This window comes from Pseudomonas sp. NPDC089401, from assembly GCF_044749485.1.
Lineage (GTDB): Bacteria > Pseudomonadota > Gammaproteobacteria > Pseudomonadales > Pseudomonadaceae > Aquipseudomonas.
Genome location: NZ_JBIVIA010000002.1, coordinates 506,918 through 562,919 on the forward strand (window position 1 = coordinate 506,918; position 56,002 = coordinate 562,919).

A 56,002-nucleotide genomic window follows, 5' to 3' on the forward strand; every position below is an offset into this window, starting at 1 on the left:
CTTGGCGGTGAAGGTGCCATCGCTTTCCGGCGAGTTGTGGTCGATTTCGGGCATCGCCTCGAGGGCCTTCTGGTCCGACTTGGGCATCAGCTCCAGCCAGTCGGTTTCAGGCAGTTCGGCGTGGGCCAGGGCACTGGCCAGGAGCAAGGGAAGGAGAAAAAAGACACGCATGAGAAGGCTCGGCAACTCGGGTTGAATTGCCGGGCATTCTAACCAGTATTCAGCGCTTCCTGATGAATCCGTAGATCACCAGCAGGATGATCGCCCCCACCACTGCACCAATGAAGCCCGCGGCCTGCCCGGCCTGGTAGATGCCCAGCGCCTGGCCGCCATAGGTGGCGAGCAGGGAGCCGGCAATACCCAGCAGGATGGTCATGATCCAGCCCATGCTGTCGTCGCCCGGCTTGAGGAAGCGGGCCAGCAGGCCGACGATGAGGCCGATGAAGATGGTTCCAATGATGCCCATGGCAGTCCCTCTGAATGTGAAAATGGCAACAAGCCAAAGCCTAGACAGGGCTTTGCCTTGTTGCCATTTCAGAGGGCGCAGCGCCCGAAGAAGTTCGATCAGTTGCTGATCAGCGCCTCTACTTCGGCGATCTTGGCCTTGAGGCTGGCCATGTCCTGGCAACGCAGGGTGGCGTGGCCGACCTTGCGCCCGACCTTGAAGGCCTTGCCGTAGTGGTGCAGGTGGCAGTCGTCGATGGCCACGACCTTGTCCACCGCCGGCACTTCGCCGATGAAGTTGAGCATGGCGCTCTCACCGACCTTGGCAGTCGAACCCAGCGGCAGGCCGGCGACGGCGCGCAGGTGGTTCTCGAACTGGCTGCACTCGGCGCCTTCGATGGTCCAGTGCCCGGAGTTGTGCACGCGCGGGGCGATTTCGTTGGCCTTCAGGCCACCGTCCACCTCGAAGAACTCGAAAGCCATCACGCCGACGTAGTCCAACTGCTCGAGCACGCGGCCGACGTAGTCTTCGGCAAGGCCCTGCAGCGGGTGCGCCACGCTGGCCACCGACAGCTTGAGAATGCCGCTCTCGTGGGTGTTGTGCACCAGCGGGTAGAAGCGGGTTTCGCCATCGCGGGCGCGCACGGCCACCAGCGACACTTCGCCGGTGAACGGCACGAAGCCTTCCAGCAGGCACGGCACGCTGCCCAGCTCGGCGAAGGTGTCGACCACGTCTTCAGGCGTGCGCAGGACCTTCTGGCCCTTGCCGTCATAGCCCAGGGTGCGGGTCTTGAGCACGGCCGGCAGGCCGATGCTGGCCACCGCGGCGTCGAGATCGGCCTGGGAGAGAATGTCGGCGAAGGCCGGGGTCGGGATACCCAGGTCGCGGAACATGCTCTTCTCGAACAGGCGGTCGCGGGCGATGCGCAGCGCCTCGGCACTCGGGTACACCGGCACGAACTGCGAGAGGAAGGCCACGGTCTCGGCCGGGACGCTTTCGAACTCGAAGGTCACCAGGTCGACTTCGTCGGCCAGCTGGCGCAGGTGGTCCTGGTCGCCGTAGTCGGCACGCAGGTGCTCGCCCAGGGGCGCGGCGCAGGCGTCCGGCGCCGGGTCGAGGAAAGCGAAGTTCATGCCCAGCGGAGTACCCGCCAGGGCCAGCATGCGGCCCAGCTGGCCGCCACCGATTACACCGATCTTCATGGGTTCAGCCTCAAGCCTGGCGCGGGTCTGGATTGTCCAGCACGGTGTCGGTCTGCTCGGTACGGAACTGCTTGAGCGCCACGTGGAACTGCGGGTACTTGGCACCGAGGATGCTCGCCGACAGCAGCGCGGCGTTGATCGCGCCGGCACGGCCGATGGCCAGGGTGGCAACCGGCACGCCGGCTGGCATCTGCACGATCGACAGCAGCGAATCGACGCCCGACAGCATCGACGACTGCACCGGCACACCGAGCACCGGCAGGTGGGTCTTGGCGGCGCACATGCCTGGCAGGTGGGCTGCGCCACCGGCACCGGCGATGATCACTTCGATGCCACGGCCCTCGGCCTCCTCGGCATACTGGAACAGCAGATCCGGGGTGCGGTGGGCGGAAACCACCTTCACTTCGTAGGGAATGCCGAGTTTTTCCAGCATATCGGCGGTGTGGCTAAGGGTGGACCAATCGGACTTGGAGCCCATGATCACGCCAACCAGTGCACTCATCGTCGAGCCTCTCCTGCAAGCGCCTTCAGGCGCGCTAAAAGCAACAAGCCACGCAGGTGAACCGGCGTGGCTTGTCATACGAATTCTGAATCGACCCAGTTGGCCGAAGGCGCAGGATTGTAGCGTATTTCGGAGCGTGTCGCCCACCCCTGCAAGCACATGCCAGATCAAAGGGCAAGTTGTCTCCCGGGACAATTTTTCCGGGTGCCCTGGACATCATGCAAACAGGACTCTGGTACTCCCACTCTCCAGCATTTCGGTAAATGACCATGAAAAAACATCGCTTATTCATGCTCTCGTCAGGCCTGTTACTTTGCCTGCAACTACCAAGTGTCTACGCAGCAAAATCGCTTACCGTCACAGTGTATGCCCACGACGACCTGGCCACCCTGAGTGATGCACAGCTGAACACGGATTACTTTCAGCACTGGCTGGATGAAATGCGTACTTTCACCCAACATCCCATCGAAGTCATTTTTCGGCGCAAGGTGCCAGGCATAACCGACATCGCTTACGCGGACATGTCCTCCAATCGACTGCTCGATCAGTTTACTCGTGAATTACTCCTCCAGGACCAGCGCCCCTTCTCATTCATGAACAAAAACATGTTGATGACGCGCAACAGCTACGATCGCAGTGGCTTCAACTACAACGCCGGCCTCGCCTACCTGAAGCAGAATACGGCGATCGCTTCATTAGCGGCTTATAGTGCCCCAGCGCACGAAATAGGCCATATGCTGGGTGCTACACACGAAGATGCCGAACTGAAATTCAATGGTTGGTTCTGCGAGACCTACACTCATCCCCGCGTACCTGTGCGGTCCAACTGCTACCGTTACAGTGACAAAAACCGCACCCACATCGCTGACTATATTAAGTACAACTCAAAGTGATGCGTCACCTGGTGCGCCAGACGACTCCAACTTGCGCCACAACAGCCGCACGTTGGCCTTGCGCACCAGGGCGCAGCGGTACAGGCGGATCTCCAACGGCACATGCCATTGGCTGCCACCGCAGATCGCCAGTTCGCCACGCTCCAGCTCGCCGCGCATCGACAGGCGCGGCACCCAGGCGATGCCCATGCCCTCCAGCGCCATGCTCTTGAGGCTGTCGGCCATGGCCGTTTCATACACCGTGGTGTAGCGCAGGTTGCGCTGGCGCAGCAGCAGGCTCACCGAACGGCCGAGGAAGGCACCGGCGGTATAGGCCAGCAACGGCACGCTGGCGTCGCCTTCGAGGTCGTACAACGGCTTGCCGTCGGCGTCCACTGCGCACACCGGGAGCATTTCGGTGTCACCCATGTGCAGCGACGGGAAGATCTCGGCGTCCATCTGCAAGGCCGCGTCGGGGTCATAGAACGCCAGCATCAGGTCGCAGCCACCTTCCCTCAATGCATGCACTGCGTCTCCGACGTTGGTCGCAACCAGGCGGGTGGCGATGTTCAAACCGTCGTTGCGCAACTGCGCCACCCATCGGGGGAAAAAGCCCGATGCCAGGGAGTGCGCCGCAGCCACCTGGACCACCTCGCCCTGCCCGCCTTCCAGGTGATGCAAATGGCGAAGAACTTCGCTCAACTGGTCGACAACGGTGCGCGCGGTGACGAGAAACAGCTGCCCGGCCTCGGTCAGTTCGATCGGCGTGCGGGAACGGTTCACCAGGGTCAGGCCCAAGGCCGCTTCCAGGCTGCGGATGCGCCGGCTGAAGGCCGGCTGGGTGACGAAACGCCGCTCCGCCGCCTGGGAAAAACTGCGCGTGGAGGCCAGGGCACTGAAGTCCTCCAGCCACTTGCTTTCGAGGTTCATGAAGCAGATCTCCCGGCGCGCACCAAAATGGAACACGCTCGAATGTCAATTGGCGTCACATGAAACACTATGCCGTTTGTGCATAGGTTAGCGTGCAACAGCATTGGCCGCAAAATCGGCTTCAGGCCTAGGATTGGCGCCATTCCGGCATGTGCCGGGTCAAAATCGAGATGATATCCATCATGTCCTCCGCTGCATCGTTCCGCGTCGAAAAAGATCTGCTTGGTACCCTTGAAGTTCCTGCCGATGCCTACTACGGCATCCAGACCCTGCGCGCTGCCAACAACTTCCATCTCTCCGGTGTTCCGCTGTCGCACTACCCGAAGCTGGTCGTGGCCCTGGCCATGGTCAAGCAGGCCGCTGCCGACGCCAACCGTGAGCTGGGGCACCTGAGCGATGCCAAGCACGCCGCCATCAGCGCCGCCTGCGGCCGCCTGATCAAAGGTGATTTCCACGAGCAGTTCGTGGTGGACATGATTCAGGGTGGTGCTGGCACTTCCACCAACATGAACGCGAACGAAGTCATCGCCAACGTCGCACTGGAGGCCATGGGCCACCAGAAGGGTGAGTACCAGTACCTGCACCCCAACAACGACGTGAACATGGCGCAGTCGACCAACGACGCCTACCCGACCGCCATCCGCCTGGGCCTGCTGCTGGGCCACGACGCCCTGCTGGCCAGCCTCGACAGCCTGATCCAGGCCTTCGCTGCCAAGGGTAAAGAATTCGACCACGTACTGAAGATGGGCCGTACCCAGCTGCAGGACGCCGTGCCGATGACCCTGGGCCAGGAATTCCGCGCCTTCGCCACCACCATGACCGAAGACCTGCAGCGCCTGCGCTCGCTGGCCCCGGAACTGCTGACCGAAATCAACCTGGGCGGCACCGCCATCGGTACCGGCATCAACGCCGACCCGGGCTATCAGATGCTGGCAGTCCAGCGCCTGGCCACCATCAGCGGCCAGCCGCTGGTCCCGGCTGCCGACCTGATCGAAGCCACCTCCGACATGGGCGCCTTCGTGCTGTTCTCCGGCATGCTCAAGCGCACTGCGGTGAAGCTGTCGAAGATCTGCAACGACCTGCGCCTGCTGTCCAGCGGCCCACGCACCGGCATCAACGAGATCAACCTGCCGGCGCGCCAGCCAGGCAGCTCGATCATGCCAGGCAAGGTCAACCCGGTTATCCCTGAGGCCGTCAACCAGGTGGCCTTCGCGATCATGGGCAACGACCTGGCCCTGACCGTCGCCGCCGAAGGTGGCCAGTTGCAGCTGAACGTGATGGAGCCGCTGATCGCCTACAAGATCTTCGACTCGATCCGCCTGCTCCAGCGCGCCATGGACATGCTGCGCGAGCACTGCATCGTCGGCATCACCGCCAACGAACAACGCTGCCGTGAACTGGTCGAGCACTCGATCGGCCTGGTCACCGCCCTGAACCCTTACATCGGCTACGAAAACGCCACCCGTATCGCCCGCGTTGCCCTGGAAACCGGCCGCGGCGTACTGGAACTGGTGCGTGAAGAGAAGCTGCTGGACGACGCGATGCTCGACGACATCCTGCGCCCGGAAAACATGATCGCCCCGCGTCTGGTTCCGCTGAAGGCGTAACCCAGACCGCTGCAAACAGTCTCACCAGGTCGAGGGACTAGACACCTCTCAACCTTTCAAAGGCCCGAGCGCACGCTTTGGGCCTTTTTTTTATACGAGATTCAGCGGATCGGTCGGGTCGTCGGCCGCGTCGAGGATGGCGAGGATCTCGTCGTAGGTCACCACTTTGATGGGTGGCTCGATGGGCCGAAGTTCGGCGGGCGCCATGGCCAGTTGTTCCTCGCGGTTGTTCCCGTCATGGGCGTGCCAACGGGCCAGGAGCGTTTCGAGTTCGGGGTGGGTGGCGAGCGAGCCGTAGACTTCGGCGGCGGTGACGTTGGTGTCGGCGAGTGCCGTGAGGCGTGCCAGCGTGGCTTCGAGTCGGCGGCGTTCTTCGTTCAGCATTTGCAGCCGGTTCTCATGCTGACGGCGGTGAGGGTCTGCCTGCTTCAGCGAAGCCTGCAGACGCTGAATCTGCTCATCGAGCGATACCAGCAGGGTGCGGACCAATGACAGCTCACGGCGGGTTATCGGCGGCGAGCCAGCCCGCAGCGCCTCCTGATGACGACGCAACGCGGCCCAGCACGCAGGTACATAAGCCACCATGAAATGGTCGTTGGTCCTGAACAGCTGGTCCATCAACGCCATGCGCTCGGGCAGGCCTTGCTCTTGGCGTAGCATGCGACTGCACAGGGCCTGCTCGGTGATGGAGGCGCAGCCAGGGGTCCACAGCACGGCGGATTGGCGACCTGGCTCGAACGGGATGCTCATGAAATGGCGCAGCTTGCCGTGGTGGGCGTAGTCATCGGCCAGTTCGAAGCCGAGGCTGGTGAGGACGGTTTTTACGCCCAAGGGGGCCCTCAGGCTGGATTGGGCGAGGTCTTGCCGGACTTTTTCGAAGGGGCGGTGCATCCAGGTGGCGGGGACACTGGGGACCGGGTCGTTGTCATTGACGATGCGGTGGTGGACCAGGTCGGCGGCGCCTTGCATGAAGGTGGTATCGCCGGCGCGGGGAGCGCCGAAGGTGTAGAGCTGGATGTTGAGGTCTTGCCTTTTGCGGCGAAGCATTTCTGCCAGCAGAAGTGCGACTGCACCGCCCAGGCTGTGGCCGCAGATGATGATTTGTTGGTTCGTGTAGAACTTCGCCATGTAGTTATCTACAAATGAAAGTGCTTCTTTGGCGGACTCATAAAATCCCCTATGAACTCTTCCCTCCCCCTCATCGAATTTCACCTGAAGCGCATCCGCATCCCGAAGCGCATCTGCCATGAACTCGCTGGTGCCTCGGACCGATATCAGAATCTGATCAAGTGTGTGAACAGCAAATGCTTGGGTATCTGTTGCGTTGAACCCACCACGGTCATCAAGGAAATGAATATTCGCCGGATGCTCTTGGTCAGCCCCTCGCTCCGGATCGTTGGCGGTATACAACTGGGGATCGAATGGCGCGACCTCCCATCTTTTGGAATAGCGAACCTCTTCATAAATGGGGTAGAAAGGTTGCTTCAACTTGTTATCGACCTCCCAGACCTGCCTGAACGAACTCAACGACTCGCCGAACCAGTTACCGATGGTAGGTAAATGTGGGAAGCTGACGGCTGTAGCCCTGACAGGATGCCCGCTCGGATCTTGCCCGAACTGCGAATAGCTCAATGTGGCCATAAGCGCCAGCTGGTACATGTTCAGAACACAGAATGCAGGGTCTTTCGAAAGCACCAATCGCAAGGCACGCATGGGACGTACTTCCAGCACCGTATGTCGATTAGGCCTTAGACACACACCATGAGCACCATGACCACGCATGAGTTTCCTGGCATGTTCTTCCGGAGGGAAATGAGATTTTGTAGCAGGCGGCAGATGACAGGTGTACCGAACGAGGTCGCTGACTTCTACTTGGAGGAAGTGGTCTGCTATAGATTGAGCAGGGTTGTCCAATGTTCGTGCACCATCTGAATTTTTAAACGATGTATCTTCTGCACGCACCTGCAACTCTGTGAGTTTCAGCGGGTAGTTGTCGCGACTAGTCAACCAAGTATAAAGCTTATTTCCACCACGGTAGTCTGTGGCCACGCTTACAACCAAACCACCACTGTAGTGGACGGGGACGACGCCATGCCCATTGGTGTCCAGTACACCTTGGTAGACGATCCCCTCTCTATCGACTGCCTCATAAATCAGACCCGCATACGACTCCCCTTTCCCGAACTCATCGACTAGCTGAAAGCTGGCCCGACAGTCTTGTACTGGGCAGGTAAATATCTTGGTGTTGAGAGGAGAGGACAGTTCACCATACAGCTTTTCCATAGAGTCTTACTCCTCGCATCCCGGATAGATGGTGCAAATTTCGCCGTATGGCCCTGTGTAATAGCTAAAATCCGAAGTGTTCCCCCGGCAAAAACCGTAGGGGTCTTCGAAGCCATCCCCCAGGCATCTTTTCCATCCATTAGGGAACTCAATCCAAGTATCTTTGACACCTGGCTTTTCCTTATCTAGCAAGCGGATGCTCATTTTTATTGTTTTCCCCGGCAACTGGTCACGGGCGTAAATCGCGGACGGCTTCCCTTTGCCTCGCTCACCTCGCTCCAAATCTTTCCTGCACTCAATATATTTTGTAAGACTTCGATACTTCCCTGACGTTTTGAAGACCCAATAACACTCGCCATAAAACTCGCTTTCGTCTTTTGAATTAAATATTCTTTTGTGTTTATCCTCAAGCTCCGTACGAAACATCAACCCCGCGCGATCATAGGTCTGCCCCATCCCAACATCCGTCCACCGCGCGAATATTTTTATGTCAATATCATCGACCACCATCCGACAACCCTTGATTATAGTTTTTATATTTATTTTTATTTCCGACCTATACTCTCCCAACCAGGGTCGATTATGTTCCGGCATGGTTCGTCGCCAATCCTTAATATTGCAGTCAGTCCCTGGCTCCGGCACATAATACACACCTGCCCAATAAGAAAATCCCGGCGGCAACTCGCCAACTAACGTGAACGTATTCGGCTGCCATTCGGAGCAACTGGCCTGTAGCAATAAAAATACCACAAGAGCCAATCGTTTTATCCACGTAATCATTTCACTAATCCCTCGGTCAGTTTGCGCAGTCCATTACATTTATTGAAAGCCTAAAAATCATTCCCTACAGCCCGGATGAATACTGCAAATTTCGCCATTCGGACCGGTGAAATCACTAAAATTCGAAACATCTCCGTTGCAGTAGCCATAGGTGTCTTCGTAACCAATCCCCATGCACCTCTTCCATCCATTGGGAAATTTGACCCATTTATTTTGCTCAGTGGGTTGTTCCTCTTCATTCAGGCGTATATTCATTTTTATGGTTTTTCCTCGCAGCTGATCGATGGTATAAACGGCATACACCATTCCCTCGCCGGACTCTCCACGATCAGTATCCTGCTGGCAGCTCAATTTTTTAATTAGCTTGCGGTCTTTGCCCGCCGTTCTAAACATCCAGCGGCACTCTCCATAGAACGTATCTTCATCATTTCCTTTAAGCGTACGCTTATGCTTGCCTTGATAATACGAGTAGATATCCAAAGCTGCGGCCACATCGCTATCCGTTCGATCTACTGGTGTAGCGTCAGACCATCGGGCGTAGATTCTTATTTCGACTGCATCTAGCACCATCTGACAACCCTTCATGTGGGTGCTGATATCAATCTTAATTTCCGCCTCATATTCCCCTCGCCAAGGCCGGTTATATTCCGGCATCGACCATCGCCAGTCCTTGACCGTACATTCGGCATCTAGTTTTGGCACATAAAGCGCACGCGCCGAGTAAGAAAAATTCGGAGGCAATTCACCCACCAGCGTGAATGTATTCGGCTGCCAATCAGAACAACTGACTTGGAACAATGCAGCCGCCACCACCATTCCTCGTTTTCCCCAATGCCTCATTTCACGTTCTCCCTTGCTCTAATGGCGCAATCCGTCGCATCCGCTGAAAATGTGCCTCGGGCGTTTCTTCCGGCCATCGCGCCCAGTCCTCTCCAACCCTGAATCCCGGCGCACGGAGACTGCTGAGCAACAAAAACGCCAGCTGCTCAGACCTATCCCACCCCCAAGCGCTAGCCTGTTCCAACCGCCGCTTGAGCCAGACTTCATGGTCCTGTTCACCCGCCAGCGCCAGGTAACGCTCGTAGTCATGCCGCACCAGATACCGGTCGGCATTCACCAGCAACGTCACCTCGGCGGCCGGCGCCGGCACACGAAGCCAGGCCGGCTCGGAGGGCACGGGGTAGCTGCCCGGCGCCGGGTTATCCACAACCTGCCAAGCGTCCAGGTGCCAATAACAGAGGCTGATGGTCGGCCCGAGATATGCAGGCAATGCCGCAGGCCCCAGCGCACCCAAGGCCCGCCCCAGCACGCGGTTGTCGTGAAAACGGTACAGCCCCTGCCCGACCATCAGCCGCGCCCGCCAATGGCTGACCCAGCCTTCCCAATCGCCTGACGCCAGGCTGGCCAGCCAGCCCCAATGCGTCTGCGGCGCCGCAAGATCCGCCTCGGCCAGGCGCAGTTCGACATCCCCCACCAGAAAGCCGACCGGGCCAGCCCCGGCCAGCTGGCCTGCCGGTGTCTGGCTGTACAACGCGCTCCAGCGGTCGCTGCCCAGCGCCGCCATCAGGGCATTGCGGGTGCGCGCCTCGCCATCGAGCAGTAACACGACCTCGCGCCCCAAGGCACGCTGTGCGGCCACCCACCGCCACGGGTTATGGCCACTCATGCTGCACCTCCCAGCGGCAGGCACTGCCCATTGGTACAGGCCTCGCAGAGCGGGCAGTAGTCCTGGTCGGCCTGCTTGCTCGCCAGGAGCAGCGCCAACATCACCGGCGCCACCACCTTGGGCAGCGCGGCAGGCCCCTGGCTGCTCACCAGTTCCGGCGGCAATGGCGCTGCCGCCTGACTCGGCGCGGGCGCACCGCCAATCTGGATCGGACTGCTGGCGAAGATCCCCGCGCTGTTCACCAGCAGATGCTGCCCACCCACTTTCAGGGTGATGCTCGCACCGCCCTCCACCACCACTTCACCATCGGCCGAAAGCTGCACCTGGCGCCCGGCATGCTGCACCAGCACCGTGCCGACGCGGGTCTGGCTACCCTGCTCGACCAACAAATGGTCATTGCCACGCAGCAGTACCTTGCGTTCGCCGCCGACCGTATGCTGCTCATCACCCTCGAAAGTGACCTGGCTATCGCCCTGCACACACAGCTGGCGATGGTTGCCGACCGCCACGTGGCTGTCATGCCCGACCCGCTGCTCGAAATCGCGCTGGGCGCGCAAGTAGAGCAGTTCGTCGCCGGCCCGGTCCTCCATGGCCAGCTCGTTGTAACCGCCACCGCCGCCCAGGCTGCGGCTGCGTAGCACGGTGCGTGACTTGAATTCGGGCAGCGGATAAGGCGGTGTGTGCAGGCTGTCGGGCAGGCAACCGCTGACCACCGGCTGATCCGGGTCGTCGTCGAGGAAGCTGACCACCACTTCCATACCGACCCGCGGCAGGGTCAGCGCCCCGTGGCGGTCACCCGCCCAGCCCGACATCACCCGCAACCAGCAACTGCTGTGCTCGTCGCCCTGGCCATGGCGGTCCCAATGGAACTGCACCTTCACCCGGCCGAGTTCGTCGCAGTACACCTCCTCGCCCGCCGGGCCGATCACCCGCGCCGTCTGGCAACCCGGCAGGCGTGGCCGGCTCCGGGGCCTGGCCGGGCGGAAGAAGGTGTCCCACGGGGTGGCGCTGAACTGATTGGCGTAGCGAGGCTGTGACGGTTCGGCCGGCGCCGTATCAAGGTTTTCCTCCAGCACCTGGGGCTGATTGCCTTCGTGCTGCACGCCGGTCAGCAGCCACAGGTCGTTCCACTCTTCACGGGGGTGGCCGGCAAGCTGCATGAGGTGGCCACTGACCAGGCGCGGCACGTCGCTGGTGCCTTCAGCCTGACGGTGGCCGATACGCTCACGTTCCAGCGCACGCCTGCCGAGCTGGCTGCCGCGCTGCGGCTCAGCAGCCTGACGCAGGCCACCGGGGTAGTCGTAGTACTCGATATCGGGAACCAGGTGCGGGCTGGTGTGCTTGCTGGGGTAGGCCAGCACCACCGCCGCCTTGCGCATGTCATGGTCGCGCAGCTCCACACGGCTGACGCTGGTCTGCAGCGCCACACCGAAACGGCTGATCACCGGCTCGTCAGCCACCAGGCCGGCCTCCGGAACGAAGGCAATGGCGCCCTCCAGGCGCGGAAAGTGCGACTGGTGGTCGGCGAATACCACGCTGTGGCCGCCAGGCGAATGCAGGAAGTGGTAGTGAATCCCCTCCTCCTGACACAGGCGCTCGATGAAGGCCAGGTCGCTTTCACCGTATTGCACGCAATAGCGCCTCGGCGCCGATGGCTCGGCCAGGCGGAACTGGCAGGCCTGGCCGAGGATGCCGTGCTCGCCCAGCAACTGGCCGATGATCTGCGCCACGCTGCGGTGCTGGAAGATCCGCTGGTTACGGCCCAGGCCCAGGCGCGTCATCTGGGGTTCGAGCCGAGCGTGGTAATGGCACAGGCGCGTGCCGATGGCACCCTGTCGCAGGCGGGAAATCACGCCGTGGATGCCGTTGCCGCACTCGTCGAAAGCGAGAAACGCCGGCTGGTTCAGCAGCCGTTCCAGCGGCAGGCTGGAGTTCTCGCTGATCAGGTCGATATCGAAACGGTAGGTCGTGCTGATCCCTTCGCGGCCCTTGAAGGCGGACACCTGAAGATCATTGGGCATGGCGTTCACGTCAAAGCGTAAACGCGCCTCGGGGGGTGTATTGAACATCCTTTGTCCTTTTAGGAAACTTGCCACCGCTGTAAAGCGGTAAAGCCTGAAACCTAACAAGGACACTGAAAGCATGGTTGTAGGAAGCTTCCGCAACCAATGTAGTACTGGTCTAATTCAACTCATTCGACGTTGATCAAGATAAAAGGCACGCTAATTGCTCCACAATACGCCCAGCCCATTGGGATGACCGAGCATGCTGCACAGCCACCTGACCACCCTCAACGCCGTTTCGCTGATCCTTAACCTGTTCCGCGAGGAAGGTTGCGAGGCCGCGACGTTGCTCGCCGGCAGCGGCATAGGCCCGGCCGACCTGGGCCATAGCGACGCGCGCATCACCACCCAGCAAGAACTGCAGGTGTGCGCCAACGCGGTGGCCCGGCGCGAAGAGATCGGCCTGGAACTGGGCCGACGCATGCACGTGTCGTGCTACGGCATGCTCGGTTACGCCCTGCTCTCCAGTGCCACTTTGGGTGACGCGCTGCGCCTGGCCCTGCACTATCCGGCACTCCTGGGAACAGTGTTCAAGTTAAACCTGATCGACGATGGCCAACGGGTCTGGTTCAGCGCCAGCAACTACCACGACGCACCAGCGTTGGCGGCCTTCAATGCCGAGTTCTGCCTGGTGTCGCTGAAGGTCATCTGCGACGACCTGCTCGGCCGCCCGCTGCCGCTGCTCGGCGCGCGCTTCGAACATGCCCGCCCCGGCTACCACGCGCTCTATACCCGTGCATTCCAGTGCCCACTGGCGTTCGAGGCCCAAGACAACGCCTTTGCCTTCGAGCGCCGCTGGCTGGACATGCCACTGCCACTGGCCGACCCGATCACCCACAAGGCCATGGGCGAGCGTTGCCGGCGCCTGAACCTGGAGTTCACCGGGCGCCAGGCCTGGCTCGGGCGGATTCGCCAGTTGCTGTTGCAGCAGCTGGAGGCGGCGCCGGGGCTGGAAGGGTTGGCGCGGCAGATGAACTGCTCGTCGCGGACCTTGCGCCGGCACCTGCAGGCGCTGGGCAGCAGTTATCAACAGCTGCTGGACGAACTGCGCTTCGAGCGGGCCAAGCAGCTGCTGGCTGATGAGCAGATGCCGATCTACCGGATTGCCGAGACGCTGGGGTTCAGCGAGACGGCCAGTTTTCGGCATGCCTTTCAGCGCTGGAGCGGCGTAGCACCCAGCCACTTCCGCGGTTGACCTGTGCCGGCCTCTTCGCGGGTAAACCCGCTCCCACAGAGGCGAGTGCGATCCCTGTGGGAGCGGGTTTACCCGCGAAGAGGCCGGCACAGGATAACCCGGCCACCCAGCTTGGCCACATCGATCCCCTTTTGGCCGTTTGCGTCGTTCTCTGCCACCGGGCCGCCCGTGAAAATGGGCCTACGCCAGTCCCTCCGGAGAACAACAAATGCTGACGATCTATTCCGATGATCACCGCCTGCATCACGGCCGCTGCGAGCTGATCGACGGTAAGCTGATGCCTTGCTTCGAAATGCCCTCGCGCGCCGACCACGTCCTCGAGCAAGTGAAAAAGCGCAACCTCGGTGACGTCCAGGGCCCGACCGATTTCGGCCGCGCCCCGCTGCAACGCATCCACAGCGCCGACTACCTGGACTTCTTCCAGGGCGCCTGGGGGCGCTGGGCGGCCCTCGGCCACGACGGCGACCTGCTGCCCTTCACCTGGCCGGCGCGCACCCTGCGCCAGGTCAAGCCGACCGGCCTGCACGGCGAACTGGGCTACTACAGCTTCGACGCCGGCGCGCCGATCACCGCCGGCACCTGGCAAGCCGCCTACAGCGCAGCGCAGGTCGCCCTCACCGCCCAGGCCGCGATCCAGCAAGGTGCCCATTCGGCCTTCGCCCTGTGCCGCCCACCAGGGCACCACGCCGCTGCCGAAGTCATGGGTGGCTACTGCTACCTGAACAACGCCGCGATCGCCGCCCAGGCCTTCCTCGACCAGGGCCGCGCCAAGGTGGCGATCCTCGACGTCGACTACCACCACGGCAACGGCACCCAGGACATCTTCTACCAGCGCGGCGACGTGTTCTTCGCCTCGATCCACGGCGACCCGCAGGCCGAATTCCCGTTCTTCCTCGGCTATGCCGACGAAACCGGCGAAGGCGCGGGTGTTGGCTGCAACATCAACTACCCCTTGCCCGCCGGCAGTGACTGGGCCGCCTGGAGCGCCGCCCTGGAAGACGCCTGCCAGCGCATCGCCGCCTATGACGCCGACGTGCTGGTAATTTCCCTGGGGGTGGACACCTTCAAGGACGACCCGATCTCCCAGTTCAAGCTCGACAGCCCGGATTACCTGGCCATGGGCGAGCGCATCGCCCGGCTCGGCAAGCCGACCCTGTTCGTGATGGAAGGTGGCTACGCTGTAGAAGAAATCGGTATCAACGCGGTCAATGTGCTGGAAGGCTTCCAGCGCGCCCAGCCTGGAGCCTGATCATGGTCCGACTCAAGCGTCTGCTCACCCCGTTCATCGCTGCCACCCTGGTCACCGGTGCCCTGCAGGCTCACGCCGAGCAGCGCACCTTGCGTGTGTATAACTGGTTCGATTACATCACCCCGCAGACCTTGAGCGACTTCCAGAAGGACAGTGGCGTCAAGCTGATCTACGACATCTTCGACACCAACGAAGCGCTCGAAGCCAAGTTGCTTACCGGCAACTCCGGCTACGACGTGGTGGTGCCGTCCAACGTATTCCTCGCCAAGCAGATCGAAGCCGGGGTGTTCCAGCCCCTGGACCGCAGCAAGCTGCCGAACTGGCAGCACCTGGACCCGGCGCTGATGAAACTGATCGAGGCCAACGACCCGGGCAACAAGTTCGCCGTGCCGTACATGTACGGCACCATCCTGATCGGCTTCAACCCGGCCAAGGTCAAGGCGGCGCTCGGCGAAAACGCCCCGGTCGACAGCTGGGACCTGATCTTCAAGGAAGAGAACATCGCCAAGCTCAAGCAGTGCGGGGTGGCGCTGCTCGACTCGCCGTCGGAAATCCTGCCGCTGGCCCTGCAGCACCTGGGCCTGCCGCCGAACAGCGACAAACCGGCCGACTACAAGCAGGCCGAAGCGCTGATGCTGAAGATCCGCCCATCCATCACCTACTTCCATTCGTCGAAGTACATGGCCGACATCGCCAATGGCGATATCTGCGTGGCGGTCGGCTACAGCGGCAGCTTCTCGCAGGCGGCCAACCGCGCCCGGGATGCGAAGAACGGCGTGGTGGTGGACATGCGCCTGCCCAAGGAAGGCGCGCCGATCTGGTTCGACATGCTGGCGATCCCCAAGAACGCGGCCAACCCGGAGGATGCCCACGCGTTCATCAACTACCTGCTGCGGCCTGAAGTGATCGCGCCGATCAGCGACTTCGTCGGCTATCCGAACCCGAACAAGGACGCCACCGACAAGGTCAGCCCGGCGATTCGCAACAACCCGAACCTGTACCCGACTGCGGAGGCGATGGCCAAGTTGTATACCCTCAAGCCATTGTCGCGAGAGGCCGAGCGGGCGCGGACGCGGGCCTGGACCCGAATCAAGTCCGGAACCTGAGTCGCTTTCTTCGCGGGTAGACCCGCTCCCACAGGGTCTGCGCCGGACTTGAGGTCGACGCTGTGCCTGTGGAAGCGGGTTCACCCGCGAAGAGGTCGCCAAGCCTTGCGCAATCTCATTAACGCCTCGGCAATCTGCCGCTCCGGCACCGCCGCAAACCCTAGCACCAGCCCCGCCCGCTTATCCACAGGCACCTCGCTGTCCTCCAGCCAGTAGCCACTCAGCGGATTCACTTCAACCCCCACCGCCTCAGCCCTGGCCACCAGCTCCTGCTCCCGCGCAAAGTTATCCACATCCACCTTGACATGCAGCCCCGCCGCCACCTCCGGCATCGCAGCCAACCCAGGGATATCCACCGGCCAGCCCGCCTTCAGCACATTACGCCGGCTCAACGCGGCCTTGCGCATGCGCCGGATATGCCGCTGGAAATGCCCCCGGGCCATGAACTCGGCCATCACGCACTGGCTCCCCACCTCGGAATGCCGCATCGCCAGTGCCCGCCCCTGGCTGAACGCCTGCACCAACTGCGGCGGCAGCACCAGGTAACCCAGGCGCAATGCCGGGAATGCGATCTTGCCGAACGTGCCGACATACAGCACCCGCCCCTGGCGATCCAGCGCCGCCAACGGGGCCAGGGGCGCACCGCTGTAGCGGTATTCGCCGTCGTAGTCGTCCTCGATGACCCAGCCATCGTTGCGCTCGGCCCAGGCCAGCAGGGCCAGGCGCCGGGCCAGGCTCATGGTCACCCCGGTCGGGTACTGGTGCGCCGGGGTGACATAGGCCAGCCGGCAGCCCTCCACCTGCGCCAGGCGCTGGCAGTCCATGCCTTCTTCGTCCACCGGCACGCCAGTCACCTTGCCGCCGGCCACGGCAAAGGTATGCCCGGCAGCCCTGTAGCCCGGGTTTTCCACAGCCACGCCATCACCCGGCTGCAACAGCAACTGTGCACAAAGGCTTATGGCCTGCTGCGCACCACTGGTGATCACAATTTGTTCAGCGGTACAGCACAGGCCACGCGAGCGCCGCAGGTAGGCGGCGATCAGTTCGCGCAGCACAGGCTCGCCCGCAGGGTCGCCGTAGCCCAGTTGGGCGGGATCGGGGTTGCGCCAGAAACCCGCCTGCAGCTTGGCCCAGACGTCGAAAGGGAACAGATCGAACGCCGGAATCCCGACGCGAAAAGCCCGCGGCGCGCCGCTCTTTGGGGAAGGAAGATGGTTACTTTCCAGTCTTTGCAGCGCCTCGCTGGAACGCCTAAAGCTGGATGAATCCTCAGTATTCTCAGACGAAAATGTGGATAAGTCTGTTGATAAACCCCGGGATAACCCTGTGGACAGTTGTGTGGATAGTTTTGCCAGGCGGCTCACGTAGGTGCCATCACCGACCCGGCTTTCGATGTAGCCCTCGGCATACAGCTGGTCGTAGGCGCGCACCACACTGTTGCGCGAAAGCGCCAGCACGTTCGCCAGGTCGCGCGTGGCCGGCAGCCGTGTGCCACTGCTCAGGCGGCCATCCAGCACCCGCGCGCGCAGGGCCTGGTACAGCTGCTGGCTGAGCCCGCGGCGACGGTCGAGGACGATCCCGGCGGGGTCGAAAGGCAATACGAGGGGGCGCTCGCTCATGGCATTGGACCTGTCAAAACAGTCATCAATGGCTCTTACAACAGACCAATAGCCTGCCTAGGATGGAGCCACTCGGCAAGGAACCTGCGCATGTACAACAGCAAACCCCACCAGGAACACGACCTCGAGCGCCTGCACCAGCACATGCTCGATACCCGCCTGGCCGTGTTGGTCAGCCACGGCGAGCATGGCTTGCTGGCCACCCACCTGCCAGTGCTGGTGGACACCGCCGAAGGCGACTACGGTACTGTCTACGCCCACCTGGCGCGGGCCAATCGCCAATGGCAGGACCTGCAACAAGGCGCCGAAGCACTGCTGGTGTTCCCCGGTGCCGATGCCTATGTCAGCCCCAGCTTCTATCCCAGCAAGGCCGACAACCCCAAGGTGGTGCCAACCTGGAACTACCTGGCCGTACACGCCTACGGCACAGCCGAGGTGATCCATGAGGCCGGTGCCCTGCTGCAGATCGTCAGCCGCCTCACCGACCGCCACGAACAGCACAGCAGCGACCCCTGGAAGGTCGCCGACGCCCCCGCCGACTACCTCGACGGCATGCTCCGCGCCATCGTCGGCATCCGCCTGCCGATCGCCCGCCTGCAAGGCGCGCGCAAGCTCAGCCAGAACCGCTCGGCCGAGGACATCGCCGGCGTACGCAAAGCGCTGGGCGCCAGCAGTGACTACCTGGACAACCAACTGGCGGCGCAGATGCGCCACCTCTGAAGGAAACGCCCCATGCCCAACGTCACCCTGCGCCCCGTCGGCGCCCATGACCACACCGCCTGGCTAGCCCTGTGGCAAGCCTACCTGCGCTTCTACCAGACCGAACTGGCCGAAGACGTCAGCCTCAGCACCTGGCAGCGCCTGCTCGACCCGAACGAACCGACCCACTCGACCCTGGCCTGGGTCGATGGCAAGGCGGTGGGGATGGTCAACTTCATCTACCATCGTTCCAACTGGAGCATCGAGAATTCCTGCTACCTGCAAGACCTCTACGTCGACAGTGCCCAGCGCGGCCTGGGTATCGGCCGCCAGCTGATCGAACACGTGTACGCCACGGCCAAGGCCGACGGCTGCATCAAGGTGCACTGGCTGACCCACGAAACCAACGCCACCGCCATCAGCCTGTACGAGCAGGTTGCCGAGCGCCCGGGCTTCATCCAATTCCGCAAAGGGTTGTAGGCCACATGACTGACGCACTGAACTGGAAAGCCGCCGCACCGCCCAAGGCCGAGCCCATCGACGGTCGCTTCATTCGCCTGGAAAAACTGGACCCCGCGCGCCACGGCGACGACCTCTGGACCGCCCTGCAAGGCCCGGATTCCGACCCGCTGCTGTGGGACTACCTGCCCTATGGCCCCTTCACCGAGCGCGCCGCCTTCGACCGCTGGCTGCAGGGCAACGCCGCCGGCCACGACCCGCTGTACTTCACCGTGATCGACCGCGCCAGCGGCCAGGCCCAGGGCATTCTTTCGCTGATGTCGATCGTGCCTGACCATGGCCGTATCGAGATCGGCCACATCGCCTTCGGCGCCCCGATGCAGCGCACGCCCAAGGGCACCGAGGCCGTCTACCTGCTGGGCAAGCTGGGCTTCGCGCTGGGCAACCGCCGCCTGGAGTGGAAGTGCAACAACGCCAACGCCCGCTCCAAGCGCGCGGCGGAGCGGTTCGGCTTCGTTTTCGAGGGGGTGTTCCGCAAGCACCTGGTGGTGAAGGACCACAACCGCGATACGGCGTGGTATTCGATTACCGATGATGAATGGCCGCAGGTGGCGGCGGGGTTCGAGCGCTGGTTGAGTGAAGCGAACCAGCGGCCGGAGGGCCAGGTGGAAACTCTCGAGGCATGCCGCAACCGCTGAAAGAGTTGTTGATGCAAACGGCCTCTTCGCGGGTAAACCCGCTCCCACAGGCAAGCAAATTCGAGAGAAAAAAAGGGGAGCATCCGCTCCCCAGAGGTTAACCGCTTGTAGATGAGCGCTTGAGAATCAGCCCTCGATCTCGATCAGGATCTCGCCCGGCGTCACGCGATCGCCCTTGGCCACGTGGATGGCCACGACCTTGCCGGCGATGGCCGCCTGCACTTCGGTCTCCATCTTCATCGCCTCGGTGATCAGCACGGCCTGGCCGGCCTTGACCACATCGCCTTCCTTGACCAGCACATCGACGATGTTGCCCGGCATGGTGGTGCTGACGTGGCCCGGCGCGCTGGCCTGCTTGCGCTTGCTGCTGCCGCCGCCGACGAACTCGTTGAGCGGCTCGAACACCACTTCTTCCGGCATGCCGTCGATCGACAGGTAGAAGTGGCGCTTGCCCTCGGCCTTCACGCCCACGCCGGTGATGTCGACGCGGTAGGTTTCGCCGTGCACGTCGATGACGAACTCGGTCGGCACGCCTTCACCCCCCGGGGCCGCCACAGCGCCGGCTTCCGGGATCGGCAGCAGGGCTTCCGGGGTCAGGGTGCCGGCTTCGCGCTCCTCGAGGAACTTGCGCCCGATGTCCGGGAACATGGCGAAGGTCAGCACGTCCTCCTCGCAACGGGCCAGGGCGCCGATGTCGGCACGCAGCTTGGACATCTCCGGCTTGAGCAGGTCGGCCGGGCGCACGTCGATCACTTCCTCGCTGCCGATCGCCTGGCGGCGCAGCTGCTCGTTGACCACGCCCGGGGCCTTGCCGTAACCGCCTTGCAGGTACAGCTTCACCTCGTTGGTGATGGTCTTGTAGCGCTCGCCGGCCAGCACGTTGAAGAACGCCTGGGTGCCGACGATCTGCGAGGTCGGCGTCACCAGCGGCGGGAAGCCGAGGTCTTCACGCACGCGCGGGATCTCGGCCAGCACTTCGTTCATGCGGCTCAGGGCGCCCTGCTCCTTGAGCTGGTTGGCCAGGTTGGAAATCATCCCGCCCGGCACCTGGTTGACCTGCACGCGGGTGTCCACGGCGGTGAACTCGCTCTCGAACTGGTGGTACTTCTTGCGCACGGCGTAGAAGTACAGGCCGATTTCCTGCAGCAGCTCCAGGTCAAGGCCGGTGTCGAACTCGCTGCCCTTGAGCGCGGCGACCATCGACTCGGTGCCTGGGTGGCTGGTACCCCAGGCGAAGCTGGAGATCGCGGTGTCGATGTGGTCGGCGCCGTTTTCCACCGCCTTGAGCTGGCACATGGCAGCCAGGCCGGCGGTGTCGTGGGAATGGATGAACACCGGCAGCGACTGCTCGGCCTTCAGCGCCCTGACCAGCTCGCCGGTAGCGAACGGGGTCAGCAGGCCGGCCATGTCCTTGATCGCGATCGAATCGCAACCCATGGCTTCCATCTGCTTGGCCTGGGCCACGAAGGCGTCGATGGTGTGCACCGGGCTGACGGTGTAGGCGATGGTGCCCTGGGCGTGCTTGCCGGCGGCCTTGACCGCCTCGATGGCCACGCGCAGGTTACGCACGTCGTTCATGGCGTCGAAGATGCGGAACACGTCGATGCCGTTGACCGCGGCCTTGGCGACGAAGGCCTTGACCACATCGTCGCTGTAGTGACGGTAGCCGAGCAGGTTCTGGCCGCGCAGGAGCATTTGCAGGCGCGTGTTGGGCAACGCATTGCGCAGCTTGCGCAGGCGCTCCCACGGGTCTTCCTTGAGGAAGCGCACGCAGGCGTCGAAGGTGGCACCGCCCCACACTTCCAGCGACCAGTAGCCGACCTTGTCGAGCTTGTCGCAGATCGGCAGCATGTCTTCGGTGCGCATGCGGGTGGCCAGCAGGGACTGGTGGGCGTCGCGCAGGATCGTGTCGGTGACGTGGATTTTCTTGGACATTATGGGGTTCCTCACAGGCCTGCGTGGGCGGCGATGGCGGCGGCGATGGCCAGGGCCAGCTCTTCGGGTTTGCGCTTGATCGAGTAGTTGGTCAGTTCCGGGTGGCTTTCGACGAAGCTGGTGTTGAACTGGCCGCTACGGAATTCCGGATTGCGCAGGATTTCCTGGTAATACGCGGCGGTGGTCTTCACCCCTTGCACGCGCATGTCGTCCAGGGCCCGCAGGCCGCGGTCCATGGCTTCTTCCCAGGTCAACGCCCAGACCACCAGCTTCAGGCACATGGAGTCGTAGAACGGCGGAATGGTGTAGCCGGTGTAGATCGCCGTGTCGGTGCGCACGCCCGGGCCGCCGGGGGCGTAGTAACGGGTGATCTTGCCGAAGCTGGGCAGGAAGTTGTTTTTCGGGTCTTCGGCGTTGATGCGGAACTGCAACGCGTAGCCACGGTGCTGGATGTCTTCCTGCTTGACCGACAGCGGCAAACCCGAAGCGATGCGGATCTGTTCGCGAACGATGTCGATGCCGGTGATTTCCTCGGTGATGGTGTGTTCCACCTGCACCCGGGTGTTCATTTCCATGAAGTACACTTCGCCATCGGCGAGCAGGAACTCCACGGTACCGGCGTTCTCGTAGTTCACCGCCTTGGCCGCGCGCACCGCCAGGTCGCCGATGTAGGCGCGCTGTTCGGGGGTCAGCTGCGGGCTTGGGGCGATTTCGATAAGCTTCTGGTTGCGGCGCTGGATCGAACAGTCGCGCTCGAACAGGTGCACCACGTTGCCGAAGCTGTCACCGAGGATCTGTGCCTCGATGTGCTTGGGGTTGACGATGCACTTTTCCAGGAACACTTCGGCCGAGCCGAAGGCCTTGGTGGCTTCGGAAATCACCCGTGGGAAGTTCTGTTCCAGCTCTTCACGGCTGTTGCAGCGGCGGATACCACGGCCGCCACCGCCGGAAGTGGCCTTGAGCATGACCGGGTAACCAATGCGGTCACCTTCGCTCAGGGCTTCGTGAATATCGGCGACGTTGCCTTCGGTGCCCGGAGTCACCGGCACACCGGCCTTGATCATGGTGCGGCGAGCTTCGGTCTTGTCGCCCATGCGGCGGATGACCTCGGCGGCCGGGCCGATGAACTTGATTCCGCGCTCGGCACAGATCTCCGCCAATTCGGCGTTTTCCGACAGGAAACCGTAACCCGGATGCAAGGCGTCACAGCCGGTTTCCACAGCCAGGTTGACCAGCTTGCGCGGGTTCAGGTAGCCGGCCAGCGGCTCGGCACCGATGCTGTAGGCCTCGTCGGCACGCTTGACGTGCAAGGCGTGACGGTCGGCGTCGGAATAGATCGCGACAGAGCGAATGCCCATCTCGGCGCAGGCACGCACGATTCGAACTGCGATTTCACCCCGGTTGGCGATCAGGATTTTTTTTATCACTGGATTCTTCCCAAAGCCCGTAGGAACAGACGACCCGGTTGTACCGGTCGGCGCGTGACCAGACGTTGCTGGCCAGTCGCGTATTCACCCTAGCGCCTGGGCACGATAAACAAAAATCAATATTTGTTAGGGGCTCTATTAGCAAAAGCTTATAGTTCGGTAACAAGGTATTGCCGAAGAGCCGATAAAAATGCGTAAGTCCTTGATGCGTATGACATTGCGTCAGTTGCAGGTCTTCAACGAGGTATGCGATTTACGCTCGTACAGCCGGGCGGCGGAGGAAATGTCGCTGACACAACCCGCGGTCAGCCTGCAGATCCGCCAGCTCGAGGAACTGATCGGCCAGCCGCTGTTCGAGTACGTCGGCAAGAAGCTCTACCTGACCGAAGCGGCCGAAGCGCTGCAACGCGCCAGCCGCGACATCTTCGGCCGCCTTGAGAGCCTCGACATGCAGCTGTCGGACATGCAGGGTTCACTGCAGGGGCAGTTGAAGCTGGCGATCGAGTCCAGCGCCAAGTACTTCGTGCCACACCTGTTCGCCGCCTTCAAGCAGCGTCACCCGGAGGTCAACCTGACCCTCACCGTGGTCAACCGTGCCCAGGCGATCCGCCGCCTTTCCGACAACCGCGACGACCTGATCATCATGTCGATGGTGCCCCAGGACATGGGCCTGGAGTTCCTGCCGTTCCTCAACAATCCGATCGTCGCCGTGGCGCCGTCGGAGCACCCGCTGTGCAAGCTCGAGCAACTGCGCCTGCAGGACCTGGAGCCTCATACGCTGTTGGTCCGCGAGCAGGGCTCGGGCACGCGCAAGGCCTGCGAGGAGTACTTCAAGGACAAGCGCGTGCACTTTACCCAGACCTTGGAAGTGGCCTCGGCCGACGCCCAGCGCGAGTGCGTGATCGCCGGCCTGGGCATCGCCCTGCTGACCCGCCATGCGGTGAACATGGAGCTGGCCACGGGGATGCTCAGGGAACTGCCGGTGGACGAATTGCCGCTGTACCGCAGTTGGTGCGTGGTGCAGGCCAAGGCCAAACGGCAGTCGCCGGTAGCCCTGGCCTTTCTGGCGTTCATCCGCAGCGAACGTGCGTTGATCAGCGCGATTGTTGAGCGTTTTTCGGGGAAGTTGCCGCCGACGCCTGCCACACCGTGAGCTCTTGCAGGTCAGGGTAATCCACCAGGTCGCGAAGCAGTTGACGCTGGTCGCAGTAGCTTTCGATCGCACGGCGGTATTCCATGCGTCGCTGGTCCTTTTCCTGCTGCTTGCGAGCTTTGGCGCTGGGTTGGTACGTACCGTCGAAGTCACGAGCCATGGCCTGTCTCCCAGATAGGATGCGGGAGTTTCAGACTGGCCCTGGGGGTTTACGGTTTGGCTGAGGAATGGTGACAAAACCGTGAAATCTGACAGCCTGCACCGGCGCTTTCGCGGGCAAGCCCGCTCCCACAGGGGAAGCGCCGAACCCGAAGAACTCAACAATCCTGTGGGAGCGGGCTTGCCCGCGAAAGCGCCAGCACAGGCTTACATCAGTCGTCGGTAGCCTTGATCGACTTGGGCGACAAACGCAAGCTGCGCAAGCTGCGCTTCACGCTCTTCAAGTGATTGACCAGGCTCGGCCCACGGGCCATGGCCACGCCCATGGCCAGCACGTCGATCACCACCAGGTGGGCGATCCGCGAGGTCAACGGGGTATAGATCTCGGTGTCTTCATGCACATCGATCGCCAGGTTGACGCTGGAGAGCTCTGCCAAGGGGGTCTGGCTGGGGCACAAGGTAATCAGCGTGGCACCGCTTTCACGCACCAGGTTGGCGGTGATCAGCAGGTCCTTGGAACGCCCCGACTGGGAAATGCACACCGCCACGTCACCCGGTTTCAGGGTCACTGCCGACATCGCCTGCATGTGCGGGTCGGAGTATGCCGCGGCGCTGAGCAGCAGGCGGAAGAACTTGTGCTGGGCATCGGCAGCCACCGCGCCGGACGCACCAAAACCATAGAACTCCACACGCTGCGCCTTGGCCATGGCGCTCACGGCCTGTTGCAGGGCATGCGGGTCCAGGTGCTCGCGCACTTCCATCAGGGTGTGCAGGGTGGTGTCGAAGATCTTCAGGCTGTAGTCGGCGACCGAGTCGTCTTCATGAATCGCGAACTGGCCGAAACTGGCGCCGGCCGCCAGGCTCTGCGCCAGCTTCAACTTGAGGTCCTGGAAGCCCGAACAGCCGATCGCCCGGCAGAAGCGCACGATGGTCGGCTCGCTGATGCCCACGCTGTGCGCCAGGTCGGCCATCGAGCTGTGCATGACGGCAGCCGGGTCCAGCAGCACGTGGTCGGCCACTTTCAGTTCCGATTTGCGCAGCAGGTGGCGCGATTGGGCGATATGTTGCAACAGATTCACGGGCTGGACTCGGTTATGATCGGCTGGCCGGGATGTAGCTTTCTTGTAGTTATACTACATGGACGCCAACCCGCCCAGTTAAACGAACGTGGAGAGTGGTGGTTTGACGATCCCTTGCGACATCCTGGTGTTCGGTGGCACCGGTGACCTGGCCCTGCACAAACTGCTGCCGGCGCTCTATCACCTGTACCGCGAGGCACGCCTGAACAACGCCGTGCGCATCATCGCCCTCGCCCGCCGCGCCATCAGCCGCGACCAGTACCTCACGCTCGCCGAACGCCACTGCCGGGCGCAAGTCGCCCGCCAGGATTTCGAGGAAGAAGTGTGGCAGCGTTTTTCCGCGCGCCTGGACTACTTCCCCATGGACGCCGCGCAAAGCGCCGACTTCGGCCGCCTGGCGCGCTACCTCGGCGAGCCTGGAGGGCTCACGCGCGTCTACTACCTGGCCACCGCGCCCCACCTGTTCGTGCCCATCGCCAACCACCTGCGCATCGCCGGGCTGGCCGACAACGAAGCACGCATCGTGCTGGAAAAACCCATCGGCCACTCACTGGCTTCGGCCACTGCCATCAACGAAGCGATCGGCGCGGTGTTCGACGAATCCCAGGTGTTCCGCATCGATCACTACCTGGGCAAGGAAACCGTGCAGAACCTCATGGCCCTGCGCTTCGCCAACGCCCTGCTGGAACCGGTGTGGCGCAACGGCCAGGTCGACCATGTGCAGATCAGCGTCTGCGAAACCCTCGGCGTGGAAAACCGCGGCAGCTACTACGACCGCGCCGGCGCGACCCGCGACATGCTGCAGAACCACCTGCTGCAGCTGCTGTGCCTGGTGGCCATGGAGCCACCCGCTCAGTTCGAGGCCGAAGCGGTGCGCGACGAAAAGGTGAAGATCCTCCGCGCCCTCAAGCCGATCACCGGCCAGGACGTGCAGGACAAGACCGTGCGCGGCCAGTACGGCAGCGGTCACATCGGCGGCCAGGAAGTGCCGGCCTACTACTTCGAAAAGGACGTGGACAACGACAGCGACACCGAAACGTTCGTCGCCGTGCACGCCCACATCGACAACTGGCGCTGGGCCGGCGTGCCCTTCTACTTGCGCACCGGCAAGCGCATGGCGCGGCGCTCGTCGCAGATCGTCATCCAGTTCAAGCCGGTGCCCCACGAACTGTTCAACGGCGGCCAGGTCAACCAGTTGCTGATCCAGTTGCAGCCGGAGGAGCGCATCAGCCTGCGCATGATGACCAAGAGCCCCGGCAAGGGCATGCGCCTGGAGCCGGTCGACCTGGACCTGAACCTGGCCCAGGTGTTCAGCCAGACCCGCCGCTGGGAGGCCTATGAGCGCCTGCTGCTGGATATCCTGGAAGGCGACTCGACGCTGTTCATGCGCCGTGACGAGGTAGAGGCGGCCTGGGCCTGGGTCGACCCGATCATCAAGGGCTGGGAAGAACACTTCCAGGCACCCCGCCACTACGCCGCCGGCAACAACGGCCCGGAGCAGGCCAACAGCCTGCTGGCACGCCATGGCAGGCATTGGCATGGATGAATCACTTCATGCTGACGTCGCCCCCCTTGGGTGCGTGAAGGTGACCTCGCTGTAACGTCACCTCCATGTCTGCCAAAGGAGTTCGAGCATGATCAATGTAGAAAACTTGATTGCCGTCAATGATAAACGTAACGGCCAGAACCGCTTCAAAGTCTACGGAACCGTAACAGTCGACAACCCTGGTATCACTCCCGTTCTCCGCGAGCCCACCCGGCGCCACCGGGGCGCTTGGGAAGTGCTTCAACTGGAACTGGTGGATGACGGCGGCATCACCTTGCAGGTGCTGACGGAAAAGACCGTTCATTTCGAGCGTGAAGGGGCCAGCATCTGGGGAATGGTCGAGATCAACTACCCAGGCGGTACAGGCCACATCAAGATCGTGACCCTGGACTGATACGCTGAAGCCAGGCAGCTCGATGGGCTGCCTGGCTTCATGCCTGCCAACTCGCGGCTACCCTCTCGCGGAACTCAGGCTCGGGGACCGGCCGGCTGATCAGGTAACCCTGCACCTCATCGCAGCCCTGCTCACGCAGGAGCGCCAGCTGCTCTGGCGTTTCCACCCCTTCGGCCACCACCTTCAACCCCAGGCTGCCAGCCATGGTGATGATCGCCGTGGTGATGGCTGCATCCTGGCTACCCACCTGCAGGCCGCGAATGAAGGCCTGGTCGATCTTCACGTAATCCACGGGCAGACGCTTCAGGTAGCTGAGCGATGAATAGCCAGTGCCGAAGTCGTCGATGGCCAGTTTCACACCCAGCCCATGCAACTGCTGGAAGGTCGTGATGATGTGCTCGACGCTGTCCAGCAACTGGCTCTCGGTCAGTTCCAGCTCCAGCAGGTGCGGGGCCAGGCCGGTTTCCTCCAGCACCTGGCGCACCAGGCTGACCAGCTTGCCCTGGCGCAGCTGGTACACCGACAGGTTGACCGACACCCGCACTTCCAGCCCTTCCCCCCGCCACTCGCAGGCTTGCTGGCAGGCACGGCGCAGCACGAACTCGCCCATCGGCGCGATCAGCCCGGTTTCCTCGGCCAGGCCGATGAACTCGCCGGGCGGCACCATGCCCCGCTGCGGGTGCTGCCAGCGCACCAGGGCTTCGGCCGCATGCAGGCGGCCGGTCTGCAGGCACAGCTTGGGTTGGTAGTAGACCAGCAACTGCCCCTCATCGATGGCCTTGCGCAACTGGTTTTCCAGCTGCAGGCGCTCCAGGGTGCTGGTGCGCAGGCTCTCGGTGTAGAACTGGAAGTTGTCGCCGCCCAGGTGCTTGGCGTGCTGCTTGGCCATGTCGGCCTGACTGACCAGGGTATCGACGTCCAGCGTGGCCTCGGTGAGCATGCTGATCCCCACCGAAGCACTCATCACCACTTCATGGTCGTCCAGCCGCTGCGGCACACGCAGCTTGTTCAGCAGCCGGGTGGTGACCCGCACCAGGCTCGACAGGCTGCTGTAGCCATCGAACAGCACGGCGAACTCGTCGCCGGACAGCCGCGCCACGGTATCGGCCTCGGGCACCGCGCCGGCGATGCGCCGGGCGATCTTCTGGATCAACTGGTCTGCCAGCTCATGGCCCAGGCTTTCGTTGAGCAGCTTGAAGCGGTCCAGGTCGATGTGCAGCAAGGCCAGGCTGCGCCCGGTGTGGCGTACGCGCCGGCTGGCTTCGAGCAGGCGCAGGCGGAACAGCGCACGGTTGGCCAGGCCGCTCAGTTCGTCGTAGTGCGCCAGGTAGCGCAGGCGCTCTTCGGAGGCCCGGCGCGCCGAAAGGTCGGTGAAGAAGCCGACCACCTGCGTCAACTGGCCTGCGGTATCCCGCACGGCGGTCAGGCGCAGCCATTGCGGGTGCAGCGCGCCCTGCTGGCGGGATTCCACCAGCTCGCCCTGCCAGGCACCTTGCAGGTGCAGCGCCTGTTCGATCACCTGGCTGTAGCGGCGAGCGTCACTGCTGCACGCGAGCTCGAAGAATTCCCGCCCCAGCAGCTGCGAACGGTCATGGCCCGTCATCTGACAGTAGGCGTGGTTGACCGCCAGCACCACGTAACTCGCGCTGAGGATGGCGATGCCATCGTTGCTCGCCTCGAACACCGTGGCGGCCAGGCGCTGCTGCTCTTCCAGCGCCTTCTGTGCCGAGATGCGCTGCAGGTCCTGGTTGAGCACCTGATTCTGGAAACGCCGCACCAGGCTGCGGTCGAGCAAGCGGTTGACCTGCCAGGCCACCACCATCAGCGCCGCCAGCAGGATCAGCCCGAGCCAGCCCCAGCCACGCTGCAGGCCCGCGTCGAAATAGAACAGGAAGGCCACCGGCGGCAGCAGGCAGGGCAAGGCGAAGCTGAGGAAAGCCGGCAGGCTCACGGCGTAGGCGATGCTGGCGCTCAGGGTCGCCATGCCCAGCAAGCCGAAAACCCAGGCCTGCTGCACGAAGTTGTCCACCGGTACCAGGGCGATGGCGGCGCACGCCAGGGTCAGGCCGCTGAATGCCGAACCGAACAGGAACATGCGCCGCCAGGCCGGGCTGGCCTGGCGCTGCGCCGAAGCCGCGTCGAACGCCGCCACCTGGATCACCCGCAGGGCCACCAGCGCCAGCAGCCAGACCAGCCACACGGCCACCAGCAGATAGCGCGCAGGGCTCCACAACAGCCAGGCACACAACAGGCCGTTGACCAGCATGAACAGCGTGGGCAGCAATGAGCCCTGATAGAGCAGGCGGGTTCGCTCGACGGACAGCTGGGTGGCGAATAGCCTGCGCACGTTCCTTGTCATTTCCGGTGACGCTCCGGTCACCGTGCATTCCTGGGTCATGGCGCTGATTCTTGTAGAGTTCTTGTTATGGTCGGCACTGAACGAGCAGCGATCTTACACAAACCGTGCGAATCACCAAACTGCTCCAGATCATCTTTCATGGCGGCATGCCGATGAGTGGCACCGGCCCAGGGTGAATATTTATACAGTGGGTGTTTGCCCCGTCACCGGCCTCCCCCTAGAATGGCCGGATGCACACAGATGACCTCTCCCTCCTGCTGAACTCTCTCAACGATGCCCAACGCCAGGCCGTCGCGGCCACGCTCGGGCGTCAGCTGGTGCTTGCTGGCGCCGGCTCCGGTAAAACCCGCGTGCTGGTGCACCGCATCGCCTGGCTGATCCAGGTCGAGCAGGCCTCGCCGCATTCGATCCTGTCGGTGACTTTCACCAACAAGGCGGCCGCCGAGATGCGCCAGCGGATCGAACAGCTGCTAGGCATCAACCCGGCCGGCATGTGGGTGGGCACCTTCCACGGCCTGGCGCACCGCCTGTTGCGGGCGCACTGGCAGGAAGCGCGGCTGGTGCAGAACTTCCAGATCCTCGACAGCGACGACCAGCAGCGCCTGATCAAGCGGGTGATGCGCGAACTCGGCCTCGACGAGCAGAAATGGCCGGCGCGCCAGGCCCAGTGGTTCATCAACGGGCAGAAGGACGAAGGCCTGCGCCCGCAGCATATCCAGGCCAGCGGCGACCTGTTCCTGCAAACCATGCGTGATGTCTACAGCGCCTACGAACAGGCCTGCGAGCGCGCCGGGGTCATCGACTTCTCCGAGCTGCTGCTGCGTGCCCTCGACCTGTGGCGCGACCATCCCGGCCTGCTCGAGCACTACCAGCGGCGTTTCCGCCACCTGCTGGTGGACGAGTTCCAGGACACCAACGCCGTGCAGTATGCCTGGCTGCGCCTGCTGGCCGGCAAGCACGGCGGCAGCCTGATGGCGGTGGGCGACGACGACCAGTCGATCTACGGCTGGCGCGGCGCCAAGATCGAGAACATCCACCAGTACACCGCCGACTTCCCTGACGCCGAGATGATCCGCCTGGAGCAGAACTACCGCTCCACCGGCGGCATCCTCAAGGCCGCCAACGCGCTGATCGCCAACAACAGCGGGCGCCTGGGCAAGGAACTGTGGACCGACATGGGCGAAGGCGAACCGCTGACCCTGTACGCGGCCTACAACGAGCACGACGAAGCGCGCTACGTGGTCGAGACCATCGAGAGCCTGATCAAGCAAGGCAACGCGCGCAGCGACATCGCCATTCTCTACCGCTCCAACGCCCAGTCGCGGGTGCTGGAAGAGGCCCTGCTGCGCGAGCGCATTCCTTACCGCATCTATGGCGGCCAGCGCTTCTTCGAGCGCGCCGAGATCAAGAACGCCATGGCTTACCTGCGCCTGATCGAGGGCCGCGGCAACGACGCGGCGCTGGAGCGGGTGATCAACGTGCCGCCGCGCGGCATCGGCGAAAAAACCGTCGAGGCCATTCGCGAGCATGCCCGCCACAGCCAGCTGTCGATGTGGGAGGCCATGTGCCAACTGCTCGCCAACAAGGCCCTCAAAGGCCGCGCCGCCAGTGCCCTGGGTGCCTTCATCGAACTGATCGAAGGCCTCGCCGGCAAGGTTGCGGACATGCCGCTGCACACCATGACCCAGACCGCCATCGAGCAGTCCGGCCTGATCATCTATCACCAGGAAGAAAAGGGTGAAAAGGGCCAGGCACGGGTAGAAAACCTTGAGGAACTGGTCAGCGCCGCGCGCAACTTCGAAACCAGCGAAGACGACGCCGACCTGTCGCCGCTGTCGGCCTTCCTCGGCCATGCCTCGCTGGAAGCCGGCGACGCCCAGGCCGACGAGCACGAAGACAGCATCCAGCTGATGACCCTGCACAGCGCCAAGGGCCTGGAGTTCCCGTTCGTGTTCCTGGTGGGCATGGAAGAAGGCCTGTTCCCGCACAAGATGAGCCTGGAAGAACCCGGCCGCCTGGAAGAGGAACGTCGCCTGGCCTACGTGGGCATCACCCGGGCCATGCGCCAGCTGATCATGACCTACGCCGAGACCCGACGCCTGTATGGCAGCGAAACCTACAACAAGGTTTCGCGTTTCGTACGTGAGATTCCGAGCGAGCTGGTCCAGGAAGTGCGCCTGTCGAACAGTGTCAGCCGCCCCTTCGGCGGCGCGCAGAGCACCTCGTCGAGCAACCTGTTCGCCAATGCCGCCATTCCGCAGACCGCCTTCAGCCTCGGCCAGCGCGTGCAGCACGCGGTGTTCGGCGAAGGGGTAATCCTCAACTTCGAGGGCTCCGGCGCCCAGGCGCGGGTGCAGGTCAACTTTGCCGAAGGCAGCAAATGGCTCATGCTGGGCTACGCCAAGCTCGAGGCCCTTTGAACACGGTCCTGTAGGAGCGGCCTTGCGTCGCGAATGGGCTGCGGAGCAGCCCCGGCAATCTGTGCGTTTGCGCTGAAATCCCGGGGCTGCTCCGCAGCCCTTTCGCGACGCAAGGCCGCTCCTACAAGGGCAGCATCAACCCAATCGCTGTAACATTCAGGCAAAAGCTGGAAACATCTTGTCGCTGGTCATGTGCCCTGGAACCTGTGCACCATGACGCGCGTGCAATCCACAACAGGGGAAATCCCATTTATGCAACGTTTTCTTAGCATCGCACTGGCGCTCTGCGTCGGCCTGACGCTGAGCCTGGACGCCAACGCCAAGCGTTTCGGCGGTGGCAAGAGCTCGGGCGCCGCGCCTATCCACCAGACCCGCCAGGCCGCACCCGCCTCGCCGACCTCGCCTGCTGCCGCAGCCACCGCCCCAGGCCGTGCACCGGCCGCCGCCAGCGGTGCTTCGCGCTGGCTGGGCCCTCTCGCCGGCCTCGCCGCCGGTGGCCTGCTGGCCTCCATGTTCATGGGTGACGGCTTCCAGGGCATGCAGATCATGGACTTCCTGATCATGGGCCTGATCGCCTTCCTGGTGTTCCGCTTCATTGCCGCACGCCGTCGCCAGCAGCAGCCGCAAATGGCCGCACCAGGCCACGCGCCGTTCCAGCGTGAAGCCCACGGCCAGGCCGCCCAGCCGTCGGCCTTCGGTGGTGCTGCCGCGCCTGCCGCTGCCGCCGCGCCAGCGATCAACGCCCCGGCATGGTTCAACGAGCAGAGCTTCCTGGCCGCCGCCCGCAGCCACTTCCAGGCGCTGCAGCAGCACTGGGATGCCAACGAGATGGACAAGATCGCCGAGTTCGTCACCCCGCAGATGCTCGAGTTCCTCAAGCGTGAGCGTGCCGACCTGGGCGACGGCTTCCAGTCCACCTACATCGACAACCTCGATGTACAACTGGACGGTGTCGATGATCGCGCCGACCGCACCGACGCCACCCTGACCTTCCGTGGCGTGTCGAAGACCTCGCGCTTCGACCAGGGCGAAGCCTTCAGCGAAAGCTGGCACATGGTTCGCGCCCAGGGCGACAACCAGCCTTGGCTGGTCGCCGGTATCCGTCAAAACGGCTAACCGACGCACGTTGCACAAAAAACCCCGGGCCTGTCCCGGGGTTTTTGCTTTTGCCAGACTGGGCTACTAGGGTATAACGCGCAGCGTTGTCATCAAGGTCAGAGGATGTGAACCGTGGAAGAAGTGATCGAACAACTCCGTGAAGCCAATGAGCCCGTACCGGTGCCTCTGGAGCTTCCCGACGAGGACCAGCTGGTAGAGATCGAGGAACAGCTGTTCATCAACATTCCGTTCGTGTTCAAGGAGTTTCTGCTGACTGTCAGCGACGTGGTGTACGGCTCGCTGGAGCCGGTGACCTGCACCGACCCGCAGTCGCACACCTACCTGCCCGACGTCGCCGCCAACGCCTGGGATGCCGGTGTACCGCGCGACCTGGTGCCGCTGTGCCAGGACGGCAGCAACTACTACTGCGTCGAGGAAGACGGCACCGTGGTGCTGTGGGATGGCGACGAGGAAGCCGTGGGCGAGGACAGCTGGGAGTCGGTGTGGCACTGGGCCCGGGACGTGTGGCTGGAAAGCTGAAACACTCACAACAATTAATGGCCACATGCCATTAATGTGATTAAAATCGCCAGGCTTTCTGCGCCTGGCGACATCGCTACCGCTCCATCCCCTCGGACGACGGTGAAATCTTGCGCAGGGAGCATGCCCCCTCAGTGCGAGTGATCGCGGCTGTTCTCCAGCGTCTCCAGCAAGGCGATCTGCATGCGCGAGTGCACGCGGATGAACCAGCGCCACAACAACGCCACCACCCCCGCCGCCACCACCGCGATGATCAGCAGCAACTCGCTGGTCGGCAGGATGCTCGCCGACAAGGCCGAGAGCAGCAGGAAGATCACCAGCAACGAGAGCAGCGGAATCACCTCGGCAACCACACGGCGCACGCGCTGGGTATGCCGCCCGGCCATTTCCGGCTTCACCCCCATCTCCGCCAGCAGCATCGACAGTGCCTTGAGCTTGCGGTACGCCGCGATCAGGAACGGCAGCGACAGCAGCAGCGCCGCGCCCCAGATCAGCGCCTTCTGCTGGCTGATATCGGTGACCCACTCGCTGAGCCACGCGCCGATGCGCCCGGCAAAGTAACCGCCACTGAAGAAGATCGCGATCACCAGCGCCAGGTTGACCCCGACCTGCAGCAGGATGCGCCGGATCATCGCTGCCAGCATGGCACTCTCACCCTGCGGCTGGATATTGCGCAGCCACTCCCCATACAGCGACAGCACCCGGCCCAGACGCTGCGGCATGACTTTGCCGAGCTTCAGTGAGAGTGGGTCGGCGGCGCGGATCAGGTAGGGCGTCAGCAGCGTGGTGATGGCCGATACGGCCACCGCGACCGGGTAGAGAAAGTCGCTGGTGACCTGCAGTGTCATCCCCAGCGCCGCGATAATGAAGGAAAACTCGCCGATCTGTGAAAGACCCATGCCCACCCGCAGCGACGTGCGACCATCGTTGCCGGCGATGAACGCGCCCATGCCGCAAGAGAGCATCTTGCCCAGCACCACCGCCAGGGTGATGACCACGATCGGCCAGGCGTAGTCGACCAGCACCTGGGGGTCGATCATCAGGCCGATGGCGACGAAGAAGATCGCGCTGAACAGGTCGCGCACCGGCTCGATCAGCCGCTCGATCTTCAGCAGCTGGCGCGACTCGGCCATGATCGCGCCGATCAGGAAGGCACCCAGCACCATGCTGTATTCCAGCTTCACCACCAGCAGGCAGAAGCCGAAGCACAGCCCCAGCACAGTGATCAGCAACATCTCGTTGCTCTCGAATTTCGCCACGTAGGCCAGCAGCCGTGGCACCAGCAGGATGCCGATGACCAGCGCGACGATCATGAACAGCGACAGCTTGCCGACCGTGGAGAACACCTCGCCGGAGCTGACCGTGCCGCTGACGGCGATACCCGAAAGCAGCGCGATGATGCCGATGCCGAGGATGTCCTCGACGATCAGCACGCCGAAGATCAGCTGGGCGAAGCGCTCGTTCTTCATCTTCAGGTCGTTCAGCGCCTTGACGATGATGGTGGTCGAGGAAATCGCCAGGATCGCGCCGAGGAACAGCGAATCCATGGTGTTCCAGCCGAACCAGCGGCCGATCTCGAAGCCGATCCAGATCATCAGGACGATTTCCAGGAACGCCGCGATGAACGCCGTGGCACCGACCTTGAACAACTTGCGCAGGCTGAACTCCAGGCCCAGGCAGAACATCAGGAAGATCACCCCCAGCTCGGCCAGGGTCTTGATCGTGTCTTCGTCGTGAATCAGCCCGAACGGCGGGGTGTGCGGGCCGATGATGAAGCCGGCGACGATGTAGCCCAGCACAACCGGCTGCTTGAGGCGATGGAAGAGGATCGTCACCACGCCGGCGACCAGCATGATCACTGCCAGGTCCTGGATGAAACTGATGGCATGCATGGCGCGATACTCCTTTTCGACGTGTGCTGGATGCCCGGGCAGACCGCTCCTCTGCCAAGGCCAAGCCAAGCGAGCAGCAAGTACATACTGTATTGAGAACAGGAAAGCCCACTGTGCGTGGGCGTACTCAGGGTAACATCGCACCCCGCCACAAAAAGCCGGTGCAATATGTGGAAACAGATCGGCTGATCCGTCGTCTTCGATGACTGGATCGGCGTGACGATGGAGCGTCCGGCAACGTCCCGTAAACCAGCAAGGCAAACCTTCAAGAGGGGAAATAGAAGTGTCAGCAGATGCCCGCCCCGATTCAGCGCAACCAAACCGTGAGCACACTATGGAACCTGGAAACGCCCAGCTGAGCATGACCGTCCTGATGACCCCGGACATGGCCAACTTTTCTGGCAACGTACATGGCGGCACCCTGCTCAAGTACCTGGACGAAGTGGCCTATGCCTGCGCCAGCCGCTATGCCGGCAGCTACGTGGTGACCCTGTCGGTCGACCAGGTGATCTTCCGCGAGCCGGTGCATGTCGGTGAGCTGGTGACCTTCCTGGCCTCGGTCAACTACACCGGCAACACCTCCATGGAGGTGGGCATCAAGGTGGTCACCGAAAACATCCGCGAGCGCTCGGTGCGCCATTCCAACAGCTGCTTCTTCACCATGGTCGCGGTCGACGACAACCGTCGCCCGGTGCCGGTACCGCCGCGCCAGCCGCAGTCCAGCGAAGAGAAACGCCGCTTCCTGCAGGGCCAGCAGCGCCGCCAGATTCGCCAGGAGCTGGAAAAACGCTACCAGGACCTGAAGACCGACGACGCGGTCTAGGCCGCCAGGCGCTGCGCCTCGAAGCGCACCCGCGGATGGGCGATGCGATCCTGGGCCCGCACCAGCTGCAGCTCGTAGCTGGCGCAGGCCTGGGTTTCCAGCAGCACCTCGTGCACGGCTGCGGCGCTGAACTCGAACGCCTGCAGCCAGTTGTCCCCCAGCAGCACGCGGGCCAGGAACAGCCCCGAGGTCAGGTCGCCGACGCCCACCGGCTGACGGGGAAAAGCCAGCAACGGGCGGCGCAGGTGCCAGCTCTCGTCGGCGGTGACCATCAGCATCTCGAACATGCCTTCATCTCGTCCCGGATAGGCCAGGTGCTTGACCAGCACCACCCGTGGGCCACGCGCCAGCAGGCTGCGCGCCATGCCCACGCAGTCTTCCAGCGACTGCGCACGGCGACCGCAGAAGCTGTCCAGTTCAAGCTGGTTGGGGCAGAGGATGTCGGCCTTGGCGACTGCTTCCTCGAGGAGGAAGTCGCTGACCTCCTGGGGCACGATACAGCCCTTCTCTGCATGCCCCATGACCGGGTCGCACAGGTACAGCGCCTTCGGGTTCACGGCCTTGATCCGCTCGACCCCCGCCAGGATCGCCCGGCCCTGTTCGGCACTGCCCAGGTAGCCGGACAGCACGGCATCGCAATTGCCCAGTTCGCCGATGTTGGCAATGCCTTCCACCAATGCAGGAATTTGCGCCGGAGCAAGCACATCGCCCGCCCACTGGCCATACTGAGTGTGATTGGAAAACTGCACGGTATTGAGCGGCCACACATTGACCCCGATACGCTGCATGGGAAACACCGCGGCGCTGTTGCCGGCGTGGCCGAAGACCACGTGGGACTGGATGGCGAGCAGGTGCGGGGTACGTTTCATACAAGGGTTTTCCAAAGCGGTTTCAAGGATTGTGCGTCGCGCAGTATGAACTCGATTGCCACCTGTACGACAGGCCAGGGACGCAGTTAAGCTGATTCCAACTGTTTGGAGCATATGTGAATGTTGACCCTGGAGAATCTCTTCGTCCTGATGTTGGTGGCTACCGCAGGCGCTTGGTTATGGCACAACCATGGGCTGCGCGAGAAAGCCCTGGAGCGGGTCAAACAGCATTGCGCCAAGCTTGACCTGGAACTGCTCGACGATGCCGTGGCGCTCAAGCGCATCGGATTCATCCGCGATGCCAATGGCAGGAAGCGCCTGGCCCGGGTCTATGCCTTCGAGTTCACCGTGACCGGCGAGCAGCGCCACCCCGGCACCGTGACCCAGTTCGGCGCCCACAGCATGCAGATCGAGCTGGCGCCCTATCCGTTCGAGATCAAGACCCCGCCGCGCACCGACAATGTGATCGAGATGCAGCAGTGGCGGCAGGAGCACAATCGCTGGCGTAACTGATTCGCGGCGTCACACTCAAGCGATACACAGCCCCCTTGTGGGAGCGGGTTCACCCGCGAATGCGTCAGTGGCTTCAAAGCCGCATTCGCGGGTAAACCCGCTCCCACAGGGCAGACGATTGCCTCTAGATCAGGCACTCAGCCAGCGCCAGTTCAAGCGGAAGTTCCATCTGGGCCTGCTCGAAGATCAGCTCGATCCGGCTGTCCTTGCGCCACTCACTCGGCTGCCACTGCGGCAAGTCACCCGCCAGCCCATTGAATGATTGCCATCCTTCGGCGCTGTGGATAACTCCCTTCGCCCGCTTCCACCCCACGCTGGCGAGAAACACCTGCAAGCGCTGTGGACTAAATTTCTGGCTAGGGTGCCAACGCCATCCGATACTCCAACCCCCCTCTCCAGCCTGGGCCGAACAAATCGGCCGGGACGGATCTATCCACAGGGCTTCAGACCCTGTGGACACCTCTGCATCGGCAAGTTTATTCACAGAAATGTCATCCATATGACTTGTGGATGAAACAGGAAGCGATTCCAGCTCGACCCCGCCCTGTTTGGCCCAAACCCTGTGGAAATAAAAAAACTCTTTATCTATCAACAACTTGATAACTTCATCCACAGCATCGGCTTTGTTCAGCACCACCAGCGCAGCAGAGGCCATGGCTTGGCGCTGAGCCTCTGGCAAAGGCTCGCCCCGAGCCAGTGCCTGAGCATCCAGGACCATGACCAGCGGCTGCACCGCCAGCACGCCAACCCAGGGCGCCAGCCTCAACTGGTTCAGCAACTGCAACGGATGGCCCAGCCCGGAAGGTTCGATGAACAATCGATCCGGCCGTGCCTTGCGCAGCAGCCGGCCCAAGCCAACCTGGAAGGGTGTGCCGTTGACACAGCACAGGCACCCGCCCGCCACTTCGCCAATGGCGATGCCGTCCTCGTCGCGGCTGAGCAAGGCGGCATCCAGGCCGACCTGGCCAAACTCGTTGACCAGCACGGCCCACCGTTCGCCGGCCGGGCGCTGGGCCATCAGTTGGCGGATCAGGCTGGTCTTGCCGGCGCCCAGCGGGCCTGCGATGACATGGGCGGGGATGTTCTGCAGCATGGGATCACTTCAAGGCGGAGTTCCCCTCACTATGCCCCGTCATGCCAACCAGTCAAGGCTGAGCAGCAGGCGTGGCCGGTCGCTGGCCGGCGAGCGGTGGATAAGCCCGGCACCTTCGTTGCCCAGCCATTTCTCCCCTTTCAGCAGCGCCACATCGCCTGCCTGCAAGGTACGGATGTTATCCACAGGTGCCGGCGCCAAGTGCAAGCCAACCCGCTCTATCGCGCCTTCCTCCAGCCATTCGCTACCCGCGCCGACGTAAGTGGTGAGCAAGCGCAACGGCACCTTATCCACATGGAAGCGCGGACACATGGCGCCAGTCAGCACCCGCAGGCGCAGGCCCACCCGGCGCGCACCGAGCAGGCAGGTGTAGGCGCTGACCAGCCACTTCACATCGGCGACGAAGCCTTCGTAACCATGCAGGTCCGCGGCCTCCTGCAACAGGCCGGGCAACAGCGGCGGCTCATGCTCGCTGACATCGAGCACACGCTGGTCACTGAACGATTGGCCAAGGTTGATGGCCAGTGCCGCGAAGTCCTCCACCTGTGCCGGCAAGCGCCGCTGCCAGACCGCCAGGTTAATGCCGTCCTGGAAAATTTCCGCCAGGATTCCAGGAGAATCACCCTGCACCTGACGGATATCCACAGGCTTGAAGGCAAGGTTCATGCTGCCTCCTCGGCATGCCAGGGGCCAAACGGGTCTTCGAGCCGCAGCCAGCCCATCGGCCCGAGCTGCATTTCCTCTTCGCTCAGCAGGCAGGCGTCCAGCTCTGTGGATAACCGCGCGAAGTCGATGTTTTGGCCGATGAATACCAGTTCCTGGCGGCAGTCCCCGGCTTCGGCTGTCCAGTGCCTGAGGATGTCGGCGCTGCTCTGTTCGTCCTGCGGCCAGTGCTCACGTGGCACGAAACGCCACCAACGGCCGGCCAGGCCATGGCGCATCATGCCGCCGGCCTGGGACCAGCTGCCGGCTTCCTGGAACTTGCTGGCCAGCCAGAAGAAGCCCTTGGAGCGCAGCAACCGGCCATTGCTCCAGGTGCTGTGGATAAAGTCGAAGAAGCGCTGCGGATGCAATGGCTTGCGTGCCGTCCAGGTGGTCGCGGCGATGCCGTACTCTTCGGTTTCGGGAATGTGTTCACCGCGCAGTTCCTGAAGCCAGCCTGGCGCCTGGGCTGCCTGGTCGAAATCGAACAGGCCGGTGTCGAGGATCCGCGCCAGCGGCACCTGGCCCATGACCATCGGCACGATCTGCGCACGGGCGTTGAGGCTGCGCAGTATGGCGGTGAGCTCCTCGCGCTCGTGCTGGCCGATCAGATCGATCTTGCTCAGCAGCAGCACATCAGCGAACTCGACCTGCTCGATCAGCAGGTCGCTGATCGAGCGCTCGTCATCCTCGCCCAGGGTCTCGCCGCGGCTGGCCAGGCTGTCGGCTGCCTGGTAATCGCGCAGGAAGTTGAGGCCGTCGACGACCGTGACCATGGTGTCCAGCCGCGCCATGTCGGACAGGCTGCGGCCCTGCTCGTCGCGGAAGGTGAAGGTCTCGGCCACCGGCAGTGGCTCGGAGATGCCGGTGGACTCGATCAGCAGGTAATCGAAACGGCCTTCCTCGGCCAGCCGTGCGACCTCTTCCAGCAGGTCTTCGCGCAGGGTGCAGCAGATGCAGCCGTTGCTCATCTCCACCAGTTTTTCCTCGGCGCGGTTCAGGCTGACATTGCGCTGCACCTCGCTGGCGTCGATGTTGATTTCACTCATGTCGTTGACGATCACCGCCACCCGAAGGTTGTCGCGGTTACGCAGCACATGGTTGAGCAAGGTGCTCTTGCCGGCGCCGAGGAAGCCGGAGAGCACAGTGACGGGTAGACGATTGGACATGGCAAAACCTCTTCAGGCGAGCGCATTCGAAACGATGCATTGCACAATGTTATAAAGTAACAATACAATTTCGCCAAGTCGCACTCGTCGAATGAGGACCCGGAGACTCGCCCATGACTAGCCTGACGCTTCCCGACATCGCCGCGCAAACCCGACGGCACGCCACGCCCCTGGACTGGGTCGGCATGTGCGGCATTGCCTTGCCCGTGCACATCGACGGCCGCCAAGTGGCAGCCAAAGCCGATGCAGGGGTCAGCCTGGTGGATGGCAGTGCGCGCGGCATTCACATGTCGAGGCTGTATCTCGCACTCGAATCGCTGGAGATCCAGCAACTGACACCCGTGGCCGTCCACTGCTTGCTGGCCGAATTTCTTGCCAGCCACGAAGGCCTTTCCTCAGCTGCCTACTTGAGGCTGACGTTCGATCACCTGTTGAAAAGACCGGCTCTGGTCAGCCCTTTGGCCGGCTGGAAAAGCTACCCGGTGGAGGTCGACGCCAGGCTGGAAAATGGAATGTTCCACGTGGAACTATCCGTACATGTTGCTTATTCGTCGACCTGCCCATGCTCGGCGGCACTGGCTCGCCAGATGATTCAGCAACAGTTCCAGGCAGATTTCGCCGAGCAGACCGTGGACCGGGAAAAGGTGCTGGCGTGGCTGGGCAGCAGCGAAGGCATCGTGGCGACACCCCACAGTCAACGCAGCCAGGCTGTCATCAAGGTCCGTCTAGGACCCAGCCTTGAAGCGCTGCCGATTACCGAGTTGATCGACACCATCGAAACCAGCCTGGGTACCGCAGTGCAGACTGCGGTAAAGCGAGCGGACGAACAGGCGTTCGCCTTGGCCAATGGGCAGAACCTGATGTTCTGCGAGGATGCCGCACGACGGGTGCATCAAGCGCTACGGCAGTTGCAATGGACCTCAGCCTTCAGGCTGCGTGTGGAACATGCAGAGAGCCTGCATGCCCACGACGCGGTCGCCAGCAGCCAATGGCAGTGGTGAGATTCAGGTTCGCGGCTTGACGGTACCGCAGTCGTTGCCCAGCCATACCGCGCGGGTGTTCATGCTGCCCTGCTGCTGCACACCCGAGGCATTGAAGGTGCCATTGACCTGGGTAGTGAATTCCCGGTCGCTGAGGAAAGTGGCCTGGCCGGTGCCCTGGGCTTTCGGACAGCTGAACTGAAACTTCCAGACGTTGCCGGTGCGGTCGGTGATCTTCTGCGTGCAGCCGGACTTCGGATCCTGCAACGGTATGTCGTTGGTCTTCACCTGCTCCGGCGTCAGGCAGGAGCGCACACCATTGCCACCCAGGGTGACGCCCTGCTTGGCCAATACCCCTTCCATCATCGCCCGCTGCTCTGGCGGCAAGTTCTTCAACTGGCCGAGCATGAACTGCATGTCCGGTAACGGCTTGCCATCGACCTGCATGTTGCTGGTGGTCAGCTCCCACAGGCCGGGCTGCAACATCTGCGCATGCACCAGCGGGCTACCCAGGACGAGGGCCAGAGCCAACAGTGGCAGACGAATTCTCATGGACGAACGCTCCTCGAAATAACCGGCCAACGGGCCGGGTCGAGGCTTAGACGCCAAATCCGCTTTCAGGTTGCAAGGCGGGCCTGGAACGTGTTCTGTTAACCGCTGTGTACTCGGCAAGCAGGATGCGTATGGATTACCACAGCCCCTACTTTTTCGGCTACTTGCTCGGCTTCATTCACCTGCTTGGCATCGTCGCCGCACTGCATGCGGTGTTCACCGTGCGCACCGCACAGGGTGCGATCGCCTGGGCCATGTCGCTGTTGTTCATCCCCTACTTCACCCTTATCCCATACCTGATCTTCGGCGCCCGTTCGTTCTATGCCTACATCCAGGCCAGGCGCCAGGCCAACCAGGAAATGCACGTGGCCATGGCCAACCTCAACTGGAGGCCCTGGGTCGAGGAGGCGCTGACAGCGCGCGAGTCGCAAAGTTATGTCGCCCTGCGTGCCATGCCCAAGCTCAGCCGCATGCCCTGCCTGGCCAACAACCAGGTGAAGCTGCTGGTCAACGGCAAGGCTACCTTCGAGGCGATCTTCGCTGCCATCGAGCAGGCGCGCGAAGCAGTGTTGGTACAGTTCTTCATCATCCATGACGACACCTTGGGCAAGGCCTTGCAGCAACTGCTGCTGCGCAAGGCGGCCGAGGGGGTGAACGTATTCGTGCTGTACGACCGGGTCGGCAGCCACGCCCTGCCCGCCAGCTACAGCCAGGCACTGCGCGACGGCGGCGTGCAGATCCACGCCTTCGCCACCCGCCGCGGCTGGTTCAACCGCTTCCAGGTCAACTTCCGCAACCACCGCAAGATCGTCGTGGTCGACGGCCTGGTCGGTTTCATCGGCGGGCACAACGTGGGCGACGAGTACCTCGGCAAGCGTCCGCCCCTGTCCCCTTGGCGCGACACCCATGTGCAGATCGGCGGCCCCGTGCTGGCCTGCCTGCAGGAGTCGTTCGCCGAGGACTGGTACTGGGCCACGCGCCAGCTGCCGCCGCTGATCCTGCCGGACACCTACGCCGACGACGGGGTGCTGTGCCAGGCACTGGCCAGCGGCCCGGCCGATCCGCAGGAAACCTGTTCGCTGTTCTTCCTCGAGGCCATCCATTCGGCTACCCGCCGGGTGTGGATCACCAGCCCGTACTTCATTCCGGACGAAGCGGTGTTCGCCGCCTTGCGCCTGGCCGTGCTGCGCGGGGTGGATGTGCGGGTGCTGATCCCGTCGCGGCCGGACCACAGGATCGTCTACGCGGCGTCCAGCCTGTTCGCCTTCGAAGCGGTGCGCGCCGGGGTCAGGATGTTCCGTTACCTGCCGGGCTTCCTGCACCAGAAGGTGGTGCTGGTGGATGACGAAGTCAGCGCGATCGGCAGCGCCAACCTGGACAACCGCTCGTTCCGCCTCAACTTCGAGATCACCCTGCTGACGGTCGACCGCAGCTTCGCCGACCAGGTGGAGGCGATGCTGCTGGCGGACTTCGACCAGGCCCGGGAGATCAGCGCCGAGGACAGCCGCGATACCCATCGTATCCAGCAGCTGGGGATGCGCATCGCACGCCTGATCTCACCGATCCTGTGAACGAAGAAAGGGCCGCGAATGCGGCCCCCTTTTCCTGTCAGCGGTAGATGTCTTCCCGGGTCCAGGGCAAGTTGTGATGCCCATCGGCATAGGGCTTCACCGCCAGGATCTGGTGCAGGTTGATCCAGCCCTTCTGGAACGCATAAGCACACCCGGCCAGATACAGGCGCCAGATCCGCAGGGTCTTCTCCGGCACCAGCGCCGCCGCCTTGTGCAGCTGGTTCTCCAGGTTCGCGCTCCAGTGGTGCAGGGTCTTGGCGTAGTGCAGGCGCAGGCTCTCCACGTCGACCACTTCCAGGCCTGCCACACAGATGCTCGAGGTGATCATCGACAGGTGCGGCAACTCACCGTTGGGGAACACGTAGCGGTCGATGAAGTCCCCGGCCCCGCGCCCGACCGGGCGACCATCGATGTGCTTGGCGGTGATGCCATGGTTCATCACCAGGCCGCCCTCGCGCACGGCACCGAACAGCTTCTGGCAATACAGCGACAGGTTGGCATGGCCGACATGCTCGAACATGCCGACACTGACCACCTTGTCGAAGCGGCCATCCTGGGGCAGGTCGCGGTAGTCGAGAATCTGCAGGTCGACCCGCTCGGCCAGGCCCTCGGCCTTGACCCGCTGGCGGCCGAGCTTGAGCTGCTCCTTGCTCAAGGTGATGCCGAACACCTTGGCGCCATATTCGCGCGCGGCGAAGCGTGACAAGCCGCCCCAGCCACAACCGACGTCCAGCAGGTAGTCGCCGGCCTCCAGGCGCAGCTTGCGGCACAGGTGGTCGAACTTGTCCTGCTGGGCCTGATCGAGGGTGTTGTCGGGCTCGCGGAAGTAGGCGCAGGAATACGCCATGTCCTGGTCCAGCCACAGCTGATAGAAGGCATTGGAGACGTCGTAGTGGTAGGAAATGGATTCGGCGTCGGTGCTTTTGTCATGGGCCACACGCTGCGGCAGCGCGTCGTCCTCATTGGTCAGCAAGGCTTCGCTGAGCTCGTCGCATACGCGGATCGCCTCGCCGATGTCACCTTCGAGCTCCAGCTTGCCCTCCACGAACGCGGTGCCCAGCTGGTCCATGCTTGGGTGGGTCAGCTGAGTGATCAGCTGTGGGTCCTTGACCAGAATGGTGACCTGCGGGCTCGGGCCCAGATCGAACTGGTTGCCGTCCCACAGTTTGAACCGCAATGGCAGGTGCAGGCCCTGCAGTGCCAGTGGAAGTTGAGCAAGCATGAACCCCTCCTATCCATTGATGGCGACGGCGCCTGTTATTTCGAACACCGCCGAAAAAGAGTAGTTCATTCGTGGGATGTTTCCTCTAACCGAGACCAAGGTCTAGAACCAACTGATCTGAACAGCGCATTGGATTGTATACAATCTTAGCTTCTCCGCTTAACCTTGTGCCCCTCTCGCACTTCCTCATCTGGAGTACAAACCCATGAAATCCTATGACGTGGTGATCATCGGCGGCGGCCCTGGCGGCTACAACGCGGCGATCCGCGCCGGCCAGCTTGGCCTGAGCGTCGCCTGCGTGGAAGGCCGCCCGACCCTGGGCGGCACCTGCCTGAATGTCGGCTGCATGCCGTCCAAGGCGCTGCTGCATGCGTCCGAGCTCTACGAGGCCGCCAGCGGCGATGAGTTCGCCCACCTCGGTATCGACGTGAAGCCGACCCTCAATCTCGCCCAGATGATGAAGCAGAAGGACGAGAGCGTGACCGGCCTGACCAAAGGCATCGAGTACCTGTTCCGCAAGAACAAAGTCGACTGGATCAAGGGCTGGGGCCGCCTGGATGGCGTCGGCAAGGTCATCGTCAAGGCCGAAGATGGCAGCGAAACCGCGCTGCAGGCCAAGGACATCGTCATCGCCACCGGCTCCGAGCCCACGCCGCTGCCCGGCGTGACCATCGACAACCAGCGCATCATCGACTCCACCGGTGCCCTCGCCCTGCCCCAGGTGCCCAAGCACCTGGTGGTCATCGGTGCCGGCGTCATCGGCCTGGAACTGGGTTCGGTGTGGCGTCGCCTGGGTGCCCAGGTCACCGTCATCGAGTACCTCGACCGCATCTGCCCGGGCACCGACGAGGAAACCGCCAAGACCCTGCAGAAAGCCCTGGCCAAGCAAGGCATGACCTTCAAGCTCGGCAGCAAGGTGACCCAGGCCAGCTCCCTGGCCGACGGCGCCAGCCTGACCCTCGAGCCCGCCGCCGGCGGTGCCGCCGAGACCCTGCAGGCTGACTACGTGCTGGTCGCCATCGGTCGCCGTCCTTATACCCAGGGCCTGAACCTGGAAAGCGTCGGCCTGGCAACCGACAAGCGCGGCATGCTCGGCAACGACCACCACCGCACCTCGGTGCCGGGCATCTGGGTGATCGGCGACGTCACCTCCGGCCCGATGCTCGCGCACAAGGCCGAGGACGAAGCGGTAGCCTGCATCGAACGCATCGCCGGCAAGCCCCACGAGGTCAACTACAACCTGATCCCCGGGGTGATCTACACCCGCCCGGAGCTGGCCACCGTCGGCAAGACCGAAGAGCAGCTCAAGGCCGAAGGCCGGGCCTACAAGGTCGGCAAGTTCCCCTTCACCGCCAACAGCCGGGCCAAGATCAACCACGAGACCGAAGGCTTCGCCAAGGTCATCGCCGACGCCGAAACCGATGAAGTGCTGGGCGTGCACCTGGTCGGCCCGAGCGTCAGCGAAATGATCGGCGAGTTCTGCGTGGCCATGGAGTTCGCCGCCTCCGCCGAGGACATCGCGTTGATCTGCCACCCGCACCCGACCCGCTCCGAAGCCCTGCGCCAGGCCGCGATGAACGTGCACGGCATGGCCATGCAGATCTGAGCCACGCTGGCTCCGCCGGTTTTTTCGAAATACCATTGATGCACGCTTTCGATCAAACCAGCGGAGCCCACCGGGTGAGCATCAACTTCGATCTGAACGACCTGCAGGCTTTTCGCGCGGTGGTCGAGCAAGGCAGCTTCCGCCGCGCCGCCGACACCATCCGCATCACCCAGTCGGCGTTGAGCCGGCGCATCGAAAAACTCGAGTCGGCACTAGGGGTGAAGCTGCTCGAACGCACCACCCGCAAGGTCTCGCTGACCAATGTCGGACGCGCCTTCCTGCCCCAGGTCGAGCGCCTGCTCGACGACCTCGACCTGGCCCTGCTCAGCGTCGGCGACGGCAACTCGTTGCGCACCGGCACCCTGACCATCGCCTGCGTGCCCTCGGCGGCCTACTACTTCATGCCCCACGCGATCCGCGCTTTCCATGCCCAGTATCCGAAGGTACGCATCAACCTGTACGACGCTTCCGCCAATGACGTCAGTGCCGCCGTGGCCTCCGGCGAAGCCGACTTCGGCCTGAGCTTCACCGGCAACCTTGCCCCGGAAATCGACTTCAGCGTGCTGCTGGAAGAGCGCTACGTGATCGCCTGCCGCCGCGACCACCCCCTGGCGGAACTGGACCAGGTGACCTGGGCACAGGCCTACGAGCACGACTACATCTCCCTGGGCAAGTCGTCGGGCAACCGCCTGGTGCTGGACCGGGCGCTGAGCGGGATGCGGGTAGAGAAGGAGAGTGTCTGCGAGGCGCGCCACGTGACCACGCTGCTGGGCCTGATCGAGGCGGGCCTTGGGATTGCCGCAGTGCCCTCGATCGCCCTGCCCATGACGCCCCATCCGATACTCGCCAGCATTGCGCTGGTCGAGCCGGAGGTCACTCGCAAGATGGGGCTGCTCAAGCGCCGCGGCCGCACGCTGACACCGGCGGCACTCGAGATGGAGCGGTTGATTCGCGAACTGCCCGGTGTATTACCGGGCGACTGAATCCAGGCCGGTGGCTTGCACGGCGGGTTGCACCGCAGGCGAAGCCAGGTACTGCAGCAGTTGCTTCGCTTCGGCGGGATGCTCGGCGGCCTTCGGAATGCCGGCGGCGAAGCGCGTCACCGACTGCAGGCTTTCCGGGATCTTGCCTACATAGGTGACACCCGCTTCCGGCAGCAGCTCGGCGACTTGCTGGAAGCCAAGCTGGTAAGTGCCCTTGGCCACCTGGGAGGCCACCGGAATACACTCGACCATGGTGCTCTTGCCCACCAGTTGCGCCTGGATGCCCAGTTTCTTGTACAGCTCCTTCTCGATGTACACGCCGCTGGCGCTGTCCGAGTAGGCCACCGACCTGGCCGCCAGCAAGGTCTGCTTCAGCTCGTCGGCGGTGCCGATGGCAGGCTTGGCCTGCCCTTCCTTGACCACCATGCCGATGCGCGAGTCCGCCAGCTCGACCCGCGAGGCCGGGTCGACCTTGCCCTGGCGGATCAACTCATCCAGGGCGTAGCCGACCATGATCACCACGTCGGCGTGCTCGCCGCGCGCCAGGCGGTTTGGAATCGCCTCGGGCGCCTTGCCCATGGACGGGCCGAGCACGGTCACCAGGGTGTCCCCGCTCTGCTGCGCGTACTGCGGGCCGAGCTTCTTGTAGGCGGCGGTGAAGCCGCCCGAGGTCATCACTGTCAGTTCGGCGGCCTGGGCCAGGCCGCAACCGGCAACCAGGGCGGCTGCCAGCAACGCTTTCAACGAGGCCTTCATACGGTCACCGCCGCACGCTGGGCCAGGCGGCGATAGAGCATCCAGGTGGCGACGAACGCACAGAGCGCGGCAAACATCAGCCAGTAGGCCGGGGCAGCCTTGTCGCCGGTCTCGTGGATCATCCAGGTCGAGATGGCCGGGGTGAAGCCGCCGAACAGCGCGGTCGCCAGGCTGTAGGCCAGGGAGAAACCGGCCACGCGCACTTCCACCGGCATGATTTCGGTCAGCGCCGGGATCATCGCGCCGTTGTACATGCCATACAGGAACGAGAACCACAGCAGCGTTTCGAGCATGTGGCCGAAGGTCGGCGCCTGGGCCAGGTAGGTCAGCGCCGGGTAGGCGGTGATCACGGTCATCAGCGACATCGCCAGCAGCAGCGGCTTGCGCCCGATACGATCGCTGAGGGTGCCGCCGATCGGCAACCAGATGAAGTTCGACACCGCCACCAGCAAGGTCACCAGCAGCGCGTCGCCAGTGCTCAGTTGCAGCACGGTCTTGCCGAAGGTCGGGGCGTATACGGTGATCATGTAGAAGGCGGTGGTGGTCATCGCCACCATCAGCATGCCGAACAGCACCACACCGTAGTTGGCGGCCAGCGTTGCCAGCACCTGCTTCATGGTCGGGCGATGGGCGCGCGCGGCGAACTCTTCGGTCTCCTGCAGGTTGCGACGCAGCAGGAAGATCATCGGGATGATCATGCAGCCGACGCCGAACGGTATGCGCCAGCCCCACTGGGAAATCTCGGCGGCCGTCAGCCACTCGTTGAGGGCGAAGCCCAGCGCGGCAGCGACGACGATCGCCACCTGCTGGCTGGCGGACTGCCAGCTGGCATAGAAGCCCTTGTGCCCCGGCGTGGCCATCTCGGCCAGGTACACCGATACACCACCCAGCTCGGCACCCGCCGAGAAGCCCTGCAACAGGCGCCCGATCAGCACCAGCGCCGGCGCCAGCAAGCCGATGCTGGCATAGCCAGGCACCAGGACGATGAGCAAGGTGCCGCTGGCCATGATGCCCAGGGTAACGATCAGCCCTTTGCGACGGCCCACGTCATCGATGTACGCACCGAGGATCACCGCACCCAGCGGGCGCATGAGGAAGCCTGCGCCGAACACGGCGAAGGTCATCATCAACGAGGCGAATTCATTGGAGGCGGGGAAGAAGGCCGCCGCGATGTGCGTGGCGTAGAAGCCGAACAGGAAGAAGTCGAACTGTTCGAGGAAATTCCCGGACGTGACCCGAAAGACCATACTGGCTTTGGATTTGCCCTGGGACACCGAGTGGGACGGCAGGCTCATGGTGGATCTCCAGCGTTTCTTAATAATTGTAAGTGCTTATTTCCGGAATGATCGGCGAAACGGGCGCTGGGGATAATCGTTCATTTTTCATTAATTGATGCGCGGTTGCGATCACTGAGCCCTTGATTGGCGTTCAGGCTCGGCAGCCAGGGCGTTATCGAGGATTGGCCTGTTGCGTGAATTGTCCCGAATTTCGGAACAATTATTCACGCGCAGAGCGGATTGTCTTGGTTTGGTCCGGGCTTCAGAATGGCCTCCATACCGCAGACATCGCCAACGGCACAGCGCGGTGACTGACCCAGAACTCGATAATCAGGAGCTACACCATGAACACTCTGAAAGACACAACTGCAGTCGTCGGCCGCGTTCTGCTGGCCACCCTCTTCCTGCTGAGTGGCTTCAGCAAGCTGGCCTCGCCGGAAGGTACCATCGCCTACATCGAATCGGCCGGCCTGCCGTTTCCGCTGCTGAGCTACCTGGCCGCACTGGGCGTCGAACTCGGCCTCGCAGCGCTGCTGATCATCGGCTTTCAAACGCGCATCGTCGCTGTGGTGATGGCGCTGTTCACCGCCATGGCCGCCTTCGCCTTCCACAACAACCTGGCGGACCAGGGGCAGTTCATCAACTTCTTCAAGAACATCTCGATTGCCGGCGGGCTGTTGCAGATCGCAGCCTTTGGTGGGGGTGCGTTGAGTGTTGATGCCCTGCTGGCGAACATCAAAGCGCGGGCTAGTGGGAAGGCGGTACTGAAGGCTGCTTGATAATTTTCGGACTACGACAATGAGAAAGCCCCGGCACCTGGCCGGGGCTTTTTGCATCTCGCGAATGCTAAAAGTGCTTATTCCACCGTCACCGACTTCGCCAGGTTCCGCGGCTGGTCCACGTCAGTCCCCTTCAGCACTGCCACGTAGTACGACAGCAGCTGCAGTGGAATGGTGTAGAGAATCGGCGCCAGCTCGTCGGCGATGTGCGGCACCTTGATCACGTGGGTACCTTCGCCGTTGCTCATGCCGGCGTTCTGGTCGGCAAACACCACCAGCTCACCACCGCGCGCGCGCACTTCCTGCAGGTTGGACTTGAGCTTCTCCAGCAGTTCGTTGTTCGGCGCCACGGTCACCACTGGCATGTCGCTGTCCACCAGGGCCAGCGGGCCGTGCTTGAGCTCGCCGGCCGGGTAGGCTTCGGCGTGGATGTAGGAGATTTCCTTGAGCTTGAGCGCACCTTCCATGGCCACCGGGTATTGCGCGCCGCGGCCGAGGAACAGGGTGTGGTGCTTGTCGGCGAACAGCTCGGCGGTTTTCTCCACAGTGCTGTCCATGGCCAGGGCTTCGCCCAGGCGGGCCGGCAGGCGGCGCAGTTCTTCCACCAGGTTGGCTTCCACGCCAGCCTCCAGGGTGCCGCGTACCTGGCCCAGGGCCAGGGTCAGCAGCATCAGCGAGACCAGCTGGGTGGTGAAGGCCTTGGTCGAGGCCACGCCGATTTCCGGGCCGGCCAGGGTCAGCAGGGTCAGGTCGGATTCACGCACCAGCGAGCTGATGCCGACGTTGCAGATCGCCAGGCTGCCGAGGAAGCCCAGTTCCTTGGCGTTGCGCAGGGCGGCCAGGGTGTCGGCGGTTTCGCCGGACTGGGAGATCGAGACGAACAGGGTATCCGGCTGCACCACCACCTTGCGGTAGCGGAATTCGCTGGCCACTTCGACCTGGCACGGGATGCCGGCCAGGCTTTCCAGCCAGTACCGGGCAACCATGCCGGCGTGGTAGCTGGTACCGCAGGCAACGATCTGCACGTTGCGCACCTTGGCGAACAGCTCGGCGGCCTGTGGGCCGAAGGCCTGGACCATGACATGGTCCTTGCCCAGGCGACCTTCCAGGGTGCGCTGGACCACGGCTGGCTGCTCGTGGATTTCCTTGAGCATGAAGTGGCGGTAGGCGCCCTTGTCGGCCGCTTCGGCGCCTTCGTGGTACTGCACGGTTTCGCGCACCACCGGCTGGCCGGCCTGGTCCCAGACCTTCACCTGGTCGCGGCGGATCTCGGCGATGTCGCCCTCCTCCAGGTACATGAAACGGTCGGTGACCTGGCGCAGGGCCAGCTGGTCGGAGGCGAGGAAGTTCTCGCCGTGGCCAAGGCCGATCACCAGCGGGCTGCCGCTGCGGGCGGCAACCAGGCGGTCCGGCTGTTTGCTGCTGATCAGCGCCAGGCCGTAGGCACCGTGCAGGCGCTTGATCGTGGACTTCAGCGCGTCAGCCAGGTCCGGGATGGTCTTCAGGGTGTGGTGGATCAGGTGCACGATGACTTCGGTGTCGGTCTGCGAGGCAAACACGTAACCCAGGCCCTTGAGCTCTTCACGCAGTTCTTCGTGGTTCTCGATGATGCCGTTGTGCACCACCGCCACTTCGCTGCCGGAGAAATGCGGGTGGGCGTTGCCTTCGGTCGGCGCGCCGTGGGTAGCCCAGCGGGTGTGGGCAATGCCCAGCTGGCCGTTCAGCGGTTCGGCAGCAACGGCGGCTTCCAGCTCGGCGACCTTGCCGATGCGACGGCGGCGCTGCAGTTCGCCCTGCTGGGTGTAGACGGCCAGGCCGGCGCTGTCGTACCCGCGATATTCAAGACGCTTGAGGCCTTCGATGAGAATGGCTGTGATGTTGCGCTCGGCTACGGCACCAACGATTCCACACATGGTTATTGCTCCTGGCTGATCGCGGCGCAGATCAGGTTGATGCCGCGGGCTTGAATCTGTTCGCGTGCCGCTGCGGGCAGGCGGTCGTCTGTAATAAGGGTGTGCACACTGCCCCAGGGCAGCTCGAGGTTGGGGATCTTGCGCCCGACCTTGTCGGACTCGACCATCACGATCACCTCACGGGCCACCTCGGCCATGACCCGGCTCAGGCCGAGCAGTTCGTTGAAGGTGGTGGTACCGCGTTCGAGGTCGATGCCGTCGGCGCCGATGAACAGCTGGTCGAAATCGTATGAGCGTAGTACCTGCTCGGCGACCTGGCCCTGGAAGGACTCGGAGTGCGGGTCCCAGGTGCCGCCGGTCATCAGCAGCACCGGCTCGTGCTCGAGTTCGCTGATGGCGCGGGCCACGTTGAGCGAGTTGGTCATCACCACCAGGCCGGGCTGGCGACCCAGCTCCGGGATCATGGCGGCAGTGGTGCTGCCACTGTCGATGATGATCCGGGCGTGTTCGCGTACTCGGCCCACTGCGGCACGAGCGATGGCCTTCTTGTAGGCGGAGACCGGTTGCGCGGTTTCGACGAGCATTTCCTGCGGTACCGGCACCGCGCCGCCATAGCGACGCAGCAGCAGGCCGGTGGCCTCGAGGGCAGCGAGGTCCTTGCGAATGGTCACTTCCGAGGTTTCGAAACGCTTGGCCAGGGCGTCGACGCTCACCTCGCCTTGCTCGCTGAGCAGGGCCAGGATGTTGTGGCGACGCTGGGGGGTGTTTCGTTTCGACATGGGCGTTTAAGTTTCGATTCGAAAGATAATGGTTGCAATCAAAACCTAAGATGGGCGATTCGTCAAGCTGTGCATAACTCTGAAGATGCATGGTTCTTTGTAGGAGCGGGTTTACCCGCGAACACCGGCATAGCCGGTGCCATCCTCCGCGGTGAATTCTTCGCGGGTGAACCCGCTCCCACAGGAGTATGCAGCGGGCATAAAAAAGCCGAGTTATTCACATAACTCGGCTTTCGATCGAAGCTGCTTGTGTATAACTCAGCTCTTCTTGATCTTCTCCGGGCGCTTCCAGCCGGCGATGTTGCGCTGGCGCGCGCGCGCCACCGCAAGGTCACCGGCCTCGACGGCCTGGGTGATGGTCGAACCCGCCGCGGTGGTCGCCCCGGCCTTGATTTCCACAGGCGCCACCAGCGAGTTGTTGGAGCCGATGAACACGTCCTCGCCCATCACGGTCTTGAACTTGTTGGCGCCATCATAGTTGCAGGTGATGGTGCCGGCGCCGATGTTGGTGCGCGCGCCGACCTCGGCATCGCCCAGGTAGCTCAAGTGACCGGCCTTGGCGCCTTCACCCAGGTGCGCGTTCTTCAGTTCGACGAAGTTACCCACATGGGCCTTGGCATCGAGCACGCTGCCCGGGCGCAAGCGGGCGAACGGGCCGGCATCGCTGCCCTCGCCCATCACCGCGCCTTCCAGGTGGCTGTTGGCCTTGACCACCACGCCCTTGCGCAGGGTACTGTTCTTGATCACGCAGTTCGGGCCGATCTGCACGTCGTCCTCGATGACCACCTTGCCTTCGAGAATCACGTTGACGTCGATCAGTACATCCCGACCAACGGTCACTTCGCCACGTACATCGAAGCGTGCCGGGTCGCGCAGGGTCACGCCCTGGGCCATCAGGCGGCGGCCTTCGCGCAACTGGTAGTGACGCTCCAGTTCGGACAGCTGGCGGCGGTCGTTGGCGCCCTGCACTTCCATCGGGTCGTGGGGCTGCTCGGTGGCCACCACCAGGCCGTCGGCCACGGCCATGGCGATCACGTCGGTCAGGTAGTACTCGCCCTGGGCGTTATTGTTCGACAGGCGGCCCATCCAGTCGGCCAGGCGCGCGGCCGGCAGCGCGAGGATGCCGGTATTGCCTTCCTGGATCGCCTTCTGCGCTTCGCTGGCGTCCTTGTGCTCGACGATGGCGGTCACCTTGCCATCGGCATCGCGCACGATGCGACCGTAGCCGGTCGGGTCCTGCAAGGTCACGGTGAGCAGGCCCAGTTGCTGGTCGCTGACCTTGGCCAGCAGGCGCTGCAGGGTCTGCACTTCGATCAGCGGTACATCGCCATACAGCACCAGCACGGTGTCGGCGGTAATCGCCGGCAGCGCCTGGGCCACGGCGTGGCCAGTGCCCAGCTGCTGGTCCTGCATGACGAAGTTCAGGTCATCGGCCGCCAGGCGCTCGCGCACCAGCTCCGCACCATGGCCTATCACCACGTGAATGCCTTGCGGCTGCAGCTGACGGGCGCTGTGGATGACATGGCCAAGCATGGAGTTGCCGGCCACCGGGTGCAGTACCTTGGGCAGCGCGGAACGCATGCGGGTGCCTTGGCCTGCGGCGAGAATGACGATATCGAGGGACATTGACTGGCTACCAATCCTGGGCGGTCAGGGATGACCGAAGAGGGGGAATGCTGAAAAAGAAAAAGGGTAGCCGAGGCTACCCTTTAACTCAATCGCAACGCAGGTGATCGGCCAGGGCCGAATTACTTGCCTCTGCGCATTTGCTGGACGGTACGCAACTGAGCTGCGGCCTCGGCCAGACGTGCGGCAGCAGCGCCGTAGTCGAAGTCCGAGCCTTTGGTGTTCAGCGCGTTCTCGGCAGCCTTGAGGGCTTCCTGAGCTTGAGCTTCGTCCAGGTCGGCAGCACGCTGCACGGTGTCGGCAAGAACCTTGACCATGTTCGGCTGCACTTCGAGGAAGCCACCGGAGATGTAGAACACCTCTTGAGCGCCACCCTGCTTGGTCAGCGTGATCGGACCCGGCTTGAGATTGGTGATCAGCGGCGCGTGGCCTGGAGCGATACCCAGATCGCCCAGGTTGCCGTGCGCTACTACCATCTCGACCAGGCCGGAGAAGATTTCTCCTTCCGCGCTGACGATATCGCAATGGACTGTCATAGCCATCTGCTTGCCTCAACCTGATTAGCGCCCCTTGCGGGGCGCCGGGATTACAGTTTCTTGGCTTTCTCGATCGCTTCGTCGATGCTGCCGACCATGTAGAACGCTTGTTCTGGCAGGTGGTCGTAGTCACCTTTGAGGATGCCGCTGAAGCCAGCGATGGTGTCTTTCAGGGAAACGTACTTGCCTGGCGAACCGGTGAAGACTTCGGCCACGAAGAACGGCTGCGACAGGAAGCGCTGGATCTTACGAGCGCGGGCTACCAGTTGCTTGTCGGTCTCGGACAGTTCGTCCATACCCAGGATCGCGATGATGTCCTTCAGCTCTTTGTAGCGCTGCAGAACATACTGAACGCCACGCGCGGTGTCGTAGTGCTCGTTGCCGATCACGTTCGGGTCCAGCTGGCGCGAAGTCGAGTCCAGTGGGTCGACCGCTGGGTAGATACCCAGGGAGGCGATGTCACGGGACAGAACGACGGTGGCGTCCAAGTGGGCGAAGGTGGTCGCTGGCGACGGGTCGGTCAGGTCGTCCGCAGGTACGTATACGGCCTGTACGGAGGTGATCGAACCTTCTTTGGTCGAAGTGATGCGCTCTTGCAGCACGCCCATCTCTTCGGCCAGGGTCGGCTGGTAACCTACTGCCGAAGGCATACGGCCCAGCAGTGCGGATACTTCGGTACCGGCCAGGGTGTAACGATAGATGTTGTCGACGAACAGCAGAACGTCGTTACCTTCGTCACGGAACTTCTCGGCCATGGTCAGGCCGGTCAGCGCTACGCGCAGACGGTTTCCTGGTGGCTCGTTCATCTGACCGTAGACCAGCGCTACCTTGTCGAGAACGTTGGAGTCCTTCATCTCGTGGTAGAAGTCGTTACCC

At 63.0% G+C, this 56,002-nt stretch carries 51 protein-coding genes (2 of these 51 cut by a window edge); 21 read left to right on the top strand and 30 right to left on the bottom strand.

Going from position 1 to position 56,002, the window contains the following annotated elements; translation table 11 throughout:
* The 4 genes from ACIP21_RS06495 to purE form a co-directional block, all read right to left on the bottom strand.
* Positions 1 to 171 carry the 5' portion of a DUF3299 domain-containing protein gene (locus ACIP21_RS06495; RefSeq protein ID WP_400685333.1) on the bottom strand. Its footprint begins 363 nt before the window's first position, so only the first 171 of its 534 coding nucleotides appear in the window; the start codon lies at positions 169 to 171; the stop codon falls past the left edge of the window.
* Between the two features lie 49 nt (positions 172 to 220).
* Positions 221 to 466, bottom strand: a complete 246-nt coding sequence (locus ACIP21_RS06500; RefSeq protein ID WP_400685336.1) for a GlsB/YeaQ/YmgE family stress response membrane protein — start codon at positions 464 to 466, stop codon at positions 221 to 223.
* A 98-nt stretch (positions 467 to 564) separates the two neighbouring features.
* Positions 565 to 1,647 carry a 5-(carboxyamino)imidazole ribonucleotide synthase gene (locus tag ACIP21_RS06505; RefSeq protein WP_400685338.1) on the bottom strand — a complete coding sequence of 361 codons (1,083 nt, stop codon included), beginning with the start codon at positions 1,645 to 1,647 and terminating at the stop codon, positions 565 to 567.
* Between the two features lie 10 nt (positions 1,648 to 1,657).
* Positions 1,658 to 2,149: a 5-(carboxyamino)imidazole ribonucleotide mutase gene (purE, locus tag ACIP21_RS06510; protein WP_400685340.1), complete on the bottom strand. Its 492-nt coding sequence runs from the start codon at positions 2,147 to 2,149 to the stop codon at positions 1,658 to 1,660.
* A 269-nt stretch (positions 2,150 to 2,418) separates the two neighbouring features.
* Here purE and ACIP21_RS06515 point away from each other — a divergent pair, with 269 nt between their 5' ends.
* Entirely contained in the window at positions 2,419 to 3,042 is a 624-nt protein-coding gene (locus ACIP21_RS06515) for a hypothetical protein (RefSeq protein ID WP_400685881.1), read from the top strand.
* On the opposite strand, the gene ACIP21_RS06520 is transcribed toward ACIP21_RS06515, so the two are convergent.
* Complete coding sequence (locus ACIP21_RS06520) at positions 3,034 to 3,951, bottom strand: LysR substrate-binding domain-containing protein (protein ID WP_400685342.1); 918 nt, start codon at positions 3,949 to 3,951, stop codon at positions 3,034 to 3,036. The genes ACIP21_RS06515 and ACIP21_RS06520 overlap by 9 nt on opposite strands.
* A gap of 182 nt (positions 3,952 to 4,133) precedes the next feature.
* Here ACIP21_RS06520 and aspA point away from each other — a divergent pair, with 182 nt between their 5' ends.
* Positions 4,134 to 5,558 (top strand): aspartate ammonia-lyase, encoded by a 1,425-nt coding sequence (aspA, locus tag ACIP21_RS06525; protein WP_400685345.1) that lies wholly within the window; start codon positions 4,134 to 4,136, stop codon positions 5,556 to 5,558.
* A 90-nt stretch (positions 5,559 to 5,648) separates the two neighbouring features.
* Here aspA and ACIP21_RS06530 read toward each other — a convergent pair whose 3' ends face one another.
* From ACIP21_RS06530 to tssI, 5 genes are read right to left on the bottom strand one after another with little or no spacing between them, the layout of a single operon-like run.
* Positions 5,649 to 7,841, bottom strand: coding sequence for a lipase family protein (locus tag ACIP21_RS06530; RefSeq protein WP_400685348.1), 2,193 nt, complete (start codon positions 7,839 to 7,841; stop codon positions 5,649 to 5,651).
* Positions 7,842 to 7,847: 6 nt separating this feature from the next.
* Entirely contained in the window at positions 7,848 to 8,621 is a 774-nt protein-coding gene (locus ACIP21_RS06535; protein WP_400685351.1) for a hypothetical protein, read from the bottom strand.
* Positions 8,622 to 8,678: 57 nt separating this feature from the next.
* Positions 8,679 to 9,461: a hypothetical protein gene (locus ACIP21_RS06540; RefSeq protein WP_400685353.1), complete on the bottom strand. Its 783-nt coding sequence runs from the start codon at positions 9,459 to 9,461 to the stop codon at positions 8,679 to 8,681.
* 1 nt (position 9,462) lies between these two features.
* A complete protein-coding gene (locus ACIP21_RS06545) occupies positions 9,463 to 10,287 on the bottom strand; it encodes a DUF4123 domain-containing protein (protein WP_400685356.1) in 825 nt (274 codons plus the stop codon).
* A complete protein-coding gene (gene tssI / locus ACIP21_RS06550) occupies positions 10,284 to 12,356 on the bottom strand; it encodes a type VI secretion system tip protein TssI/VgrG (protein ID WP_400685359.1) in 2,073 nt (690 codons plus the stop codon). Before tssI ends, ACIP21_RS06545 begins: the two co-directional genes overlap by 4 nt.
* A 196-nt stretch (positions 12,357 to 12,552) precedes the next feature.
* Between tssI and ACIP21_RS06555 the strand changes: the two genes are divergently transcribed.
* The 3 genes from ACIP21_RS06555 (at position 12,553) to ACIP21_RS06565 (ending at position 15,900) form a co-directional block, all read left to right on the top strand.
* Entirely contained in the window at positions 12,553 to 13,545 is a 993-nt protein-coding gene (locus ACIP21_RS06555; RefSeq protein WP_400685362.1) for an AraC family transcriptional regulator, read from the top strand.
* A 208-nt stretch (positions 13,546 to 13,753) separates the two neighbouring features.
* A complete protein-coding gene (locus ACIP21_RS06560; RefSeq protein WP_400685365.1) occupies positions 13,754 to 14,794 on the top strand; it encodes a histone deacetylase family protein in 1,041 nt (346 codons plus the stop codon).
* Between the two features lie 2 nt (positions 14,795 to 14,796).
* On the top strand, positions 14,797 to 15,900 hold the full coding sequence (locus ACIP21_RS06565; RefSeq protein WP_400685368.1) for an extracellular solute-binding protein: 1,104 nt from the start codon (positions 14,797 to 14,799) through the stop codon (positions 15,898 to 15,900).
* Between the two features lie 80 nt (positions 15,901 to 15,980).
* On the opposite strand, the gene ACIP21_RS06570 is transcribed toward ACIP21_RS06565, so the two are convergent.
* On the bottom strand, positions 15,981 to 17,519 hold the full coding sequence (locus ACIP21_RS06570) for a PLP-dependent aminotransferase family protein (protein ID WP_400685371.1): 1,539 nt from the start codon (positions 17,517 to 17,519) through the stop codon (positions 15,981 to 15,983).
* 90 nt (positions 17,520 to 17,609) lie between these two features.
* Between ACIP21_RS06570 and ACIP21_RS06575 the strand changes: the two genes are divergently transcribed.
* From ACIP21_RS06575 to ACIP21_RS06585, 3 genes are read left to right on the top strand one after another with little or no spacing between them, the layout of a single operon-like run.
* Positions 17,610 to 18,239, top strand: coding sequence for an FMN-binding negative transcriptional regulator (locus ACIP21_RS06575; RefSeq protein ID WP_400685374.1), 630 nt, complete (start codon positions 17,610 to 17,612; stop codon positions 18,237 to 18,239).
* A 12-nt stretch (positions 18,240 to 18,251) separates the two neighbouring features.
* On the top strand, positions 18,252 to 18,698 hold the full coding sequence (locus ACIP21_RS06580) for a GNAT family N-acetyltransferase (protein ID WP_400685376.1): 447 nt from the start codon (positions 18,252 to 18,254) through the stop codon (positions 18,696 to 18,698).
* Positions 18,699 to 18,703: 5 nt separating this feature from the next.
* The gene (locus ACIP21_RS06585; protein ID WP_400685379.1) at positions 18,704 to 19,375 is read left to right on the top strand and encodes a GNAT family N-acetyltransferase; all 672 of its coding nucleotides are present in this window, start codon (positions 18,704 to 18,706) and stop codon (positions 19,373 to 19,375) included.
* A 126-nt stretch (positions 19,376 to 19,501) separates the two neighbouring features.
* On the opposite strand, the gene oadA is transcribed toward ACIP21_RS06585, so the two are convergent.
* Positions 19,502 to 21,310 (bottom strand): sodium-extruding oxaloacetate decarboxylase subunit alpha, encoded by a 1,809-nt coding sequence (gene oadA, locus ACIP21_RS06590; protein WP_400685381.1) that lies wholly within the window; start codon positions 21,308 to 21,310, stop codon positions 19,502 to 19,504.
* 11 nt (positions 21,311 to 21,321) lie between these two features.
* Positions 21,322 to 22,737 (bottom strand): acetyl-CoA carboxylase biotin carboxylase subunit, encoded by a 1,416-nt coding sequence (locus ACIP21_RS06595; protein WP_400685384.1) that lies wholly within the window; start codon positions 22,735 to 22,737, stop codon positions 21,322 to 21,324.
* Positions 22,738 to 22,927: 190 nt separating this feature from the next.
* Here ACIP21_RS06595 and ACIP21_RS06600 point away from each other — a divergent pair, with 190 nt between their 5' ends.
* The gene (locus ACIP21_RS06600; protein WP_400685387.1) at positions 22,928 to 23,890 is read left to right on the top strand and encodes a LysR family transcriptional regulator; all 963 of its coding nucleotides are present in this window, start codon (positions 22,928 to 22,930) and stop codon (positions 23,888 to 23,890) included.
* On the opposite strand, the gene ACIP21_RS06605 is transcribed toward ACIP21_RS06600, so the two are convergent.
* A complete protein-coding gene (locus tag ACIP21_RS06605) occupies positions 23,832 to 24,050 on the bottom strand; it encodes a PA3496 family putative envelope integrity protein (protein ID WP_400685390.1) in 219 nt (72 codons plus the stop codon). The two genes, ACIP21_RS06600 and ACIP21_RS06605, sit on opposite strands and share 59 nt — an antisense overlap.
* A gap of 211 nt (positions 24,051 to 24,261) precedes the next feature.
* Complete coding sequence (gene hexR, locus ACIP21_RS06610) at positions 24,262 to 25,128, bottom strand: transcriptional regulator HexR (RefSeq protein WP_400685393.1); 867 nt, start codon at positions 25,126 to 25,128, stop codon at positions 24,262 to 24,264.
* A gap of 103 nt (positions 25,129 to 25,231) precedes the next feature.
* On the opposite strand from hexR, the gene zwf reads away from it, so the two are divergent.
* Together zwf and ACIP21_RS06620 are read left to right on the top strand one after the other, a co-directional pair.
* On the top strand, positions 25,232 to 26,674 hold the full coding sequence (gene zwf / locus ACIP21_RS06615) for a glucose-6-phosphate dehydrogenase (RefSeq protein WP_400685396.1): 1,443 nt from the start codon (positions 25,232 to 25,234) through the stop codon (positions 26,672 to 26,674).
* Between the two features lie 88 nt (positions 26,675 to 26,762).
* Positions 26,763 to 27,068, top strand: a complete 306-nt coding sequence (locus ACIP21_RS06620; protein WP_400685399.1) for a hypothetical protein — start codon at positions 26,763 to 26,765, stop codon at positions 27,066 to 27,068.
* 37 nt (positions 27,069 to 27,105) lie between these two features.
* Here the strand turns inward: ACIP21_RS06620 and ACIP21_RS06625 are convergent, their stop codons facing one another.
* Positions 27,106 to 29,466 carry a putative bifunctional diguanylate cyclase/phosphodiesterase gene (locus ACIP21_RS06625; RefSeq protein WP_400685402.1) on the bottom strand — a complete coding sequence of 787 codons (2,361 nt, stop codon included), beginning with the start codon at positions 29,464 to 29,466 and terminating at the stop codon, positions 27,106 to 27,108.
* 191 nt (positions 29,467 to 29,657) lie between these two features.
* Between ACIP21_RS06625 and uvrD the strand changes: the two genes are divergently transcribed.
* From uvrD to ACIP21_RS06640, 3 genes are all read left to right on the top strand, one after another.
* Complete coding sequence (uvrD, locus tag ACIP21_RS06630) at positions 29,658 to 31,847, top strand: DNA helicase II (protein WP_400685405.1); 2,190 nt, start codon at positions 29,658 to 29,660, stop codon at positions 31,845 to 31,847.
* A gap of 252 nt (positions 31,848 to 32,099) precedes the next feature.
* On the top strand, positions 32,100 to 32,963 hold the full coding sequence (locus ACIP21_RS06635; RefSeq protein WP_400685406.1) for a Tim44 domain-containing protein: 864 nt from the start codon (positions 32,100 to 32,102) through the stop codon (positions 32,961 to 32,963).
* 114 nt (positions 32,964 to 33,077) lie between these two features.
* Entirely contained in the window at positions 33,078 to 33,485 is a 408-nt protein-coding gene (locus ACIP21_RS06640; protein ID WP_400685408.1) for an SMI1/KNR4 family protein, read from the top strand.
* 131 nt (positions 33,486 to 33,616) lie between these two features.
* Here ACIP21_RS06640 and ACIP21_RS06645 read toward each other — a convergent pair whose 3' ends face one another.
* On the bottom strand, positions 33,617 to 35,377 hold the full coding sequence (locus tag ACIP21_RS06645) for a cation:proton antiporter (RefSeq protein ID WP_400685409.1): 1,761 nt from the start codon (positions 35,375 to 35,377) through the stop codon (positions 33,617 to 33,619).
* Between the two features lie 334 nt (positions 35,378 to 35,711).
* Here ACIP21_RS06645 and ACIP21_RS06650 point away from each other — a divergent pair, with 334 nt between their 5' ends.
* Positions 35,712 to 36,200, top strand: a complete 489-nt coding sequence (locus ACIP21_RS06650; protein WP_400685411.1) for an acyl-CoA thioesterase — start codon at positions 35,712 to 35,714, stop codon at positions 36,198 to 36,200.
* Here the strand turns inward: ACIP21_RS06650 and pdxY are convergent.
* The gene (gene pdxY / locus ACIP21_RS06655) at positions 36,197 to 37,069 is read right to left on the bottom strand and encodes a pyridoxal kinase PdxY (RefSeq protein WP_400685413.1); all 873 of its coding nucleotides are present in this window, start codon (positions 37,067 to 37,069) and stop codon (positions 36,197 to 36,199) included. The two genes, ACIP21_RS06650 and pdxY, sit on opposite strands and share 4 nt — an antisense overlap.
* Before the next feature lie 120 nt (positions 37,070 to 37,189).
* Between pdxY and ACIP21_RS06660 the strand changes: the two genes are divergently transcribed.
* On the top strand, positions 37,190 to 37,582 hold the full coding sequence (locus tag ACIP21_RS06660; protein WP_400685416.1) for a DUF3301 domain-containing protein: 393 nt from the start codon (positions 37,190 to 37,192) through the stop codon (positions 37,580 to 37,582).
* 124 nt (positions 37,583 to 37,706) lie between these two features.
* Here the strand turns inward: ACIP21_RS06660 and ACIP21_RS06665 are convergent, their stop codons facing one another.
* From ACIP21_RS06665 to zigA, 3 genes are read right to left on the bottom strand one after another with little or no spacing between them, the layout of a single operon-like run.
* The gene (locus ACIP21_RS06665; protein ID WP_400685419.1) at positions 37,707 to 38,675 is read right to left on the bottom strand and encodes a CobW family GTP-binding protein; all 969 of its coding nucleotides are present in this window, start codon (positions 38,673 to 38,675) and stop codon (positions 37,707 to 37,709) included.
* 39 nt (positions 38,676 to 38,714) lie between these two features.
* A complete protein-coding gene (locus ACIP21_RS06670) occupies positions 38,715 to 39,341 on the bottom strand; it encodes a DUF1826 domain-containing protein (protein ID WP_400685422.1) in 627 nt (208 codons plus the stop codon).
* Positions 39,338 to 40,546, bottom strand: coding sequence for a zinc metallochaperone GTPase ZigA (zigA, locus tag ACIP21_RS06675; RefSeq protein ID WP_400685424.1), 1,209 nt, complete (start codon positions 40,544 to 40,546; stop codon positions 39,338 to 39,340). The genes ACIP21_RS06670 and zigA overlap by 4 nt, the downstream gene beginning before the upstream one ends.
* 113 nt (positions 40,547 to 40,659) lie before the next feature.
* On the opposite strand from zigA, the gene folE2 reads away from it, so the two are divergent.
* A complete protein-coding gene (gene folE2, locus ACIP21_RS06680) occupies positions 40,660 to 41,547 on the top strand; it encodes a GTP cyclohydrolase FolE2 (RefSeq protein WP_400685426.1) in 888 nt (295 codons plus the stop codon).
* Positions 41,548 to 41,550: 3 nt separating this feature from the next.
* Here the strand turns inward: folE2 and ACIP21_RS06685 are convergent, their stop codons facing one another.
* Positions 41,551 to 42,078: a DUF3617 domain-containing protein gene (locus ACIP21_RS06685; protein ID WP_400685429.1), complete on the bottom strand. Its 528-nt coding sequence runs from the start codon at positions 42,076 to 42,078 to the stop codon at positions 41,551 to 41,553.
* Between the two features lie 131 nt (positions 42,079 to 42,209).
* Here ACIP21_RS06685 and cls point away from each other — a divergent pair, with 131 nt between their 5' ends.
* Complete coding sequence (gene cls, locus ACIP21_RS06690) at positions 42,210 to 43,649, top strand: cardiolipin synthase (protein ID WP_400685432.1); 1,440 nt, start codon at positions 42,210 to 42,212, stop codon at positions 43,647 to 43,649.
* 37 nt (positions 43,650 to 43,686) lie between these two features.
* Here cls and cfaB read toward each other — a convergent pair whose 3' ends face one another.
* On the bottom strand, positions 43,687 to 44,871 hold the full coding sequence (cfaB, locus tag ACIP21_RS06695; protein WP_400685435.1) for a C17 cyclopropane fatty acid synthase CfaB: 1,185 nt from the start codon (positions 44,869 to 44,871) through the stop codon (positions 43,687 to 43,689).
* Between the two features lie 205 nt (positions 44,872 to 45,076).
* On the opposite strand from cfaB, the gene lpdA reads away from it, so the two are divergent.
* Positions 45,077 to 46,477, top strand: a complete 1,401-nt coding sequence (lpdA, locus tag ACIP21_RS06700; RefSeq protein ID WP_400685438.1) for a dihydrolipoyl dehydrogenase — start codon at positions 45,077 to 45,079, stop codon at positions 46,475 to 46,477.
* A 74-nt stretch (positions 46,478 to 46,551) separates the two neighbouring features.
* Positions 46,552 to 47,460, top strand: a complete 909-nt coding sequence (locus tag ACIP21_RS06705) for a LysR family transcriptional regulator (protein WP_400685441.1) — start codon at positions 46,552 to 46,554, stop codon at positions 47,458 to 47,460.
* Here ACIP21_RS06705 and ACIP21_RS06710 read toward each other — a convergent pair.
* Both ACIP21_RS06710 and ACIP21_RS06715 read right to left on the bottom strand, forming a co-directional pair.
* Complete coding sequence (locus ACIP21_RS06710) at positions 47,446 to 48,216, bottom strand: substrate-binding domain-containing protein (RefSeq protein WP_400685444.1); 771 nt, start codon at positions 48,214 to 48,216, stop codon at positions 47,446 to 47,448. The genes ACIP21_RS06705 and ACIP21_RS06710 overlap by 15 nt on opposite strands.
* Positions 48,213 to 49,511 (bottom strand): MFS transporter, encoded by a 1,299-nt coding sequence (locus ACIP21_RS06715; RefSeq protein WP_400685447.1) that lies wholly within the window; start codon positions 49,509 to 49,511, stop codon positions 48,213 to 48,215. Before ACIP21_RS06715 ends, ACIP21_RS06710 begins: the two co-directional genes overlap by 4 nt.
* A 326-nt stretch (positions 49,512 to 49,837) precedes the next feature.
* Here ACIP21_RS06715 and ACIP21_RS06720 point away from each other — a divergent pair, with 326 nt between their 5' ends.
* The gene (locus tag ACIP21_RS06720; protein WP_400685450.1) at positions 49,838 to 50,272 is read left to right on the top strand and encodes a DoxX family protein; all 435 of its coding nucleotides are present in this window, start codon (positions 49,838 to 49,840) and stop codon (positions 50,270 to 50,272) included.
* Between the two features lie 77 nt (positions 50,273 to 50,349).
* On the opposite strand, the gene glmS is transcribed toward ACIP21_RS06720, so the two are convergent.
* The 5 genes from glmS to atpD form a co-directional block, all read right to left on the bottom strand.
* Positions 50,350 to 52,185: a glutamine--fructose-6-phosphate transaminase (isomerizing) gene (glmS, locus tag ACIP21_RS06725; protein ID WP_400685453.1), complete on the bottom strand. Its 1,836-nt coding sequence runs from the start codon at positions 52,183 to 52,185 to the stop codon at positions 50,350 to 50,352.
* Between the two features lie 2 nt (positions 52,186 to 52,187).
* Positions 52,188 to 52,964 carry a DeoR/GlpR family DNA-binding transcription regulator gene (locus ACIP21_RS06730; protein WP_400685456.1) on the bottom strand — a complete coding sequence of 259 codons (777 nt, stop codon included), beginning with the start codon at positions 52,962 to 52,964 and terminating at the stop codon, positions 52,188 to 52,190.
* 258 nt (positions 52,965 to 53,222) lie between these two features.
* Positions 53,223 to 54,590: a bifunctional UDP-N-acetylglucosamine diphosphorylase/glucosamine-1-phosphate N-acetyltransferase GlmU gene (gene glmU, locus ACIP21_RS06735; RefSeq protein ID WP_400685459.1), complete on the bottom strand. Its 1,368-nt coding sequence runs from the start codon at positions 54,588 to 54,590 to the stop codon at positions 53,223 to 53,225.
* A gap of 122 nt (positions 54,591 to 54,712) precedes the next feature.
* Positions 54,713 to 55,132, bottom strand: coding sequence for a F0F1 ATP synthase subunit epsilon (locus ACIP21_RS06740; protein WP_400685462.1), 420 nt, complete (start codon positions 55,130 to 55,132; stop codon positions 54,713 to 54,715).
* Between the two features lie 44 nt (positions 55,133 to 55,176).
* Positions 55,177 to 56,002 carry the 3' portion of a F0F1 ATP synthase subunit beta gene (atpD, locus tag ACIP21_RS06745; protein WP_016489910.1) on the bottom strand. It continues 551 nt past the right edge of the window, so only the last 826 of its 1,377 coding nucleotides appear in the window; its start codon lies off the right edge, out of view; its stop codon occupies positions 55,177 to 55,179.

Excerpts from the sequence above, each read along its gene's own strand:
- ACIP21_RS06500 (WP_400685336.1), bottom strand. The coding sequence starts at position 466 with ATGGGCATCATTGGAACCATCTTCATCGGCCTCATCGTCGGCCTGCTG.
- uvrD (WP_400685405.1), top strand. The coding sequence starts at position 29,658 with ATGCACACAGATGACCTCTCCCTCCTGCTGAACTCTCTCAACGATGCC.
- pdxY (WP_400685413.1), bottom strand. The coding sequence starts at position 37,069 with ATGAAACGTACCCCGCACCTGCTCGCCATCCAGTCCCACGTGGTCTTC.
- oadA (WP_400685381.1), bottom strand. The coding sequence starts at position 21,310 with ATGTCCAAGAAAATCCACGTCACCGACACGATCCTGCGCGACGCCCAC.
- ACIP21_RS06740 (WP_400685462.1), bottom strand. The coding sequence starts at position 55,132 with ATGGCTATGACAGTCCATTGCGATATCGTCAGCGCGGAAGGAGAAATC.
- ACIP21_RS06570 (WP_400685371.1), bottom strand. The coding sequence starts at position 17,519 with ATGAGCGAGCGCCCCCTCGTATTGCCTTTCGACCCCGCCGGGATCGTC.
- ACIP21_RS06530 (WP_400685348.1), bottom strand. The coding sequence starts at position 7,841 with ATGGAAAAGCTGTATGGTGAACTGTCCTCTCCTCTCAACACCAAGATA.
- ACIP21_RS06520 (WP_400685342.1), bottom strand. The coding sequence starts at position 3,951 with ATGAACCTCGAAAGCAAGTGGCTGGAGGACTTCAGTGCCCTGGCCTCC.
- ACIP21_RS06650 (WP_400685411.1), top strand. The coding sequence starts at position 35,712 with ATGGAACCTGGAAACGCCCAGCTGAGCATGACCGTCCTGATGACCCCG.
- tssI (WP_400685359.1), bottom strand. The coding sequence starts at position 12,356 with ATGTTCAATACACCCCCCGAGGCGCGTTTACGCTTTGACGTGAACGCC.
- zigA (WP_400685424.1), bottom strand. The coding sequence starts at position 40,546 with ATGTCCAATCGTCTACCCGTCACTGTGCTCTCCGGCTTCCTCGGCGCC.
- ACIP21_RS06635 (WP_400685406.1), top strand. The coding sequence starts at position 32,100 with ATGCAACGTTTTCTTAGCATCGCACTGGCGCTCTGCGTCGGCCTGACG.
- ACIP21_RS06555 (WP_400685362.1), top strand. The coding sequence starts at position 12,553 with ATGCTGCACAGCCACCTGACCACCCTCAACGCCGTTTCGCTGATCCTT.
- ACIP21_RS06605 (WP_400685390.1), bottom strand. The coding sequence starts at position 24,050 with ATGGCTCGTGACTTCGACGGTACGTACCAACCCAGCGCCAAAGCTCGC.
- ACIP21_RS06730 (WP_400685456.1), bottom strand. The coding sequence starts at position 52,964 with ATGTCGAAACGAAACACCCCCCAGCGTCGCCACAACATCCTGGCCCTG.
- ACIP21_RS06625 (WP_400685402.1), bottom strand. The coding sequence starts at position 29,466 with ATGACCCAGGAATGCACGGTGACCGGAGCGTCACCGGAAATGACAAGG.
- ACIP21_RS06535 (WP_400685351.1), bottom strand. The coding sequence starts at position 8,621 with ATGATTACGTGGATAAAACGATTGGCTCTTGTGGTATTTTTATTGCTA.
- ACIP21_RS06645 (WP_400685409.1), bottom strand. The coding sequence starts at position 35,377 with ATGCATGCCATCAGTTTCATCCAGGACCTGGCAGTGATCATGCTGGTC.
- glmS (WP_400685453.1), bottom strand. The coding sequence starts at position 52,185 with ATGTGTGGAATCGTTGGTGCCGTAGCCGAGCGCAACATCACAGCCATT.
- ACIP21_RS06575 (WP_400685374.1), top strand. The coding sequence starts at position 17,610 with ATGTACAACAGCAAACCCCACCAGGAACACGACCTCGAGCGCCTGCAC.
- ACIP21_RS06685 (WP_400685429.1), bottom strand. The coding sequence starts at position 42,078 with ATGAGAATTCGTCTGCCACTGTTGGCTCTGGCCCTCGTCCTGGGTAGC.
- glmU (WP_400685459.1), bottom strand. The coding sequence starts at position 54,590 with ATGTCCCTCGATATCGTCATTCTCGCCGCAGGCCAAGGCACCCGCATG.
- cls (WP_400685432.1), top strand. The coding sequence starts at position 42,210 with ATGGATTACCACAGCCCCTACTTTTTCGGCTACTTGCTCGGCTTCATT.
- ACIP21_RS06505 (WP_400685338.1), bottom strand. The coding sequence starts at position 1,647 with ATGAAGATCGGTGTAATCGGTGGCGGCCAGCTGGGCCGCATGCTGGCC.
- ACIP21_RS06580 (WP_400685376.1), top strand. The coding sequence starts at position 18,252 with ATGCCCAACGTCACCCTGCGCCCCGTCGGCGCCCATGACCACACCGCC.
- ACIP21_RS06665 (WP_400685419.1), bottom strand. The coding sequence starts at position 38,675 with ATGCTGCAGAACATCCCCGCCCATGTCATCGCAGGCCCGCTGGGCGCC.
- ACIP21_RS06540 (WP_400685353.1), bottom strand. The coding sequence starts at position 9,461 with ATGAGGCATTGGGGAAAACGAGGAATGGTGGTGGCGGCTGCATTGTTC.
- ACIP21_RS06565 (WP_400685368.1), top strand. The coding sequence starts at position 14,797 with ATGGTCCGACTCAAGCGTCTGCTCACCCCGTTCATCGCTGCCACCCTG.
- ACIP21_RS06660 (WP_400685416.1), top strand. The coding sequence starts at position 37,190 with ATGTTGACCCTGGAGAATCTCTTCGTCCTGATGTTGGTGGCTACCGCA.
- ACIP21_RS06710 (WP_400685444.1), bottom strand. The coding sequence starts at position 48,216 with ATGAAGGCCTCGTTGAAAGCGTTGCTGGCAGCCGCCCTGGTTGCCGGT.
- ACIP21_RS06560 (WP_400685365.1), top strand. The coding sequence starts at position 13,754 with ATGCTGACGATCTATTCCGATGATCACCGCCTGCATCACGGCCGCTGC.
- ACIP21_RS06515 (WP_400685881.1), top strand. The coding sequence starts at position 2,419 with ATGAAAAAACATCGCTTATTCATGCTCTCGTCAGGCCTGTTACTTTGC.
- ACIP21_RS06670 (WP_400685422.1), bottom strand. The coding sequence starts at position 39,341 with ATGAACCTTGCCTTCAAGCCTGTGGATATCCGTCAGGTGCAGGGTGAT.
- ACIP21_RS06620 (WP_400685399.1), top strand. The coding sequence starts at position 26,763 with ATGATCAATGTAGAAAACTTGATTGCCGTCAATGATAAACGTAACGGC.
- ACIP21_RS06720 (WP_400685450.1), top strand. The coding sequence starts at position 49,838 with ATGAACACTCTGAAAGACACAACTGCAGTCGTCGGCCGCGTTCTGCTG.
- ACIP21_RS06600 (WP_400685387.1), top strand. The coding sequence starts at position 22,928 with ATGCGTAAGTCCTTGATGCGTATGACATTGCGTCAGTTGCAGGTCTTC.
- ACIP21_RS06545 (WP_400685356.1), bottom strand. The coding sequence starts at position 10,287 with ATGAGTGGCCATAACCCGTGGCGGTGGGTGGCCGCACAGCGTGCCTTG.
- folE2 (WP_400685426.1), top strand. The coding sequence starts at position 40,660 with ATGACTAGCCTGACGCTTCCCGACATCGCCGCGCAAACCCGACGGCAC.
- ACIP21_RS06585 (WP_400685379.1), top strand. The coding sequence starts at position 18,704 with ATGACTGACGCACTGAACTGGAAAGCCGCCGCACCGCCCAAGGCCGAG.
- ACIP21_RS06715 (WP_400685447.1), bottom strand. The coding sequence starts at position 49,511 with ATGAGCCTGCCGTCCCACTCGGTGTCCCAGGGCAAATCCAAAGCCAGT.
- lpdA (WP_400685438.1), top strand. The coding sequence starts at position 45,077 with ATGAAATCCTATGACGTGGTGATCATCGGCGGCGGCCCTGGCGGCTAC.
- cfaB (WP_400685435.1), bottom strand. The coding sequence starts at position 44,871 with ATGCTTGCTCAACTTCCACTGGCACTGCAGGGCCTGCACCTGCCATTG.
- aspA (WP_400685345.1), top strand. The coding sequence starts at position 4,134 with ATGTCCTCCGCTGCATCGTTCCGCGTCGAAAAAGATCTGCTTGGTACC.
- purE (WP_400685340.1), bottom strand. The coding sequence starts at position 2,149 with ATGAGTGCACTGGTTGGCGTGATCATGGGCTCCAAGTCCGATTGGTCC.